Source organism: Bartonella sp. AP65SXKL, from assembly GCF_042195725.1.
Taxonomy (GTDB): Bacteria; Pseudomonadota; Alphaproteobacteria; order Rhizobiales; family Rhizobiaceae; genus Bartonella.
Map to the genome: position 1 here is coordinate 1 of NZ_JBHIOW010000002.1, position 57,671 is coordinate 57,671.

The window sequence follows — 57,671 nt, forward strand, 5'->3', positions numbered from 1 at the left end:
ATGGGTTCACGCGCCCCATTAACATGCACTGTGACATTTTGATTGTGTGTGATGGGGGAACGGTCTTTGTCTCTTTGTTCTCTCACAGAGTAATTGGCATGCCCCGCCCCCGCAAATTGTGCAATCGGTTGAATGGCTGTTTTGCCACCAATATAAGAAACAGCGAATATAGTGGATCCGCTAGCTTTAATATCGCCTTGTAAAAGGTCTTTCCCTCTACTCTTTTTGCTATCAAATCCTGATTTTACAATTCCTTGCTCTCTTTTTTATACTCAAAATTGCCTCTAAAACAGGATAGATTAATCGTAAAAAATATATAAAAGAAGCAAATTATAACATTTTTTCTTATCCTTCTTAATACAAAATAACTGTTAAGCTACAATACGCTAACATTTATCAGTCATAAGTCCAAAACATCATATAATGACGAAACAAATTCATAGAGTGAAGATTTTTCACTATCAACCGTTGTATTAATCTTTCCATAATGCATAAAAATGATGAAGCGGCCCTCGCCCTTTCCCTACTTTTAAAGCATCTGAGGCAGTTAAAGCGCCATGCAAATAATCTTTTGCTTGTTTAACAGCGCAATCCAAAGGTTGGGTAGGTAACAGAGCTGCAATGGCAGCAGAAATGGTACACCCTGTCCCATGATCATGAGTAGTTGAAAGACGAGAGGCTTCAAGTATAACAAGGTTTTCACAATCACAATAAAGATCTGGACTAGAACAATCGTAATTTTCTGTACTATTTTTGGTCAGCGTATTCAAATGTCCCCCTTTTAACAAAACTGCATGACACCCTAGCGCCAAGAGTCGTGGAGCATATTGATACATAGTCTCTAAAGACCATTGCACTTCACGCCCCAATAACAGTGCAGCTTCAGGCAAATTTGGCGTGATCAAAGTTGACATCGGCACAAGAACATCACGCATAATTTCAATTGCATCAGACTTTAAAAGAACATCACCACTTTTTGCAACCATAACCGGATCAAAAACAATGAAACGCGCTTTATGATAAGCAAGACGTTCTGCAATAACCTGTGCAATCTGAGCATTTGCAACCATACCAATTTTAACGGCATCAACATGGATATCCTCAAAAACAGAATCAATTTGATCTGCAACAAAAGAAGCATCTAATGCCTGAAAAGAACGCACACCCTGAGTATTTTGTGCAACAACAGCTGTAACCACACTCATACCATAAGTTTTCATAGCTGAAAAAACCTTCAAATCCGCCTGCATTCCAGCGCCACCAGAAGGATCTGTTCCCGCAATAGATAAAATCCGTGGAATAAAAAGTTTATCTTTTTGTAATTCCATTAACCTCTTTCCTTCTGTTTTTAAATATCGGAAAATGAGTTACCGAAAAAATAGATGCTTGAAAAAACATAAAGAAGATGTTTTCTCATGTGAATTATATTATATATGAAGTCTTCTTATAGATATAAAATGGAAAATGTAGTGCTTATCCTTCGTTCTATTCTTTTTACGTTCGCTTTTTATACAACAACTTTCATACAAATGATTCTTTACGCTCCCGTTTATTTTTTAATGCCCCGCAAAAAGGCATGGATTGTCCCTAAAACATGGGCGCGCGTTACACTCTTTTTGCAAAAATACATCGCAGGCACAAGTTATGAGATTGAAGGTTTAGAAAATCTTCCCAAAGGACCCTATATCATTGCTCCAAAGCATCAATCGGCTTGGGAAACTTTCAGTCTTGTTCCTTATTTTGATGATCCCACTCTCATTTTAAAACGTGAATTGATGTGGATTCCATTGTTTGGCTGGTATATGGCAAAAACGCAAATTATCCCCATTAACCGCACAACACCCATCAAAGCCTTAAAAATGATTATACAAAAAGCAAAAGAGAAAGTAAAACAAGGGCGCCAAATCTTGATTTTTCCCGAAGGAACACGCCGACAACCCGGTCAAGAACCAGATTATAAGTCGGGAATTGTCGCGCTCTATAATGAATTAGGACTTCAAGTTGTTCCTATTGCACATAATGCGGGTTTATATTGGCCACGCAATAATTTTCGCCGCTATCCCGGAACAATTCGTGTCCGTATTCTTCCCCCGATAGAGGCTGGTTTAAGCAAACGTGATTTTCTAGATCAACTTGTCCAAAAAACTGAAAAAGCGTGTGATGAACTGCTTCTCTTAGCAGCTCAAGACCCTACCCCTCCTCCTATGCCACCATACGCTGTTCAGAAACTTCAAAAACTAAATCAACATGAAACAATGCACTGATTGATAAGAATAATGCATAACTTTGTATATTGAGCGGAGTATAGGGAACAAAAATATAAGAAAGATACTTCAAACTTTCTAATTTAAAATTGTAAAACACTTGTACATGATAAGAAATGATCAATGTGTAAATTTTTTTGAAAAAGAATTCTTCCTCTCTTTAAAATCATTTAAATAACATACATCTCATTGATTTATAAGGATGTTTTAGCGTTATTCAACTTGAATGAGAACCCTGAATACCGTAAGATTTTCTCATTTCAAATCTATTCTAGGTTGAATCAATTAGAATCATTTTCTTACACATTACAAGCGGGGATATCTGTGTGAATAAAACGATACAAGAAAAGATTAAAATGCTTTTTACGAACCGTCTCAAGTGCCAAGGGCTATCCTAACAGGAGAGCAAGAAAAATGCATGATTATGCAGATTCATTCCTTTCTGAGAAATTCAATCCCTCCAAGAGCCTGAAATCTTGTACAATCTTCATTATTTAAAAAGTATTTCTTGAGATACTTAAGTCATCAAACCAAATTCAAGGGGAAAATAAAAATGAGAATTGGTTTTTATCCCACAGACACAACGGATACAGCAATTAACCATCTTTCCTTCCTATCCTAGATTTAAATGCTTTGTGTGCTACATTAAAACAATTCTAAATAACGAATAAGAGGGAACTAGATTTAAATTAATGCGACGTCTCTTCTATAATTTATTTTTTTCTGTGATTTTGAGTTTATCCAGCGCTGTTGCTCTAGCGCAGCCTTTTATTTCTGTTGATGTTACAACGAGGCGTATCTTAAAACATAATCAAGCTTTTGAGCGTTGGTATCCTGCTTCCTTGACAAAATTAATGACCGCTTATGTTATTTTTCGTGCCATGAGCCGAGGGGAAGTTTCACCAAACAAACATATCACCATCAGCGAATACGCCGCAAAAGCTCCCTCATATCGTTCAGGCTATAAAGCTGGTTCTGTACTCACACTTGATACAGCCTTAAGTATCACCATGGTTAAATCTACCAATGATTTAGCCATTGCCATGAGTGAAGCTGTTGCGGGTTCACAGAAAGATTTTGTACGTAAAATGAATAGCGAAGCTAAACGTTTAGGCATGTTTGGCACCCATTTTGCGAACGCAAGTGGTTTACCAGATCCTCAAAACTACTCCACGGCACGCGATATTGCTCTTTTAGCCGTTCAAATACGTCGAGAATTTCCACAATATGCTCATTATTTTTCTATTCCAGCCATTGATTTTGGTAATAATCGAAAAATCCAACATAACTCAAACAACCTCATTGGCCGTTTTTATGGGATAGACGGTATGAAAACAGGCTTTATTTGTGCCTCTGGTTTTAATCTTGTTGCCTCAGCCACCCGCAATAAACGTACAATTATTGCTGTCATTCTAGGTGCTAACAACATAAGTGAAAGAGAAGAAAAAGCTGCACAACTTCTTGAAATAGGATTTTTGCACCAAGGAAGCCCCCAATTAACACTAGCAACATTAAAACCTTATGGGAGCAACATAACACAAGCCAACAATATGAGACAACAAACATGCACACCTGAAGCCATAAAAATGCATGCAAATTCATATGATGATCAAGGAAATATTATTCTCACCTCACCTTTTATCACTGCTCCACCTTCTTTTTCTCATCCTTTATCAGTACACCTCATTCGTACGCCACAAACACCTAAAATGACAGTAAAACCACTAAGAAAACCCTATATTCCGTATAAAAGGCACGCAAACCATTCTATAAAAAGCCATAAATCATAATCTACAATTAATTATAATACTTTGATTTATAATGATAATTAATTATTTTGTACCTTATGTCAAAACCACAAGTATTGTAAGATTCTCTCATTTCAAATCTGTATTTGTTGAATCAATAAAACCAGTCTCTTGCGCGCCACAAGGTGGATGAACATGTAGATAAAATAATTAAAACAAGGAATAAAAATCCTTCCTATAAGTCCTTTCAAGAACCAAAAATTATCATAACATTGACGCTAAAAGTGTATAATATACCCACGTGCACCTACCTTTATAAGCGTAAAGATAGTGGTACAATGGATTTCATGGGGGATTAACCATTATATCCCTCACGGACATCATTATAAATTGCTTAGACATACTGAGATATATTTTTTAAAAACAAAACTATGATTGATGATTAACATGAAAATAAAGCGCATCCCTCTCACGCTTATTACGGGTTTTTTAGGCTCTGGCAAAACAACTTTGCTCAACCGTATGCTACAAGACCCTCTTCTAACAGAATGTGCTGTTATCATCAATGAATTCGGCGAAATCAGTATTGACCACCTTCTGGTTGAAAAAACGACAGAAGGAATTATTGAGCTTGCCAATGGTTGCTTATGCTGTAATTTACGCAGTGATCTCATCGACACATTAATTGATTTAATAAATCGCGTTCAGACAGGACAGATCAAACAACTCCATCATATTATCATTGAAACCACAGGGATGGCTGATCCCGCCCCTATTTTACAAATACTTTTAAGCCACCCATTGTTTATTCAAACATTGTCCATAAATGCTGTTCTTGCAACATTTGATACATTAAGTCCACTTTCCATATGTAAGCGCTATCCTGAAATATATAAACAATTAATATTTGCTGATAAAATCATTCTCACCAAAACAGATCTTAGAGACCCACAAACGCTTTCAGATGCACTCCTTAGCACACTTAAAACAATGAATCCTACAGCACAAATCATTGACGCCCATTCTAAAGATTTCTGTTCAAATCTATTAATAAATAACACATTATGGGATGAAAAAGTAGAAAATAAAAAACTTAAACAAAATCTTACGACTACCCCACATGATCATACCCCCCATAAAACCATTCGTACCTTTTCACTAAACTGTGAGGGTCCTGTTGATTACGCCACAATTGAAGCTTTTTTAGATCTCCTACAAGAGCGTTATGGTACAAAATTATTACGTATTAAAGCAATTATCGCATTGCGTGATGACCCTTATCGCCCACTTGTATTACATGGCGTACAAACATTTTTTCATCCTCCCATAAGATTGCCGGCATGGCCAAAAGGAATAAAACAAACACGTTTTGTCATCATTGCCGATGGTGTTGAAAAAGACGCAATACAAAAGCTCCTCAATGCTTTTTTTAATAAACCAGCAATAGATACTGCAGACAAAACAGCTCTCTTAGAAAATCCTCTGGTCATTCCAGGAATAAAATTTTAATTTTTTCTCCCCTTCAATGATATAATATTAAATTCATTGGCACCACCATCTTTATGCTTTTAAAGAAGCAAACCGGCACCATTACACACTTTGCTAATTCCCAATGTTGAAACAAGCCCTTGGTACTTGAGACGGTTTGTAAAAAGCATTTTAGTCTTTCTTGCACAGTTTCACCCACGCGGTTATCCCCGCTTGTAACGTGCAAGAAAATGGTTTTAATTTATTCAACATGGAACGGCTTTGAAATGAGAGAAGCTTACGGTATTCAGGGTTCTAATTTAACTTGAATAACACTAAATTATCATTATAAATCAAATTGTTATGATAAAAAATTTAATACCCATCAATCTGCAAACAGATTGTTTTCTCTCTAAATGCGCTTCATCTGCAAACCACTTCATGTGATTCATTTCACAGACCGATTGGCCAAATTCTTGGTTCTAAAATATTCTGCTCAACTCTATATTTATTCAAGCTAATTGAAATCAAAATCCCTGTTAAGAAAAAAACAAAATCAGACAGAGGCAATATCGCATTTTAAAATATGTGAATGTATCTTATATAACAGCACGACAAGACAATATTTTACAGCATAAAAGAATAAAACTCTTTGAAAGAAATAAAAAGAGAGGTACATTTCATGTTAACTTACTCTTCACTAAAAACGAAGATTGATACCAGTAACGATGTGCAAACAATCCAACTTCTTTGAGAAAATTCCTCTTGGCTTCCCACTTCATATGATTTACTTACATAAGCTCTATGAAAAAACTCTGCGCTTTAAAATATTGACTACTCACTTAAACACCTTATGTGCAAAGTTTTTGCGTATCCTGTATCACCATTATTAAGTGATAGTGTTTACGGTGCAGTAGGATACAATAACACTCACTGCATTAGAGAAACTGAATTTTTATCAATATCGCGATTAAAAACGTAACGTTTTCCATAAACCTCAACAGTTGGAGGTTGACGATTTTTTTCAAAAAAATCATAACCTTTCTTAAGCATAACCCAGAATTGATAATGAGGATTCTTGCTATGACGTGACATATTATCCTCGGTCATGCGGAAAGGAAAAGCCTGCAACTGAAACTCTCTTTGTCCTCCTTTAAAAGCATCCCGTGCAAACGCATAAATCTGAGCCATGTTCTTATCACTCATAGAATAACAACCTGCGGAAAAGCAAGAACCATGCACCATAAGATTGCTTCCTGTGCGACCATTTTCCTGATCATAAAGGTTAGGAAATCCTATATTAAAAGAGAGATAATATTTTGAATAAGGATTCATTTGGTTTGCGCTAATAGTATAAAAACCCTCTGGTGTCTGAAGATCCCCTTCTTTATATTTAGGTCCAAGCTTACCAGACCATTTGCAAATGCCATAGCGAGCAACCAAGATAAAAGGTCCTGAACGAGATTGCTTCCAAACTTCAGCAAGATTTTCTTCCTTAAAAAACCGCATCATAATCGGTGCATAGGGATCTATATCATACAGAACCATTCTATTTTTGATTTCTTGCGGCAACGGCTGCTCAACTTTAGCGCGAATAGAGGCTGGTAATCTTCCTTCACATGCTGTCAATAGTCCCATTACAAACAACACACACACAGCAAGGAATCTGCTAAATGTCATCGAATAAAACTCCAATCCAACACCCCTCACAAAAAATAACCTATGTTAGAGATCGACCAATTTGAAGGTATTTTTCCCTTCGCTCTTGTTTAAGCACTTGACCATCTTTTCCAGCCATAGCTTTTAAAGCTTCTGAAATAACATCACCCGTTGCATCAATGACAATCTCTTTGCCACGATGCGCTCCCCCTAAAGGTTCCGAAATAATGCCATCAATAATCTTTAAGCGATACAAATCTTGAGCGGTAATACGCATATTCATTGCAGCATCTTTTGCACGAGCTGGATCACGCCATAAGATAGAAGCTGCTCCTTCTGGTGAAATAACAGAGTAAATTGCGTGCTCCAACATATAAACTTTGTTGGCAGCCGCGATTGCTATCGCCCCTCCAGAACCGCCTTCTCCAATAACAACGGAAACCACAGGAACTTTCAAACGCAAAGTTGTAGCTGTTGATTGAGCAATTGCTTCCGCTTGCCCACGTTCTTCAGCGCTTACCCCAGGATAAGCACCTGCTGTATCAATAAAAGTGAGGAGTGGCAAACCAAAGCGGTCAGCCATTTCCATAATACGTACAGCTTTACGATAGCCTTCTGGACGCGCAGAACCAAAATTATAGCGCAAACGTGTTTGCGTATCGTGACCTTTCTCTTGACCGATATAAGCAACGGCCTCACCTTTAAAGCGTGCAAACCCCGCTTGAATAGCCTCATCTTCAGCAAACTTGCGATCTCCGGCCAAAGGCGTAACGTCACTCAATAGGCGTTTAGAATAGTCCATAAAATGGGGACGATCCGGATGACGAGCGACTTGTGTTTTTTGCCACGGCGATAATTTTTTATAAATATCGCGCAACGCTGTTTGGGAACGCGTTTCAAGACGAGCAATCTCGTCACTCATATCAAGACTGCCTTTTTCCTGAGAAATTTTTTTTAATTCAAGAATTTTCCCATCAAGATCAGCAACTGGTTTTTCAAAATCAAGATAATTATACATTTGTGTCAACTCATTCAGTGTCACTTATACACTTATAATTTGCTTTATAAAGTCTTTTTCAAAAACATCACCTTTTCTTTAACGAGCCTTTTGCTCATCGGCAAGTGGATGATGCTCATTGACTAAACGATAAAGTCCCTCTTCCAACACATGGGTATAAATCTGAGTGGTAGCAATATCAGAATGACCTAACAAATGTTGAACGGCACGCAAATCAGCACCATTTTGCAAAAGATGACTAGCAAAAGCATGACGCAACACATGGGGAGAAAAGCTATCACTTCCTATCCCTGCTCTTCTAGCGAGATTTTTCAACTCTCGTGCAACGACTTGACGAGCAATATATCCTGTCTCGGAATGCGCAGGAAAAAGATAAGAACTCGTAGCGTCCTTTCCCTGATCACGCAAATTTAACCACTGTGAAAGAACTTGGCATGCTTTTTTTGATAACAGCACCATTCGTTCTTTTTTGCCCTTACCACGAACCAAAACGCTGTATTCATTCCTTCGAACAGACTGAACCGGCAGACTCACCAACTCACTAATACGTAACCCTGTTGCATAAAGCATTTCAATCAATAGCTGAAGACGCAGTGCACGGAAATAACCTTTGGACCCATAGTCTGCTTGGTTGACTTCTAACTCCGCAAAATCAAGCAATTTTATCACTGCATCTTCACTCATGATTTTGGGCAAAGGACGCCTCTGACGAGGTGCATCAATATCATGAGAGGGATCATCTGCTCTCAACCCTTCAGCATAAAGGAATTGATAAAACTGACGCAAAGTTGATAAACGGCGCGCTTGCGACGATGCCGCAAAACCAAAAGTATGCATAAGTGACAAAAGAGTAATTAAATCTTCTTTTTGTGCTGAAAAAAGCGAAACAGAGTGTGAAGACAATTCGTCTTGTGCCCACTGCAAATCATGCTGATAAGCCGCAAGCGTATGAGACGAAGCCCCTCTCTCCGCACTCATCATCTCAAGAAAATGATCTATCACAGCACCACTTTTCATTTCATTGATTCGCTTCCGTAGAAAGATTCCATGAATTCAAGGGAACATCAATGTACATATCCACAGTTACTGGTTCAACCCAAACCACAAGAGCACCCATTATAATGAAAAGAACAGAAAGCAAAATGAAAAGAATCATCAAAAATCTAGTCAATGTTGGCATAAGACAATAACCTACCCAAAAATATTCTATCTCGTATTATGCCTCACAAAGATTAACAGGAATTGACTTTAAGATGGATAAATGCCGAAATAAAGTTATGAAAAGCAATCGACAAAAACGCGTCCCCATAACACAAATAAAGAATCAGCTCTTATCGTCCCTTGATAAAAGAGCACTTGTCCTTGTTGGTCTTATGGGGGCAGGCAAATCAGTGATCGGAAAACGCGTCGCCACCATGCTTCGTTTACCTTTTTATGATTCTGACCAAGAAATTGAAAAAGCTGCACAAATGACAATCACGGAACTCTTTGAAATTTATGGTGAATCCGAATTTCGTGCTCTTGAACAGCGTGTTATTCTAAACCTCATGAAAAAAAGTCCCCTTGTTTTAGCAACAGGTGGTGGTGCCTACATAAATGAAAATATCCGAAAAGCCATTCACCAAAATGGTATATCCATATGGCTAAAAGTCGATCTTGATATCCTCATGCAACGTGTCTCAAAGCACCCAACACGTCCCCTGCTTCAAACAGTCAATCCTAAAGAAACCATGCAAAAACTCATGGAACAGCGTTATCCTATCTATGCAAAGGCAAACTTAACAATTAACAGTCATAAAGAAAGCCGTCATACCGTAGCACAAAATGTTATACGATCCGTACAGCACTACCTATACACAGAAATTAACAATAGGGATAACCAGCATGCAAACCAAAACCGTCACTGTTAAACTGGACAAACACTGTTACGATATCATCATTGGTCCGGGTCTGATTACACAAGCTGCTTCACAAATTAAACATGCTCTTAATAAAAAAGATCCTCATCAAACGCGCTTGGCACTTGTTACAGATACAAATGTTGCTTCCCTTCATTTAGAGATATTGCAAGCAGAATTAACAAAAAATAAAATTCATACTGTCCCTATTATTGTAGAAGCGGGAGAACAATCAAAATCATTTTCAACCCTGCAAGTTGTTATCGATCAAATTCTTGCTGCACGCTTAGAAAGAGGCGACTGTGTTATTGCTTTTGGCGGTGGTGTCATTGGTGATCTAGCAGGATTTGCGGCAAGTATAATCCGCCGTGGCATGAACTTCATTCAAATGCCCACAACGCTTCTTGCACAAATTGATTCTTCTGTTGGTGGAAAAACGGGAATCAATAGCCAATATGGCAAAAATCTTATTGGTGCCTTTTATCAACCACAATGCGTTATTGCTGACACGTGTCTTCTTGATACCCTGCCACCGCGTGAATTTCGCGCTGGCTACGCAGAAATAGTAAAATACGGTCTCATTAACCAACCTGACTTTTTTGAGTGGCTTGAAAAAAATGGGCAGAAAATTTTCTCTAATGGCCCTATGCGAACAGAGGCCATTGTTCGCTCATGCCAATTTAAAGCTGACATTGTAGCACGGGATGAGTACGAAACGGGAGAGCGCGCACTCTTAAATCTTGGCCATACATTTGGACACATGCTTGAAACAGCAACCGCTTATGACTCCAACCGTTTAATCCATGGCGAAAGCGTAGCAATTGGGATGATTCTAGCTCATCAATTCTCTGCTCAATTAAATTTAATAAGCCCCACGCTTATACAACGCATTGAAGCGCACTTCAAATTTATAGGATTGCCTACACAATTAAAGGATATCCCAGGGTGTCTACCAGATGCTGAAACTTTAATGACTCTCTTTGCCCAAGATAAAAAAGTTTCGCAAAACAATTTGACTTTCATCTTAACACGCGGACTTGGCCAATCATTTATTGCAAAAAATGTTTCACCAGATGCCGTTTTATCCTTTTTGGAACAAAAATTAACAGAAATTCGTTAATTCATATTGAATATAATTGATTCGTTTTTATACTTCTATTAAAGATTAACATGATGATGTCTGCGTAGCTCAGTAGGATAGAGCACAGGATTCCTAAAGAAATTGGGCACTTTGAGGAGAAATCCTCAAAGTGAATCTGCTCAAATTCGGGGAAAGCTTCATGGGCGACTGTATGCCAATCCCGAGCCAAGTCTCTTTTCAAATGAGAGAAAGGTGTAGAGACTGAACGGGCAGCACCTAAAGAGCAAAAGCTTCAAGGTGAAGAGACAGTCCAGACCACAAACAGCCGATAAGGCTGGCGGTGAAAATCGAAGTGGTATGAATCCTGGGGTCGCAGGTTCGAATCCTGCCGTAGACACCATCGTATCAGTCAAATTATTCTTTGTGCACAATATTAGGAATATAGGGAAGCATCATGAAAAAAACTTTGCACATTTTAGGATTTTTCACCGCTTTAAGTTTATCACTCTTCAGCTCAAACAATAGCTTAGCTGGTTCTTTAATCATTGAAGTACCAGACAATCCAGAGCCCAAAACAGAGACCATTACCTATCAGTGTGAAACTGGAGCAGGTAAAGAGCGCATTGAGGCAGTCTATCTTAATGCTGATAATATTTCGTTGGTTGATTTCAAATGGAACGGTGATCGTGTCATTGCTGCTAATGTCATCGCGGCAACAGGAGCAAAATTTGCAGGAGCTCAGTATATCTGGTGGGAGAAGAACAAAGAAGTCACTCTTTATGACCTTGCTCAGGATCCAGAAGAAAAAAAACCTATCCTCTGTAAAGATGAGTCAACATTATTATTTTAAATAACACGGGAAATATTATGAAAAAAATTTCTTTTACTAAACAATTTTTCATTACTTTAAGTGTGCTCCTCCTCGGTTCAATTAATGCATTAGCAAGTTCTTTAGTCATTGAAGTACCAGATGATCCAGAACCAACAACAGAGACCGTCTCCTATCAATGCGATATGGGAACAAGCAAAGAGTATGTTGAAGCAACTTATTATAATGCTGGCAATATTGCGCTTGTTGATTTAAAATGGAACGGTAAGCGCATCGTTGGTTCTAATGTAATTGCCGCTTCTGGAGGAAAATATGTGGGTGGACAATACATTTGGTGGATAACTAAAAATGAAGCCATATTTTACGATCTTATTAATGATCCAAAAGAAGAAAAGCCCATCCACTGTGTAGAAGAAAAAAGCACAGAATAAGGAAGATTCTTACATTTCAAGAACCGCGCTGGCTCTCATCTCTTGATGTTCCTTCTGACGTGGGTAACTTTTCCTCCGTCTTGTGTAATAAAAGAGCCAGCGGTTTTTCTGACTGTTCTTCTGAATGATGTCGATAAGCTGCTGTATGTGAGAGCAACATAGAAGCTACCGGTGCTGTTAAAAACAAAAAAAACATCAGCAACACTTCATGAAAAACAAAATAATGGTCCACAAATATTGAATAAAGAAATGAAGAAATAAGAATACTACCAACGCCCCAACTCGTACATACTGAAAGCATATGCAAACGCTTATAAAAATTGGAAAAACGCACCAAACCTATCGTTGCGATCAATGTCAATCCAGACCCTAATATTAAGAAAACTGTGATAGCAATAGCAACCACAAGCGATATATCATCTTTCATTCAATAATCTCCCCCCGCATAAGAAATTTCGCCAAAGCGATGCTTGAGACAGATCCCAACAATCCAATAATGAGAGCTGCGACAAAATAAGTGGTTGTTCCTGAACGAATATCGAATGTAAGAAACAAAAGAATAGTGGTTATATAAAGGGCATCCAAACCAACAATTCTATCCTGCGCCCGTGGACCACGAATCAACCGAAACAGCGCGAAAATCACCGCTAAACTTAAAAAAAACTGTGAAAAGAAAAGCCCCCAATAAAGAATCACCATACTCATAAAAAAATCTCCAAAAGCAATTGCTCATACCGTTGTTTGATCAACTGTTTGTAATCATATCCATTTTTTAAATTTAAGACATGAAGCAAAAGTTCACCCTTTTTACTATTATAGGCAACCCAAGCAGTTCCAGGGGTTGCCGAAAGGATGCATGCTAAAATAGCCAAAGCAGTGCGATTATGAAGCAGAAGAGGTACTACAATAAAACCAGATTTCTGCTCTCGAGACCTTTTTGTTAAAACAAACCAAGCCACCGAAACATTTGAGAATATAGAATCTATAAATACTCGAAAAACGAGACGAAAAACCGCACTCCAGCTTTTAATAACAACCTTCTCCGGCTCCAGAAGCCGTATCATCCAACCACAAAACAAAGCGGTTAAAATCCCTAAAAGCAATTGCCCTAAACTAAAACCATTTAAAATAAGCCACATAAGGACAATGACACCACTGAAAAAAGGGGAAGGACAAAAACGATTCATTTACTTATCTCCCTATTTTCGAGAGAAAAATCCGTTAAAACGCTCCCAATATAGTTTTGAGGTTCATACAAAGTCTTAGCAGTTTCAGACATATAATGACTAACAGGACTGGCTACAATTGTTATAAGAAAACACAAAGCAAGGAGAACGGCAATAGGCGCAAATTCTATCACTTGCACACGAGGAATACGCCCTTCAAGAGAAACCCAAAAAGTTCGGATACCCGTTCGTGTCAATGCAATCAAAGCCGCAAAACCAGAGAGAGTGACAAAAACTACAAAAAGCCAATCTTGGTAAACCGGAAGAGAAGCAGAAAAATCCTCTCTACTGTGGTTTAAAATTGCCATGAACATCATAAATTTAGCAACAAAACCAGAAAAAGGCGGCAATCCAATAATCAAAATGGCACAGATACCAAAACAAGCTCCAAGAATTGCCAAGGTTACTGGAAAATAGATGCCAACTTCATCTTCTTCCTCCTCTTCATCGTCACCATACACCTCCATTGTGACAGCAAGAACATTAGCAGCCACATCTTGACAGCGTTCTACCAACTCTACCAAAAGAAAAAAAGCTCCCAGTGCTAAAGTTGAAGAAACAATATAAAAAAGTGCGCCTGCTGTCAGTGCTGCATTGCCTATCCCGATCGCAGCCAACAATGTGCCAGAAGAGACAAGAACGCTATAAGCTGCCAAACGCACCAAAACTTGGCTCGCCAATACTCCAATAAAACCAATAATCATAGTGGCAAGCCCACCATAAAACAAAACTGTATGACCAAAATGGTTAAAATATTCACTTTCAGGACCAAACCATAGCAACGTTAAACGTAAAATAATATAAATACCAACCTTGCTCAAAAGTGCAAAAGAAGCTCCAACAGGCGCTGCTGCTGCACTGTAAGTTGGCACCAACCAAAAATTAAGCGGCCACATACCCGCTTTAAGCAAAAAAGCAATACCTAAAAGTGCAACACCTATTTCGAACAAAACAATATCTGTAGAAGATATATATTTTATTTTAACAGCCAAATCGGCCATATTAAGAGTACCAACGACTCCATAAATGAGCGCTATACCAACTAAAAAAAATAATGAAGCAACAAGATTAACCACAACATAATGCAACCCTGCACGCACGCGCGTCTGACCAGAACCATGCAAAGCAAGCCCATAGGAAGCCGTTAACATAACTTCAAAAAACACAAATAAATTAAATAAATCGCCAGTCAAAAAAGCACCATTTATCCCCACCATAAAAAATTGCATTAGTGACTGAAAATGAGAACCAGCTTTGTACCAATGAGCCCGCGCAAAAACCAACACGCTAGTCACCAACAAGCTGGAAAGTAAAAGCATCATAGCGCTTAAGCGATCAAGGACTAAAACAATTCCAAAAGAAGACGGCCAATTACCAAGTCGATAAACATCGCAAGCCGGTGCTATTTCAAGAGTACGTATAATCAATAAAATGGCAGTAACGACCAACAGTCCCGCAGAAGAAAGACTGATGAATGATTTAAGTCTTGCACGACGTTCATCATAAAAAAGAAGAAGTGCTCCAGTGATTAACGGCAAAAGAATAGGCAAAATAAGGAGATGATGCACTCCTATTTCCATTATTGCACCTCACGTCCATCAACGTGATCAGAACCCGTTAAACCACGTGAAACCAACAAGATAACTAAAAATAAAGCTGTTGTTGCAAAACCAATCACAATCGCAGTTAAAACCAAGGCTTGTGGGAGAGGATCGACATAATTAGCTGGATTAATAACAGTGGTAGGATCAACAATTGGAGCAGCATTACTACGCGGTCTACTCATTGAAAATATAAAAAGATTAACACCATAGGAGATCAAGGACAAACCAAGAATGACTTGAAAAGTACGTGGACGCAAAACAAGCCAAATACCTGATCCGACAAAAACACCGATACCCAAAGAAAGAACAATTTCCATTAATTTTCCTTCTCTTTTAAAATAGGTTTCTTACCGATTCGGTAACTCCGAATTGACTGGTGTGCAAGTGCAATTAAAATGAGAACAGTTGCTCCTAACACAAGAGAAAGCACACCAAAATCAAACAAAAAAGCAGATGCCATGGGAACTTTCCCAATTAACGGAAGATGAATATATCGAAAAAAGGATGTTAAAAAAGGATATCCAAAAAACCAAGAGCTCATCCCCGTTACGACTGACAATAATAAACCAAAGCCTATCCAACGCAAAGGTAAAACTCTCAAATGCGTTTCCACCCACCGAATATCGCGTGCAAGATATTGTAAAATAAATCCTATTGCCAAAGTAATACCACCGACAAATCCACCTCCTGGCAGATCATGCCCTCGCATGAATAAATAAATAGCAAAAGCGATAATAATCGGAAAGAGCCAACCCATAATAACAGCAGGAACAGCTAAATAATTCAATACTGTATCTCCCACATTTCGATTAGGCTGTGCTATATCAAAGGCTTTCTGGATACGTTGTTGAAAAGGCGCATCAATACTCTCAGGCGCAGGACGAAAACGTCGTAAGAGTGCAAAAACAGTAAGGGAAACAACACCCAAAACCACAATTTCTCCCATGGTATCAAAACCACGGAAATCAACCAATAACACATTCACAACATTGCGACCACCAGCATCTGAGTAAGCATGCGTTAGAAAAAAATCAGAAATCGTTGTACCTTGGGGACGTGTCATCACTGCAAAAGAAAGCCATGCTACACCAGCACCTCCTACAAGGGATATGATGAAATCACGGAAACGACGCAAGCGAACCCAAAAATGAACAGCAGCTGGCCCAGGGTCATGCAAACGTTTAGGCAACCACCGTAAACCAAGCAATAATAAAACGACTGTAACAACCTCAACAACCAATTGTGTTATTGCTAAATCAGGAGCAGAAAGCCATAAAAAGGTTGCACAAGTCATCAAACCAGCTCCCCCTAAAAGCATAAGTGAAGCAAGACGATGAAACTTTGCTCGCCAAGCAACTAAAAGCGCACATAATCCGCCAACCAGCCAAAGAGCGAGAAAAGGAATATCAAGTGGAAAAAGCGGTAATGTCCCCACTGGAATGAAACCATCGCACCAAAGTAAAAGACCAACAAAGGCAAAACAGACCCAAAAAATCCAATGCAATTGGATCTGCAAACGGCGTGTTGACAAAGCAGACTCCACCGCACGTGCCCATTTCCAAGAAATAATTACGAGAATGCGTTCAAAAATACGCGGTCCTTTTAAGTGACGGAAAAAAGGAGCCCCATCATCACAGGATAAAAAATAACGATGCCCAACAGCATAGAGCAATCCGCCCCCTAATAATGCAACAAAGCTCATCACTAATGGAGTGTTAAACCCATGCCAAACAGCCAAACTATAAGGAATTGTCATTGGTCCTAAAACAGACACGACCGCATTATCTAAAATAGGTCCTATTGTTAAATTAGGAAAAATACCAACCGCTAAACAAATAAACACCAAAAGCTCCATTGGTAAACGCATGAAATGCGGTGGTTCATGGGGAGTCTTGGGTAAATTGTCAGGCTTTGGTCCTAAAAAAACGCCATGAATAAAGCGTATAGAATAGGTCACACTAAACAGACTAGCTAGCGTTGCCACATAAGGCGCAATCCAATCGAGCCATGATTCCATATGCGTTTCAACAGCTTCAGCAAAAAACATCTCTTTCGATAAAAAACCATTCAACAAAGGAACCCCAGCCATCGCTGCACTCGCAACTAAAGCAAGAGTTGCTGTGATAGGCATAGAACGATAAAGCCCTGACAGTTTACGCATATCACGTGTTCCCGTCTCGTGATCAATAATGCCAGCAGCCATAAATAAAGAAGCTTTAAAAGTAGCATGATTGGCCATATGAAAGATCGCCGCAACACATGCAAGTGGACTACCAAGACTTAAAAGTGTTGTAATTAATCCAAGATGACTAATAGTCGAGTAAGCAAGCAGTCCTTTCAAGTCTTGCTGAAACATGGAAAAATAGGCACCTAGAAGAAGAGTTGAGAGTCCTGAAAAGCCAACCAGCCAAAACCAAGATTCTGTTCCAGAGAGCACAGGCCATAAACGAACAAGCAAAAACAATCCCGCTTTTACCATTGTTGCCGAATGCAAATAAGCCGATACGGGAGTTGGAGCAGCCATCGCGTTAGGTAGCCAAAAATGAAAGGGAAATTGCGCGCTTTTTGTTAACCCTCCCAATAAAATACAAATAAGGATAGGACTATAAAGAGAACTTGACCGGATCATATCTCCAGACTGTAGCACCTTATCCAAATCAAAACTGCCAACAGTATACCCAATCAATAAAACTCCAATAAAAAGAGCAAAGCCGCCAAAACCTGTGATCGTTAGAGCCATACGCGCACCCTCACGCGCACTTGCATTATGGTACCAATAGCCGATCAGCAAAAAAGAAAAAATACTGGTAAGTTCCCAGAAAACAACCAAAAAGACGAGATTACCTGATAAAACTATTCCTATCATTGATCCCATAAAGGCCAAAAAAAAGGAAAAAAAACGCGGTACAGAATCCGCTGGATCTATGTAATAACGTGAATAAATGACAACAAGCAGCCCAATCCCTGTAATAAGCAAGCAAAAAAGCCAGGACAAACCATCTATGCGGAGAATCAAATCGCTTCCCCATTCTGGAAGCCAAGAAATATCTAAACGCACTATGTGGTTTCCGCGAACTTCCGGATAAAGCATTATTGTAAAAATAAGACAGAAAAGTGCGACGACCCCAGCAAACCACGCTTCATTATTTTTTGCTGTCGAACGAAAAAAGCCAATGACAGCACTTCCACCAAAAGGAAGCAAAACGAGCAATACCAACATTGCTTCCCGTGTTGTCATTCTTTAAACTCCATTTTACCTTAATATTTTGTCATCGACAAAACAAAAACTTATATTCTCACCCCCCATTCCACACTTAATGATAATAAGATTTAATAAAACTTAAAAGCATTTAAATTTTAAAAAAAACAATGCTTGCATGAAAATACTGCGCACCACACAAGTCTTCTCTTTATTGTAAGAACAATAACGCCCACGACAAGAAGCAATTAAAATTTTATTTAATTTCTATCCTTTAAAAAAGCGTGATAAACACTGCCTACGCCCCCCATGAAAAGGCTGAAAACTATTATCATTTTTATTATAAGAGCGATAACGCGCACGGCAAGATTCAATATGTTGTTTAAGCATCCATGGCTCTTTTTTTTCTAATTTTTCCGAAGAAGACGTTAAAAACACTTTTTTAGCATCTGGTACAACTTTTAATGATGCGCCTTTTGTGCTTAAGTGCGGTGATGTAACAAATGCCACTTCAGGATACCACCAATTATCACTGTATTTACGATAACCACGCCGATAATGACGATAACCTTTGAAACCATTAAGTTCTCTACGCCCCGTAAAAATCAGAGGCACCGAACTATCTTGGACAGAAGTATGAGTAACCAGTTTGGCTTTAGCGTTACTTCTATTTTGCCCCCAATTAACAAGAGTGGTTGTTATAATGAAAAAAATGCTAACAAATACAAAAGCTAAAGCATAATATAATTTTTTTTTCATACTCATAACAAAAAACTCAACATAATAAACAACAGTAATTACAGAAAGCCTTTCTCTTGCTAGACAGAAACAGATTCTTTTCTTAAGATTCTTTTTTCTTGAGACATTCTGTTACTCTTTGTACTAAACGTTGATCTTGGCAATAAGATCCTTCAAAAAAGAATGAATAAATGATGATAAAAACCCCCTATTATCTTATAGACAAATCGAAACTCATCAAAAACATGCAAACAATTTCTCATTTACGGGAAATGTCCGGAGCTAAAATTTTACTTGCTTTAAAATGTTTTGCCACATGGAGTGTTTTTGATTTAATGTCTGAGTTCATGGATGGAACCACATCATCATCCCTTTATGAACTACGTTTAGGAAGAGAAAAATTTGGCAAAGAAACCCATGCTTATTCAGTGGCTTGGGCAGATGATGAAATTGATGAAGCCTGTGGTTATGCAGATAAAATCATCTTTAATTCCATCCAACAGCTTCAACGCTTTTCTGATGCAACAAAAACCATTCAAAGAGGTTTAAGGTTAAACCCAGGAATGAGCGCATCAAATTTTGATCTTGCCAACCCCTCACGCCCTTTTAGCCGCTTAGGAGAAACAAACCAAAGCGCTATCAAAGAAATTCTGCCACTTATCAACGGATTGATGATCCATAACAATTGTGAAAATGCTGACTTTAATCTTTTTAACCAAATGCTTGGGTATATGGAAGAAAAATTTGCAGAACTTTTTTCTGCTGTTGACTGGATAAGCCTTGGCGGTGGAATCCATTTTACGGCTGAAAATTATCCTCTAGAAGCTTTCGCAAAACGCTTAAAACAATTTTCTAAAACTCATGGTGTCACTCTTTTTCTAGAACCAGGAGAAGCTGCTATTACCAAAAGCACCACATTAGAAGTCAGTGTTCTTGACACATTGTATAATGAAAAGAATCTAGCCATCGTTGATAGCTCAATTGAAGCACATATGCTTGATCTTCTCATTTATCGTGAAAATGCTAAATTAGAACCTAATCAAGGACCACACGAAATTATGATTTGTGGAAAATCTTGTCTTGCCGGCGATATTTTTGGAACATTTCAATTTCAAAAACCTCTTAAAATAGGCGATAGACTGTCTTTTCAGGATGCAGCAGGTTATACAATGGTCAAGAAAAACTGGTTTAATGGCGTTACAATGCCTGCTATTGTTCTCAAAGAGTGCGATGGTACATTAACACTTCAACGCCAATTCAGCTATAGCGACTATCAGGAAAGCCTTTCATAAAGATAAACCATAAAAAACGTCATACAACAGTATTAAAAAGGGAGATGGACCTACAATGAAAAAAAATGTTCTCATTATTGGTGCTGGAGGTGTTGCACAAGTTGTTGCACACAAATGTGCTCAAAACAATGATATTCTTGGTGAAATTCATATTGCGTCACGAACACTCAAAAAATGTGAAGCCATCATTGCTTCTATTAAAGAAAAAAACACAATGAAAGAGCAAGGTGTTCTCAAAAGCCATTCGCTCAATGCCATGAATGTAGAAGAAACTATAAAGCTCATCCAAAAGACCAAATGCGAAATTGTCATTAATGTTGGTTCTGCCTTTCTTAATATGTCTGTTCTTTCAGCTTGTATTGAAACCAAATGCGCTTATATCGATACCGCAATTCATGAAGACCCATTGAAAATTTGTGAAACACCTCCTTGGTATGGCAATTATGAATGGCCTCGGCGTCCAGAATGTGAAAAAGCTGGTATAACCGCTATTTTAGGAGCAGGTTTTGACCCAGGTGTAGTGAATGCTTATGCAGCATTAGCGCGCGATGATTATTTTGATAAAATCACAGATATTGATATTATTGATATTAATGCCGGAAATCATGGACGTTGGTTTGCTACAAATTTTGATCCAGAAATTAACTTCCGTGAATTTACAGGACAAGTATGGTCATGGCAAAATAAAAAATGGACTTCCAATAAAATGTTTGAAATCAGCCATGAATGGGATCTTCCCGTTGTGGGAAAACAAAAAGCCTATATGACAGGACATGATGAAATTCATTCACTTTCCAAAAATCTTGATGTAGAGAATGTCCGTTTCTGGATGGGATTTGGTGATCGTTATATCACTGTTTTTACGGTTCTAAAAAATCTTGGTCTCTTATCTGAACAGCCCATTAAGACAGCAGAAGGACAAGAAGTCGTGCCCTTGAAAGTCGTAAAGGCCGTCTTACCCGACCCTTCCTCTCTCGCCCCAGACTACACAGGAAAAACCTGTATCGGAGATCTTATTAAAGGCGAAAAAGATGGACACCTGCGAGAAATTTTTATCTATAATATAGCCGATCACAAACAAGCTTTTCATGAAACTGGGGCACAAGGCATTTCCTATACGGCTGGCGTACCAGCAGCGGCAACAGCTCTTCTTATTGCCACAGGTGAATGGGATGTTAAAACTATGGTCAATGTGGAAGAATTACCACCCCACCCTTTCCTTAAATATCTTGATCATATGGGGCTTCCCACTTTTATAAGAGAACAACAAGAGGATAAAAAATTACAATTTTAATACCTATAGAAAGCATATGCTTGATTTTTTAAGTTATCACAAAACTGCCCAATGAAAACAAACTTAATATTCTCGTGTAATTATGGTTTTCAAAAAAATTTTAGCTATTCGTTATATTTTGGCAACATTGCGATTTCTTAACAACCCTAAAGAAGAGACATAGCATCTTTTTAAGACATAGCGAGCAATGATCAAGAAAAACAGAGAAGAAAAAACTAATTTAATCACACTGTATAACTTGTCATTATCATCAAAAAGATAGTGTCATAAACAAAAGATATAAAAATACCGCTCTTTTAAAGAAGAGCGGTATTTTGTAGAATATTCAATTCCTCGCCTCTTCATCTTAAATGACAAAGATCCTTAACCTACACCAATCATTAAACAATTCAATTTCTTTGAGTGAATTCCTTTTGACTTCCCTCTTCATATATAACGATTTGATTTATAACAATAAATCATCATTTTCAACTTGATTCATAACGCTGAATACTGTAAAATTCTCTTAATCACAAACTCTCTCACATTGAAGTAATTAAAATCTTTTGTCTGCACATCACAAACAAAACGAGCGTGTGAGGTAAAATGATAAAAGAACAGAATAAAAATTCTCTTATGAAAATTCTCAAATAATAAAGAGCTTTAGCAATATTAAGAACTGAAAAAGTGTATTATAATGCCAGCGTGTACTTTTACTAAACATAAAGATGATGGTGCACAATAGGTCTTATAACAGTTTGAATGAATTTCATATATTTCAAGAGGAACTTTTACAGCTATACCATTCACGAACACCCTCGCGAAGTAGATTTGAGCATTTTGAGAGATGTCTTCTTAACACAAAGCACCCAGATAGGCTCAGAATCCTATCTTAAATATTTTATAACAGTATAAAAACTACCCCATATATAAAACTTTACATAGACTAAACACCACCGCTCTAAACGATAGTGCACAACAGAATAATCAATCAAAACTGCACAACAGATATCTAAAACAGTAATTATCGAAAAGCATACAACAAATGGAACATTTCAATACAATTGGTTATATTCTTTTTTAAAGTTTTAAAATGTTGTTGCATGCTTCACAAATATTTTCTGCCTCATGTGCCTTTTAAAATTTACTTTTTAAAAGCTTTTTAAATATGAAGTGGTTTAGCAAATGTTGCCAAAGCTGCCTCACGCACGGCTTCTGATAAGGTAGGATGTGCATGGCAACAACGTCCCAGATCTTCTGATGAACCTCCAAATTCCATTAAAACTGCAATTTCATGGATCATTTCACCAGCACCAAATCCAAGAATATGCCCCCCTAATACCCGATCTGTTTTTTTATCAGAAAGGATTTTAACGAACCCATCACTCTTTTGCATTGCACGTGCACGACCATTGGCCATAAAAGGAAATTTGCCAACATTATATTCAATACCAGCAGTTTTTAGCTCTTCTTCTGTCCTTCCTACACTCGCAATTTCCGGCTGTGTATAAACAACACTAGGAATAACATCAAAATTAACATGCCCTTTTTGACCTGCCAAAATTTCTGCCACAGCAACGCCTTCTTCCTCTGCTTTATGTGCTAGCATTGGTCCTTTTACGACATCACCAATCGCATAAATTCCTGGAACATTCGTCTGCCAATGAGCATCAATTGCAATAAATCCGCGTTCATCTAACTGAACACCAGCCTCTTGTAATCCAAGCCCCTCTGTATAAGGAGAACGTCCAGTAGCAATAAGCACAACATCAGCCTCTAAAGTTTCAGATTCACCACCTTTGACAGATTCAAAGCTCACCTGAGCAGTTGAGCCAGATTGTGTAACAGCTGTTACCTTTGCACCCGTTTTATATTCAATCCCCTGTTTTTCCATTAATTTCTGAAATTGCCGTGAAACTTCACCATCCATTGAGCCCAAAACTTTATTAAGATACTCAATAATGGTCACCTTAGCACCTAAACGGCTCCAAACTGATCCAAGTTCTGAACCAATGACACCAGCACCTACTACAATCATATGCGTTGGTACTTTTTCAAGTGAAAGAGCTCCCGTAGAAGAAACAATAGTCTTTTCATCAATTTCAACATTCACCCCTGGAATGCCTGAACTCTCTGAACCGGTAGCAATAATAATATTTTTTGTCTCAATTGTTTGTTTATTACCATCTCTGGCAACAACTTCCACATGACCCGCACTCAAAATTTTGGCTGTCCCAAAAAAAGTATCAACTTTATTTTTTTTCATCAAAAAAGAAACACCACTCGTATTGGCTGTCACCACAGCTTTCTTATGAACCATCATTTGTTCAAGATTAAGCTTAGATTTACCAATAGAAATACCAAGCGTTTCAAAACCATGCTGGGTTTCAGAAAACACTTCTGAAGCATGCAGCAACGCTTTAGAAGGAATACAACCAACGTTGAGACATGTTCCTCCTAATGTTGTACGCTTTTCAATAATTGCTACTTTAAGTCCCAGTTGCGCCGCTTTTATTGCTGCTACATAACCACCTGGACCCGCTCCGATCACAGCCACATCATAAGACATCCGTTTCTCCTTTCATCCTGAAAACTGTATTTTACAAATCAAGAACAAGGCGTTCCGGATCTTCTAAGCTTTCCTTAACACGCACAAGGAAAGTCACAGCTTCTTGCCCATCCACAATACGGTGATCATAAGAAAGCGCTAAATACATCATGGGGCGGATCACAACTTGACCCTCAACAACCATTGCTCGCTCTTTAATCGCATGCATTCCCAAAATACCAGATTGTGGTGCATTCAAAATCGGTGTTGACATCAACGATCCATACACACCACCATTGGTAATGGTAAAAGTTCCGCCCTGCATATCAGAAACGGCTAATTTTCCATCACGCGCAAGACGCCCCAAACGACCAATCTCTTTTTCAATCTCTGCCAATGACATTTGATCTGCATCTCGCACCACTGGAACAACAAGCCCTTTATCCGTTCCAACAGCAATTCCAACATTGACATAGTTTTTGTAAACAATATCTGTCCCATCAATCTCTGCATTAACAGCAGGAAGTTCTTTTAATGCATGACAAACAGCCTTGGTAAAAAAACCCATAAAACCAAGCTTAACACCATGTTTCTTTTCAAAAAGATCCTTATAACGCTTGCGCAAATCCATCACCGCTGACATATCAACCTCATTAAATGTGGTTAACATTGCTGCTACATTTTGTGCATCTTTAAGACGGCGAGCAATTGTTTGACGCAATTTTGTCATACGAACCCGCTCTTCACGTGTTTCTTGGACAGGAGGTGCCGAAGAACTCGTCGCAGAAGAAGAGGGTGTAGGAGCATTTGTACTTTGTTTTAATCCACCAAGAACATCTTCTTTAAGAATTTGTCCACGTTTTCCAGAACCTGAAATATCGCTTTTTGCAACATTATTTTCAGCCATCAATTTTGCTGCTGAAGGAGAAGGAGGCATTGCACTGCTCAAAGCAGGCTTCTCCGATTCAGATGAAGCCGCTGGAACAAGTGTAGCAGAAGGTGAAAGTGATTGGGAGATACCAGCTTCTCCAGCTTTCACCACTCCTAAAAGAGCATTTACTTCAACCGTATCGCCTTCTTTTGCAATGATTTCAGATAATTTCCCAGCAACAGGAGAAGGAACTTCAACGGTTACCTTATCAGTTTCTAATTCAACCAAAGGCTCATCCATAGCGACAGCTTCGCCAAGTTTTTTAAACCATTTGCCAACCGTTGCTTCGGTAACCGATTCGCCCAAAGTAGGAACACGAATTTCAGTAGTCATAATATTTTTCCATACATCAGAGTAGTAATAAATTAAGAACCTAACGCGTCTTTAAGAAACGCAGCCAGTTGTTCAAGGTGTTTCACCATTAACCCAGAGGCCGGTGACGCACTCGCAGGACGTCCTGCATAACGAGCACGTGAATATTGCGCATTAATATGCGTCAAAACCCATTCCAAATAAGGCTCAATAAATGACCAAGCCCCCATGTTTTTTGGTTCCTCTTGGCACCAAAAAACTTCCGCCTGCAAAAAGCGCGATAATACATTCACCAAAACTTTTGCAGGGAAAGGATAAAGCTGTTCAACACGAAGGAGGTAAACATCATCAATACCCCTTTTTTCACGTTCTTCATAAAGGTCGTAATAAACCTTACCAGTACAAAGAACGACACGGCGAATCTTATTATCTTTTTGCAACTTAATGACAGAATCTCTGAGACATTCTGCATCATCAAGCAACACACGACAAAAACTTGTTTCTGGCCCCATTTCATTGAGAAAAGAAACAGCTCTCTTATGACGTAAAAGTGATTTCGGTGTCATCAAAATCAATGGCTTCCGGAAATCACGCTTAATTTGTCGACGCAAAATATGAAAATAATTTGCAGGGGTTGTACAATTAGCAACCTGCATATTATCTTCCGCACAAAGTTGAAGAAACCGTTCTAAACGTGCAGAAGAATGCTCCGGCCCTTGCCCTTCAAAACCATGAGGCAATAAACACACAAGACCAGACATACGAAGCCACTTACGCTCTGCGGATGAAATAAATTGATCAAAAATGACCTGTGCACCATTAGAGAAATCACCAAATTGTGCTTCCCAAAGTGTTAATCCTCGTGGTTCAGCAAGAGAATATCCATATTCAAAACCAAGAACAGCTTCTTCAGAAAGCATAGAATTAACAACGTCATAAAGCGCTTGCCCCTTTTGTAAATGATTCAAAGGAATATAACGCGCCTCATTTTCTTGGTCATAAAGAACTGAATGACGTTGTGAAAAAGTTCCCCGTTCAACATCTTCACCGGAAAGACGAACCGGTGCACCTTCCAAACAAAGTGAACCAAAAGCTAAAGCTTCAGCGGTTGCCCAGTCAACACCCTCACCGGTTTCAAAAATTTTAGCACGATTATTTAAAAAACGTTGAATGGTTTTGTGAACGTGAAAATTCGCCGGAATTTCAACAATTTTCTGACCAATTTCCTTTAAAGTTTTTACTTCAACACCGGTTGCTCTAGAATGCTGCTCATCAGAACTACTAAAAGCTTTGAGTCCCGTCCAGCTTCCATCAAGCCAATCAGCCTTATTAGGCTTATAAGAAGCACTCGCTTCAAGTTCACCTTCAAGCTTATCGCGCCATAATTTTTTTTGTTGCTCAATCTCTTCTGAAGAAATCATTCCTTCTGCTACCAATTGGTCACCATAAAGTTGAAGTGTTGTTTTATGATTACGAATTGCTTTATACATAAGCGGCTGCGTAAAGGAAGGTTCATCACCTTCATTATGCCCATAACGGCGATAACAAAACATATCAATAACCACTGGTTTATGGAAAATTTGGCGAAACTCTGTTGCTATTTTGGCAACAAAAACAACCGCCTCAGGATCATCACCATTCACATGGAAAATTGGTGCATCAATCATTTTTGCGACATCTGATGGATAAGGCGAAGAACGTGAAAAACGTGGAGATGTTGTAAAACCAATCTGGTTATTGATAATAACATGAAGTGAGCCTGCAACACGATAACCTTTAAGACCTGAAAGACCAAAAGTTTCTTGGATAACGCCTTGTCCTGCAAAAGCGGCATCACCATGAATAAGCAATGGCATCACTTTTGAACGCTCACTTAATGGGAGTAAATCAGTATGCGCAGGTCCCATAAGTTGATCTTGTTTAGCACGTGCTTTTCCCATGACAACCGGATCAACAATCTCAAGATGAGATGGATTGGCTAACAGCGATAAATGAACTTTTTTACCATCAAAGTCCAGATCAGCGGTAGTTCCCAAATGATATTTGACATCACCGGATCCCTCCACATCATCAGGCTTGTAAGATCCCCCTTTGAATTCATGAAAAATAGCCCTATGCGGTTTGGCAAGAACTTGTGAAAGAACATTTAAACGACCACGATGTGCCATTCCTAAAATAACTTCCCTAACCCCCAAAGCACTACCACATTTGATAATCTGTTCAAGAGCGGGAATCAGCGCCTCACCACCATCGAGTCCAAAACGCTTTGTACCTTTATATTTAGTGTCTAAAAACTGTTCGAATCCCTCTGCCTGAATAAGCTTATTCAGAATAGCTTTCTTGTCTTGTTGTGTGAAAGAATTTTTTTTATCTCGCCCTTCAATGCGTTCTTGAAGCCATACTTTTTGAACCGGATCAGAAACATGCATATATTCCACACCGATTGTTGAACAATAGGTACGATTGAGAATCTCAAGCATTTGCGGAATAGTTGCATATTCCAACCCTAAAACATTATCAATAAAAATGGGACGCTCGTAATCAGCTGGAGTAAAACCATAAGCTTCTGGAGAAAGTTCCTTATAATCTTCTTGTTTTTCGGCCAATTGAAGAGGGTCAAGTTGCGCATGAAGATGTCCCCGTTCTCGAAACGCACGAATCATCATAATTGCATGAACGGAATCACGTGTTGCACGAATAATATCTTGTTCACTGGAAGTTTTTCCCTTTTGTGCAGCACCTGTTATTGCTTTTTCCTTTAATTTATCGCCAAAATATTTTTCAAGAGAAGACCAATCACCATCAAGAGCAGAAATCAATTCACCCTCTGCTTTTAATGGCCAATGATCACGCTGCCATGTTGCTCCTTCAGCATTTTTAAGAACATCTTCTCTATTATCATGAAGTCCTTCAAAAAAAGCACGCCACTGTGAATCAACACTGGTAGGATCTTTTTCATATTGAGCATAAAGTTGATCTATATAATCCGCATTCCCACCATAAAGAAATGATGTCTGTGCAAAAAGGCTATTTATTTCGTCCTGCCTTGCCATATACTTCTCCGGAACATTTATTCCGTCTCCTTATATCTCTTTTTGACCTTTAAATGCTTACAAACAAGCAGTGATTCGAACATTCAAAAAAGTTTTACCTTTTTATACTCAAGCTTTTTCACCTGAATCTAAGAACCTTTTCTTATTCAGGTGAAACTTTCTTTTAGCCTTTCAAAACTGACATCAAAGTCTTACCTATCTGTGATGGCGAAGAAGATACACGAATCCCTGCTGATTCCATTGCCGCAATTTTATCTTCTGCTCCACCTTTACCACCAGAAATAACAGCACCAGCATGTCCCATTGTACGTCCTGGAGGAGCCGTACGGCCAGCAATAAAGCCAACAACTGGCTTTTTACGACCTTTTCTTGCTTCATCTTGCAAAAACTGTGCTGCTTCTTCTTCAGCAGAACCACCAATCTCACCAATCATAACAATAGACTCGGTTTCATCATCCGCTAAAAACATTTCCAACACATCAATAAATTCAGTGCCCTTAACAGGATCGCCACCAATCCCTATAGCAGTTGTTTGTCCGAGACCTTCCTGACTCGTTTGAAAAACGGCTTCATAAGTTAAAGTTCCCGACCTCGAGACAACCCCAACAGAACCTTTTCTAAAAATAGAACCAGGCATAATACCAATTTTACATTCATTTGGTGTAAGAATACCGGGACAATTAGGACCAATAAGACGAGACTTTGAGTTTTCTAATCGCGCCTTCACTTTAACCATATCCATAACGGGAATACCTTCCGTAATACAGATAATTAAACGAACTTCAGCTTCTATAGCCTCTATAATAGCTGCAGCAGCCCCTGCAGGAGGAACATAAATAACGGAAGCATCTGCACCTGTTTTTTCTTTTGCTTCTGCAACATTAGCGAAAATAGGAAGAGTTTCGCCTTCTGAACCTTCCCATGTTTCTCCACCCTTTTTAGGATTAACGCCACCAACCATTTGCGTACCATGATAAGCAAGCGCCTGTTCTGTATGAAACGTTCCTGTTTTTCCTGTAAGCCCTTGAACTAGAACTTTTGTCTCTTTATTCACAAGAATTGACATAGCTTAAGCTCCCTTCACGGCTGCAACAATTTTTTGGGCAGCATCATCTAAATCATCAGCAGGAATAACATTCAAACCACTCTCATTGATAATTGCTTTACCTTGCTCAACATTAGTACCTTCAAGACGAACAACCAAGGGAACCTTTAAACCAACCTCACGAACAGCAGCAACCACACCTTCAGCAATGACATCACAACGCATAATACCACCAAAAATGTTAACCAAAATGCCCTTAACATTTGGATCGGCCGTAATAATTTTAAAAGCAGCTGTCACCTTTTCTTTTGATGCTCCACCACCAACATCCAAAAAATTCGCTGGCTCTGCTCCATAAAGCTTAATGATATCCATTGTTGCCATAGCAAGCCCAGCACCATTAACCATGCAACCAATCGTACCCTCAAGAGCAACATAAGCAAGATCATGCTTTGATGCTTCTATTTCCTTTGGATCTTCTTCTGAAAGATCGCGCAATTCTAAAATATCTGGATGACGAAACAGAGCATTATTATCAAAAGAAACTTTCGCATCAAGAACACGCAAGTGACCATCTTTCATCACAATAAGCGGATTGATTTCTAAAAGGCTCATATCTTTTTCACAAAATGCCTTATAGAGAATCGGAAAAAGCTTTTCACCATCTTCTCGCGCACTACTTTGTAGTTTCAACGCATCACAAAGTCTTGCACAATCAGCAGAAGTAACACCCTCTACAGCATCAATGGGAAGCGTGAATATTTTTTCTGGTGTCTCTTCAGCAACCGTTTCAATATCCATTCCACCTTCTGTTGAAACAACAAAAGCAATTCGACCAACGCTACGATCAACCAAAAGTGAAAGATAAAGCTCCCGTTCAATATCGGCACCATCTTCAATATAAAGGCGGTTGACCTGCTTACCCTCTGGACCAGTTTGTTTGGTTACCAAAGTTTTTCCAAGCATTTCTTGAACATTTGCAACAACTTCTTCAACAGATTGTGCAAGCCGAACACCACCCTTTGCATCAGGACCAAGTTCTTTAAACTTACCCTTACCACGACCACCAGCGTGTATCTGACTTTTAACCACATAGAGAGGTCCGGGCAATTTTTCCGCCCATTTTTCAGCTTGCTCTACAGAATAAACAGCGACACCATTTGCAATTGGTGCTCCATATTCATGAAGCAGACGTTTGGCCTGATACTCATGGATATTCATGCATTTGTCCTTTTCTTTTATGGATCTTATTAATCCTAAAGTTTTAACATTCTAAATACTTATTTTAATGAATTAAATCTTGTTCAATTTACTTGAGACTAGGTACAAGAGCAATACAAGCTTCACAAAGCTTTTTAACCGCATTTACTGAATGATCAAAAGCACCTCTTTCTTCTTTATCAAGATCAATTTCAATGACTCGTTCAACACCACCTGCACCAAGTACAACAGGAACACCAACGTAAGTATCATTAACCCCATATTCTCCTGAAAGATAAGCTGCAACAGGCACAACACGCTTAGTGTCCTTTAGATAAGCCTCAGCCATAGAAACAGCAGAAGCTGCTGGTGCATAATAAGCAGAACCTGTTTTTAACAAACCAATAATTTCTGCACCACCATCGCGGGTACGCTGGATAATTTGATCAATTCTTTCCTGTGTTGTCCAGCCCATCTTTACAAGATCAGGCAAAGAAATACCACCAACCGTTGAATAACGCACGAGAGGAACCATTGTATCACCGTGGCCCCCTAAAACAAACGCTGTCACATCTTTAATAGAGACCTTAAATTCCTCAGATAAGAAATGACGAAAACGCGCTGAATCAAGAACACCAGCCATACCAACCACTTTATGTGTAGGGAGACCTGAAAATTTCTGCAATGCCCACACCATCGCATCAAGGGGATTGGTAATACAAATAACAAACGCTGAAGAAGCGTATTTTTTAATTCCAGCTCCAACTTGTTCCATAACCTTTAAATTAATGCCCAAAAGTTCATCACGACTCATACCAGGTTTTCGCGCAACGCCTGCTGTTACAATAACAACATCAGCACCTTCAATTGCTTCATAAGCATTAGCACCTTTTAGACTGATATCAAAACCATCAACGGGAGAAGATTCGGCTATATCTAGAGCCTTACCTTGTGGCACACCTTCTGTAATATCAAATAAGACCACATCAGCAAGCTCTTTAAGCCCAATAATATGTGCTAAAGTACCACCAATCATACCTGAACCAATGAGAGCTATTTTTTTCCGTGCCATTTTATTTTTTCCTAACTTTTAGATAATTCAGCGCACACCCAATCAACGTCCGTATACTGAATATTTTTGACTTCAACCATATTCAAACAATATCATAAAAAGGAGTAAAGAAATGAAATTTACAAATTTATCTCCTTACAGAAACAACAACCCTCCGCTGAAACAACTATTAGAAAATTATCACGATGTATCGATAAAGTGAATTTTAAAAAAATACAACAGAATTATTATATTTCTTTAATTTCAAAAAGTTATTGTTTTGACAGTTTACGTAAAGGTAAAAGTATAATCAATGCTTCTTCTTCAAAAGAAAATGTTCTTCCCAAAGTTTTAAATAATCGTAGCTTTGCATTTCGAAAAGACGTGATTGTGTTCTTTGAAATTCAAATGTTTCCGTAATCTGCGCATGCCCTTTATACAAAGCCCCTATCCCTGCCGCAGCCGACATAAACAACCGTATGTGGCGCTCATAAAGAATATCAATAAGCAAAATAAACCGTTTTGTTTCATTGCGACATGTATCATCCATGACCGGTACATTATCAATAAAAATCGTATGATAACGCTCCCCTAATAACAAATATTCAGCCGCGGCCAAAGGCTTTTCACATAAATCCCCATAATCAAAACGAGCACATCCTGCACCAAAGCGCGGAATAGGAATAATGCGCCCTTTTATAGAAAGCTCATCAGATGTCTCCTTATGTCCTTGCAATACAAGTGTCCATGCTTGATCCATATATTCATTTGCTTGAACCCCCAACGGCGATACATACATCTGTTGTAGATTTGATTTTTCGAGGCGATAATCTGTTTTTGCATCAAGATTAACAACACGAACATATGCTTTCAAAACTTGAATAAAAGGCAAAAAGAGCTCACGATTTAAACCGTTACAATAAAGGTTATCCGGCGCCACATTTGAAGTCGCAATAAAGAAAATTCCTTTATCAAACAGAGCAGAAATAAGCCGCCCCAATACCATAGCATCAGCAATATCCGTTACACTAAACTCATCAAAACAAAGTACTTTTGCTTCTCGTGCAAGATCCTCAGCAACAGCTAAAATAGGATTATCTTGTTTAAATTTTGCACACCCAGATGCTTGACGATAAAAATTAATACGCTCATGCACATCAGCCATAAAATCATTAAAATGGGCACGCTTTTTATGACCTTTAGGCAAACAAGAAAAGAACAAATCCATCAGCATGGTTTTGCCCCGTCCTACTTCACCATAAATATACAGTCCCTGAAAAAAACCTGTTTCATCTCCTTGTTTTACAACACAAGAAATATTTTGTTTTTTCCTTTTAAATATTCTGTTAAAGAAAGAGCAAAATATCCAAGGCAAAGGATGAGAGATATTTTGTTCCGCAATTTTTTTTAATAAATGATCAAAATATTCTGTTATAGCTAATTGAGCGGGATCAAAACAAACCTCTCCTTTAGCGACAAGCTTCTTATAACGTGTTGAAACGAGAATCATCCAAAAAACCTTTTTCAAACCGATCTCAATGAAAAATACAAATACTTTTCAAGAATCTGTCCGTCTAGTTTAGTTTGTCATAAACGATCAAAAATGATTTAACGACTTAAAATAACGGGATGATCATCAAGTGTACGTCCCTCAAAACGATCAACATTTGAAGAATAAAGAACGAGGATAACACGTCCAGAGTTATTATAAAAATATAATCTTTTTCCTTTAACAGCCCACGATCTCACTTGGGAAGCAATTCCTGGACAGTGTAAAGGACCAGCACGGTACCCTTGTCCAAACTTTGTTTGTGGAGTTGCAATCCGGCAAACTTTTCCTCCCATAGAAAGATTCCACACCCCAGCAACACTTGCAGGAAATAAATCAGTAGCATTACTTGGCAATTCGAGACTAGCCATTCGTCCATCGCTCTGAGAATCTCCTTTTTCATACATCGGAGCGTTTGCATCTTCAGATATCGACGAAGAAGTAGACGACAGATCAGACGCTTCTAATATTGTCATTTGTTGAGATGGATAAAAAACTTCTAATGCGTTACCATCGTCATTACCATCAAACCGTGTTGTTGAACATCCCCCTAAAAACATTACAGTTGATAGTGCAACGAAAAACGAAACTTTTGAAAACGCCATGTCTGTACTCTCTCCCACGACAATAAATAAGTTCACAAAAAAATTAAGCGAATATTTGTTATAGTTACAAAGATAAATTAACAAATTAAAAAAAACAGGTTAAAATCACTTATTTTAAAAGAAATAATTTATGTGCCCAATTTTATATTTATTAAACACTAGAAATTTATAATATTTTCAGTCATATATCTTTTTATAAGTAATCATTAGAAATAGAGAAGTTTCATGAAAACGCCATTTAGCAAAATGGACGGTCTTGGAAATCAAATTATTGTTGTTGATATGCGTGAAAGCACATACGCTCTTACACCACAAGCAATCCTTGCTTTGTCGGCAGATCCTGAAATGCATTTTGATCAAATCATGGCTATCCACACACCAACCCAGAAAAAAACCGACTTCCGCATAGAAATATGGAATGCCGACGGATCAATGGCTAAAGCTTGTGGCAATGGTACCCGCTGTGTCATCGCATGGCTTAAAGATCACAATTTTGGTGAAAAATTTCATTTAGAAACTCCCGCTGGAATTATTGAAGGAAAATACCAAACCGATAATCTCATTTCTGTTGATATGGGATGCCCAAATTTCAATGCAAAAGAGATGCCTGTTTCACGTGAAATAGTTGATACCAATCACGTAGAAATTATCGCTGGTCCCCTAAAAGACGCTTGTCTCATATCCATTGGCAATCTCCATGCTATCTTTTTTGTTGAAAATGATATTCAACATATTCCATTAGAAAAATATGGGCCAAAACTTGAACATGATCCCCTGTTTCCCGAACGGTGCAATATTTCCATTGCTTGCATAACGTCAAAGAAAAGTCTAAATTTACGTACATGGGAGCGAGGGGCAGGATTAACACAAGCATGTGGGAGTGCTGCTTGTGCAAGTGCAGTGGCTGCTTATCGTCGTGGACTTACAGAGCGCCATGTTGATGTAAATTTACCAAAGGGAAAACTTAATATTTTTTACCGAGAAGACGATCATATTATCATGACAGGACCAATTAAATATCACTTTAGTGGTTTTTTAAGCCCTTTAACAGGGTGTTACAAAAAGGATCACTCCTGATGGCAATAGAAATTGTAACTTTTGGTTGTCGACTTAATAGCTACGAATCGGAAATCATTCGCAAAGAAAGTACTTCTTCAGGGCTAGATCAACTTAAAGATGGTGCTATTATCTTTAATACCTGTGCTGTCACTGCCGAAGCCGTACGACAAGCAAAACAAGCTATCCGCAAAGCAAGACGTGAAAATCCTCATGCGCGTATCATTGTAACAGGGTGTGCAGCCCAAACAGAAGCACAAAATTTTGCCTCAATGACAGAAGTAGATCTTGTTTTAGGAAACGAAGATAAACTTCACGCTCATTCTTATCGTCAACTTCCTGATTTTGGTATTAATCATTCTGAAAAGGTGCATATCAATGACATTATGGAAGTACAAAAAATTGCTCCACATATGGTCAGTGCAATGCAAGAGCGCACCCGCGCTTTTGTACAGGTACAAAACGGATGCGATCACCGCTGTACATTTTGCATTATTCCTTATGGACGAGGACCATCTCGTTCAGTTCCCATGGGTGCTGTCATAGAACAAATTAAAAAGCTGATAGGTGGGGGTATCCAAGAAGTGGTCCTTACAGGTGTTGACCTTACAAGTTATGGCCACGATCTTCCTGGAAAAGCTACTCTAGGAAAATTAACTTCAGCTATTTTGCATCATGTCCCTGACTTAGCCCGATTACGCCTCTCATCTATTGACTCTATTGAAGCAGACGAAGAACTCATAAATCTTTTAGCTTATGAAACAAGAATCATGCCCCATTTGCATTTATCTTTGCAAGCAGGTGATAATATGATTTTAAAACGGATGAAACGGCGTCATCTGCGCGAACATGCCATTCAATTTTGCCAAGAATTGCGTGCCAAACGTTCTACAATGGTTTATGGTGCCGACTTAATTGCTGGTTTTCCTACAGAAACAGAAGAGATGTTTCAAAATAGTCTTGCCTTAATCAAAGATTGTAATTTAACCCATCTCCATGTCTTCCCCTTTAGTCCAAGAGAAGGAACACCTGCCGCACGTATGCCACAAATCAACCGTAAAATAGTTAAGCTGCGTGCTGAAAAATTGCGTAAAGCAGGTGATATGGCTTACCAAAAGCATCTTGCTCATTTACAAAACAGTCTACAAACAATTCTCGTTGAAAAAGATGAAATCGGACGAACAGAAGATTATACTCTTGTACAAGTTAAAGGTGCAAAAGCAGGAACAATTGTTCAAGCCCTTATCGTTGATCATGATGGCGATAAATTGATTGCTGTCCCTCCAAAATTAAACGCTGCTTGAGCAGGAGAATTCTTATGACTAAATCTTTTATAAAAAAAATATTCTCTTTTAACAAATCTCAAGAGCAAGAAATTGAACAACAGATTTCTATTCCTGATAAAAGCGATATAATAGAAGAAAATAAAGACAAAAATGAAAAGACAAAAAATAATCAAATCTCTATAAACACAGAAAAAGAAGAACAAACAAAAAATCCAGAGTCAATACTTACAAAATATGATGAAAAATCTCCATTTCTAGAATCCCATTCTGATAAAATTCCCTTTTCTGGTAAAATTATTGTCACAGACAACATCCGTGAAAAAAAGAATGAAGAAATTTTATCTGAACCTTCTGTTGAACAAAAAAAGACAGCGTGGTTTGGGCGCCTTAAAAAAGGCCTATCCCTTTCTTCACAACGCCTAAGCGGATCAATTGGCGATCTCTTTGTTAAAAGAAAACTTGATGAAGATACACTGCAAGAGCTCGAAGATATTCTTATCCAAGCTGACATAGGTGTAGAGACAGCAACACGCATCACAAATACTTTAGCTTCCAGTCGTTACGGAAAAAACCTCTCCCCAAATGATATTCATACTATTGTAGCTGATGAGGTCAAAAAAGTTCTGGAACCTGTTGCAATACCATTAGAACTTGATCTCAGCCATAAACCTCATGTTATTTTGCTGGTAGGTGTAAATGGCACTGGAAAAACGACAACTATTGGAAAACTTTCAGCCAAATTAACAGAAGGGGGATTAAAAGTTATGCTGGCAGCAGGTGATACTTTCCGAGCCGCTGCTATTGAGCAACTACACATTTGGGGTGAACGTACCAATTCTCCTGTTATTTCGACAAAATTGGGTGCAGATGCCGCCAGCTTAGCATTTGATGCTTATGAAAAAGCAAAAAAAACAAACAGTGATGTATTAATTATTGATACAGCAGGGCGTTTACAAAATAAATCTGAATTAATGGATGAGTTGGCAAAAATTATTCGTGTTTTAAAAAAACACACCCCTCAAGCACCCCACACAATCCTTCAAACTCTTGATGCAACAACCGGACAAAATGCACTCAACCAAGTGGACATTTTCCGTGATATTGCTGGTGTTAATGGTTTAGTTATGACAAAGCTAGATGGGACTGCACGAGGAGGAATTCTTGTCGCTATCGCAGCAAAATATAAATTACCCGTTTATTTTATCGGTATAGGAGAAGATATTGAAGACCTTCAACCCTTTTCTGCTTCTGACTTTGCCGAAACTATTGCAGGAAAACACGCATGAAACAGCCTTTATCTAATCTTAATTTACACAATAATTCTGAAAAAAAGATGAATAACAATAAAAAAAATTCTCTCTCACCAACACTTAAATTTCTTTTGGAAATGGGTCCATTGGTTGCCTTCTTTTTTGCCAATTATAAGGGAGAATGGCTGATAAAAAACATTGGATTTTTTCAAAATTTTAGTAAGCCTATTTTCCCTGCAACAGCTATTTTTATGGTGGCTATTATTATTTCCCTAAGCTTATCATGGATCCTTGCAAGACAAATTCCTATTATGCCTCTTATTTCAGGAATATTTGTTTTAGTTTTTGGCTTTCTAACTCTCTGGCTTCATAATGAAACTTTCATAAAAATGAAACCAACAATCATTAATAGCTTATTTGCTTTTATACTTTTTGGAGGGATGTTTTTTAAAAAACCACTTTTACGTTATGCTCTTGATTCTACCTTAAAACTTGATGATTTAGGTTGGCAAAAACTTACCTATCGTTGGGCGTTTTTTTTCATTTTTCTTGCCATTTTGAATGAAATAATTTGGCGTAATTTTAGCGATAATTTCTGGACAAGTTTCAAAGTATTTGGCGTCATGCCTATAACAGTCCTTTTCATGCTTACCCAAATGCCTATAATTATAAAACATTCAAAAGGACTTTTTACAGAAGAGGACAAATCTGATTCTTAAAAAAATCATCACTACCGATTATTTTATAGATTCATCGCCAAACACTGTTCGGGAGAAAAAATATGTTGATTGAACAGTTTATTTGTCGAGAAGACAATTTCGGTGTACTCCTTCATGATGAAAAAAGTGGTATGACAGCTGCAATAGATGCTCCTGAAAGCAAAGCGATTCACAATGCCTTAAAGCGCCACAATTGGACACTTAACACTATTTTTGTAACTCATCATCATCACGACCATGTAGAAGCCCTATCAGAATTAAAACAAGTTTACAACGCTACGGTTATCGGACCAGAAGCAGAAAAAGAAAAGATCAATCATCTTGATAAAACACTTCAACCTGATGAAAGTTTTTCTTTTGGCTCACACCTTCTTTTAGCTCTTTCAACACCTGGTCATACTCTAGGCGCATTATCTTACTATTTTCCTGAAAAGAATTTACTCTTTGCTGGAGATACACTTTTTTCATTGGGCTGTGGACGTCTTTTCGAAGGAAAACCAGCACAAATGCTGAATTCTTTAAAAAAACTTCGTAAACTTCCTGATGAAACACTTCTCTATTGTGGACACGAATATACAAAAAATAACGCTCTTTTCGCACTAACAATTGACCCACATAATAAAAAACTCCACCAAAGAATAGAGGAAGTTTTTTTGCTACGTGCAAAAAACGCTATGACTTTACCAGTAACCTTAGGGCAAGAAAAAGCCACCAATCCCTTTCTCCGCTGGGATGATAGTGTATTGCGAAAGAACCTTGTAATGGAAGAAAAAACAGATGAAGAAGTTTTTGCTGAAGTTCGAAGAAGAAAGGACAATTTTTAACCATGCGTAAGTTCGTATTACGTTTGTTCCTGCTTTTTCTTTTCGTGATACATATTCAACAAACAATGGCAGAGGAAAAGGAAACAGATAATTCTTCTCTTATAGCACCTCTCATTGCAAATTATCCCTTAACGGAAGATTTTCTTTTAAAGCTGGAAAAAATTGAAAAAGAATGTAAAAACTTACTTCCAGAAACAAAAAATAATCTTATAACTTATGATTCTAGTATCCACTCTAGTATTGAAAACTACACTACCTATATTTCTAGTAAACCAAAACTTGTGAATATTTTAAAAGAAAATAATATAACACCGAAAGATTTTGTTGTTGCTCACCTAGCACTTCAAGCGACATTGTATGTACTTACTGATGAAGAAAATTCTACTTATGAAAAAAACTCTTTACCTGCAAGAAATATAGAATTTGCTAAAGAGCATATGTATAGAATAATAAAAATTTTAAAAGATAACTGTTAAAAAAATCTTTTTAGAACAATTGATTAACTTTGTAAACGCCGACAAATTTCATCTAATTGTTCTAATGAAGAGTAATGTATTTTTAAATCTCCACCTTTTTTACCATGTCGAATAATAACTTTCATTCCTATCACATCTGCAAGTAATTTTTCTAAAGATTTTGTTTCAGCATCTTTCTCCGTATTGGTACGCTTTTTAGTTTTAGGATTAGCTTGCTCATATGCAAGTATTTCTGTTTGACGTACTGAAAGCCCTTCACGAATAATTTTCTCAGCTAAATTTTGTGGATCATCAACGGTTATAAGACAACGTGCATGACCTGCAGAAAGTTGTCCATCAGTTAAGAATTGTTGTACTTTTTCTGGAAGTTTTAACAAACGAAGCGTATTTGCAACATGACTACGACTTTTTCCTATAACTTGCGCTAAATCTACTTGCGTATAATCATGTTCATTTAGAAGCATCTCATATCCCTTTGCTTCTTCGATAGGATTAAGATCTGCACGTTGAACATTTTCAATAATTGCCAATTCCAAAGCCGTTTTATCGTCCACATCACGAATAATAACGGGTAATTGACTTAAATTTGCACGTTGTGCTGCACGCCAGCGCCGTTCACCCGCAATCAATTCAAACCGATGAGGATGATCTCTTAAAGGCCTCACAATAACCGGTTGAACCACACCGTGTTGACGAATTGATTGTGTCAAATTATCAAGCTCTGTTTCAGTAAAATGACGCCGAGGATTGTGAGGATTACATGAAATAGATTCAATAGAAATAAATCGCTCAGAAAGACTACCGGATTCATTTAATTTATCAAAGCTTGATGAACGTGCAATATTGTTGTTTAAATTGATATCTCCAATCAATGCCGCTAATCCACGTCCTAGTCTTTTTTTTGATAGATCATCGTTCATAATTTTGCTCTTTGAGTTTTCTTACAAAAAATTTTACATTTTTAAGCAGCAGCACGTGCTTGTTTTTCACGTTGAATCATTTCTGATGCTAGACGCAAATAAGCTTGGCTCCCAGCACATTTAAGATCATAAAGCAATACAGGTTTGCCAAAAGAAGGCGCTTCTGATACTCTTACATTTCGTGGAATAACAGTACGATAAACTTTATCTCCCATAAAAGAACGTACATCTTCAACAACTTGATTTGAAAGGTTATTACGTCCATCATACATTGTTAGAACAATACCTTGGATCTCTAAAGATGGATTAAGTACGGATCGCACTTGTTTTACTGTTTCAAGTAATTGACTTAAACCTTCAAGTGCTAAAAATTCACACTGCATAGGCACTAAAACAGAATCCGCAGCCCCCATAGCATTAAGTGTTAAAAGATTAAGGGAGGGAGGACAATCAATTAAAATATAATTGAATTTTTTTTCCATTTCCGGATCATCATAGAGAGCTTTACGTAAGCGTTGTATGCGATCTTTTGATGAAGAAATTTCCATTTCCACACCTAAGAGATCAAGTGTAGAGGGAACTATATAAAGATTGGGTACGGCTGTTTTTAAAGCCGCCTGTGTAATTGAAACGCCCGAAACCAAAACATCATAAGAAGATAAAGGACGGCTATTACGATCAATCCCTAAACCTGTACTAGCATTACCTTGTGGATCAACATCCATAATAAGGACATTTTCACCAATAGCCGCTAAAGCTGTAGCAAGATTAATTGCTGTGGTTGTTTTTCCGACTCCACCCTTTTGGTTTGCAATAGCGATAATTCGTGTTTCGCTCATTTTGCTCTACCCTCTATATGATCGAATATGAGAAATTTCCAAAATAACAGAATTTTCATCAACTTTACTTTTATGTTTTAACAGATCAAAGTGCCAATTGGCAGAGGCATTTTTTATTTCTGTAGCGTAATCCCGACCTTTTTGCAAAAGAGCTATTGTTTTTTCTGTTAATAAAGGAAAAATGAGTTGTAAAAGAGTATCAAGCGGCGCTAATCCCCGTGCCGTTATAATATCAGATATGGGAATTTTTTGATATATATCTTCAATTCTCGCGTGATAAACCGTTGCTGGAAGATTAAGTTGAGCAATAACTGTTCGCAAAAAAGCAACTTTTTTCCCATTACTTTCAACAAGATTAATATGTCCTGCTTTTTTTTCTTTCAAAAAGATAGCAATCACAATTGCAGGAAAACCTCCTCCTGATCCTAAATCACACCAATGTAAAGAATGAGCATACAAAGGAAAAATTTGTGCTGAATCTAGAATATGTCGTGTCCATAGATCTGGTATAGTTGTAGCAGATATCAAATTAATATGTGCATTCCACTGAAGTATTAAAGACTCAAACTGAATTAAATTTTCCATCGTTTCACGTGAAACAGAAGGAACAATATTTAATAATTGTTGATATTTTTTTTCTGTAGAAAAATTCATTAAGCTGTTTTAGCCTTTTCACGTCGTTGACGTTGAATATGTGTAATAATAAGCGATAACGCGGCGGGTGTCATGCCATCAATTTTTTGTGCATCAGCAATTGAACGCGGCGACACTTCTTGAATTTTTGATTTAAGTTCATTTGAAAGACCTGAAATTGCCTGAACATCGAGAGAAGAAGGAATTTCTAAACGCTCATCTCTCTGAAGAGAGGCAATATCTTGTGCTTGTTTATCTAAATAAACCGCATATTGTGCTTCAATTTCTAAAGATTCTGCTGTTTTAGAATCAATTGTTTTTAATTGTGGCCAAAAATCTGAAAGACGCTCTAAGGTCATATGAGGATAAGCAAGAAAATCATAAGCCGAACGCCGAATTCCATCATGATTAACATGTAATCCATGAGCAGAAGCTTCATTGGGTGTTAAAAAAAGATTTTGACATATTGATCGTGCTTGATCAAGCCGTTGTTGTTTTTTCTGATAACATTCCCAACGTATTTTACTCACAATACCCCATTTTTGTGCCAAAGGTGTTAAACGCGTATCAGCATTATCAGATCGTAAAGATAAACGAAATTCAGCACGTGATGTAAACATCCTATAAGGTTCACAAACACCACGTGAAACCAAATCATCAATCATAACACCAATATAAGCAGTAGAACGACTTATAAGTATTTCATCTAATTTACCTACTTTACGTGCAGCATTTAATCCAGCTAAAAGTCCTTGTGCTGCTGCTTCTTCATATCCTGTTGTACCATTAATTTGGCCTGCTAAGAACAAACCCGGTAAAGAACGTAATTCTAAGTTTCTCGTTAATTGTTGTGGATTAACAAAATCATATTCAATAGCATAACCAGGTTGCAAAACTATAGCATTTTCCAATCCTTCAATGGTCTTCAATAGAGAAATTTGTACATCTTCAGGAAGAGAAGTAGAAAGACCATTTGGATAAACAGTATCATCATTTAATCCTTCTGGTTCCAGAAAGATCTGATGTCCATCACGTTCTCCAAATTTAACAATTTTATCTTCAACAGAAGGACAATAACGTGGTCCTAACCCTTCAATATTTCCAGAATATAAAGCAGAGCGATAAATATTCTCGCGAATAATTTGATGTGTTTTCTCATTTGTACGTGTTATTGCACATTCAATTTGTGGTTGTTCAATTTTCTCTGTTAAAAGAGAAAAGGGTATGGGATTTTCATCTGCTTGTTGTTTTTGGAGAGCTTCCCAAGCAATTGTTTTTTTACTCAAACGAGCAGGGGTTCCTGTTTTTAATCGTCCAAGTTTTATATGATATTTTTTCAAATGTTCAGCAAGTTTTACACTTGACTGATCTCCCATACGACCAGCAGCCCATGTTTTATTACCAATATGAATAAAGCCATTTAAAAACGTACCTGTTGTTAAAACAACAGCACCAGAAAAAATTGTTCCTTGTTTTTTTAAAATAACACCTGATACACAATTATCTTTAACAACCAGATCAATAACTTCATCCTCAATAAGAGTAAGATTTTCTTGTTCTTTTAATAATTTTTGAATTGCTTTTTTATAAAGTTGTCTATCTGCCTGTGTCCGTGGTCCTCTTACTGCCGGTCCTTTACGTCTATTAAGTAGTCTAAACTGAATTCCAGCAGCATCCGCTGCTCTTCCCATAAGACCATCTAACGCATCTATTTCACGAACTAGATGCCCTTTTCCAAGTCCACCAATAGCAGGATTACACGACATTGTTCCCAGTGCTGATATTTTATGTGTAACAATCGCTGTTTTGGCTCCTACACGTGCTGAAGCTGAAGCCGCTTCACAGCCAGCATGACCACCACCAACAATAATAACATCATATGATTGCATTTAATTAATTCCGTAGAAAATATTCTAAGGTTTCACGTGAAACAAGATATAAATTACATAATCTTTAGAATCTGTCTATGAAATAATCAATGTTTCACGTGAATCATTATTTACCAACACAAAATTCTGAAAAAATAATATCAAGCAAATCTTCAACATCAATATCCCCTGTAATTTTCCCAAGAAAATCACTTGCACAACGGAGATGTTCTGCACGTAAACTGAGATCAAGAGAATGATAATTAAGAGAAAATTCAATCTCTTTAACAGCCTCCTTTAATAATTGAAGTTGCCTTTTACGTGCTGGAACAATATTTCCAATTTCAGAAGCACGATGATGACAAAATAATTCAAGTTCTTTTATAAAATAATCAAAATTTAAACCAGTTAATGCGGAAAATTGTATAGACCAACGCTGATCATTTTTTTCATAAAGATCAAGCTTATTGCCAACACACCATATTTCAGCCGATGTTTCTGGTAAATCAACTTGCTTAGGATTTCCTATATCATAAACCAAAATAACCAAATCAGCTTCCCTAACATGCTGTTTAGCAATTTCTATTCCCATCTGTTCTATTTTATTTTCTGTTTTTCTAAAACCAGCAGTATCGGTTAAAAAAATAGGTAAACCACCAAGAATAATTCTCATTTCTAAAGCATCACGGGTTGTTCCTGCTTCTTCCGTTACAATAGCAACAGATCTTCCTGAAAGACGATTCATAATGCTTGATTTTCCAGAATTTGGAGCACCAGCAATAACAATTTTTAATCCATCACGTAAAATACTCGCACGTTCTCCTTCAGTAATATATTCCCGAATAGAAGTACAAAGATCCTGAACATCTTTCCAAACTTTATCAGATATTGCGTTGGGAATATCTGCTTCATCAACAAAATCAAGTTCTGCCTCAATAAAAGCACGCGCCTTCATAAGCTTATGACGCCAATCACGATAAAGCGTCGTTAAATGTCCACTTGTACCCATAACAGCTAAACGCCGTTGGCTTTCCGTTTCTGCTTCTATTAAATCAGAAAGACCTTCTGCTTGAACAAGATCTAATTTTCCTTCCATAAAAGCACGACGTGAAAATTCACCTGCTTCTGCAATACGGCATCCAGAAAATGTCGACAATTCATCGAGAAAACGATTAACGACTGCTTTTCCTCCATGTAAATGGAATTCTGCACAATCTTCCCCCGTAAAACTATGAGGAGCAGGAAAAAAAACAGTTAAACCAGAATCTAAAAAACTACCATCACGAGCAGTAAGATTTCCATAATGCATAAAACGTGCTTTAGGTAAACGACCACAAAGCGTTTTAACTATATCCACAACATGAGGACCAGAAAGCCGAATGACTGCAACCCCTGAAGGTAACAATCCACTCGAAACAGCAAAGATTGTATCCACAGGTTTTATCCTAATAAAAACTTTAATGACTCTACGTATTCATTGAATCAAAAAATTCACTATTATTTTTTGTTTGCTTTAATTTATCAATCAAAAATTCAATTGCATCTGTTACATTCATAGATGCTAAAATACGACGAAGAACAAAAATTTTGTGTAAATCTTGTCGTTCTACCAGAAGTTCTTCCTTACGCGTTCCTGACTTTAAAATATCCATAGCAGGGAAAATACGTTTATCAGCAACTTTTCGATCAAGAACAATTTCCGAATTACCTGTTCCTTTAAATTCTTCAAAAATAACCTCATCCATACGACTTCCTGTATCAATCAAAGCCGTTGCAATAATGGTTAAAGATCCGCCTTCTTCAATATTACGTGCTGCACCAAAAAAACGCTTTGGACGCTGGAGGGCATTTGCATCCACACCACCTGTTAAAACTTTACCTGAAGAAGGAACAACTGTATTATATGCACGCCCAAGACGTGTAATAGAATCGAGAAGAATAACAACATCACGCCCATATTCAACGAGACGTTTGGCTTTTTCAATGACCATTTCTGCCACTTGTACGTGACGTATTGCAGGTTCATCAAAAGTAGAAGAAACCACTTCTCCTTTTACTGAACGCTGCATATCAGTAACTTCTTCTGGTCGTTCATCAATTAAAAGAACAATGAGATAACATTCAGGATGATTAGTGGTAATAGAATGAGCAATATTTTGAAGTAAAACTGTTTTTCCCGTCCGAGGAGGAGCTACAATTAACCCTCTTTGTCCTTTTCCCAATGGAGATATCAAATCAATCACGCGTGATGACATATCTTTCTCTGTAGGATCTTGTATTTCCATTTGGAAACGTTCATTTGAATAAAGAGGAGTAAGATTATCAAAGTGGATTTTATAACGAATCTTTTCAGGTTTTTCGAAATTAATTGTATTAATTTTAAGGAGAGCAAAATAACGTTCTCCCTCTTTTGGACTGCGTATGGGACCTTCAATTGTATCGCCTGTTTTTAAAGAAAACGACTGTATTTGTGCAGGTGAAAGATAAATATCATCAGGACCAGGAAGATAATTAGCATCAGCAGATCTCAAAAATCCAAATCCGTCTTGTAAAACTTCAACAACACCTTCTCCTATAATTTCAACGTCTTGTAGAGCAAGTTTTTTCAAGATAGCAAACATTAATTCTTGTTTGCGCATAAGGGAGGCATTTTCAACTTCTAATGTTTCAGCAAAAGAAACAAGCTCAACGGGATTTTTGCTTTTAAGTTCTTGTAGTTTCATTTTTTGCATGAAATATGCTCTTTGTAATTAAGGAGAAGATTGTTCTAAATAATTTATGGAAATTTATGAGTGAAATATTATTAAGAAAAAATATCCTACACTCAATTTTTTTAATCTGCAAGTACCATTTATATGAAATTTGTTCCTGTAATATTAAGTAATTATATGAAAAACTTGAAAAAATATAAAATCCAAATAGTATTTAATTATTTTAATAACAAAAATGTGAGTTAGGATTATAGCATTAATGAAATGCTATTCAAAAGTATTTTTTACAGAAATTTATATTAATAAATTTATATTAAAGAAAGGATTATTCTTATTTATAACTGTGTTTAGTGTGGATTATTATTTATCCTCAATTTTATCCACAAAAGGAACTGAAAAAAGAATAAAAATATCACTATCTTAAAGATATTATCCCCTCTTTTTTTATAAGAGGGATTAAATTATCACAAGCATTTAATTTGTGCATAAAAAAGGAGAATTTTTCATAAATTTTAGTTTTATAAAAAACGGTGAGTATATATACACATGTCTTAACAAGGAGTTAAAATTTTTGTGACAAAAGAAAAAAAATTCTTTCATTTACACATGCTTTCTGATGCAACAGGAGAAACATTAATTTCTGTTGGAAGAGCTGTAGCATCGCAATATGCAATGATTCAGGCAACAGAGCATATCTATCCTATGATTCGTAATAGAATACAGTTACAGAAAGCTCTTGATGAAATACAACAAGAGCCAGGTATTGTTCTTTACACAATGATTGATGAAGAACTTAAACTACTCCTTCAAAAAAAATGCAAAAAAATAGAAGTTCCCTGTATTGATATATTGCATCCTGTTTTAAATGCTTTTCAGTCTTACCTTGGAATGCCAACACATTTACGTGCGAGCGCACAACATGATCTTAATGCAGATTATTTTCGCCGTATTGAGGCACTGGATTTTACAATAGAGCATGATGATGGACAGTCTTCCAGTAGCTTATCCGAAGCAGATGTGATCCTTGTGGGAATTTCAAGAACCTCTAAAACACCAACAAGCATCTATTTAGCAAATCGCGGAATCAAAACGGCTAATGTTCCTCTTATTCCAGGAATTGATTTGCCAGAATCTCTTTTAGAGGTAAAAAATTCTTTAATTATTGGTTTAATTGCTTCAGCTGAAAGAATCTCACATATTCGTCAAAATAGAGATTTAGGAGAAGGTTTTGCTCTTGATAATTATACTAATCGTATCAACATAGCTGAAGAATTAATCCATGCAAAACGCATTTGCGAACGTTTTGGTTGGCCTATTATTGATGTCACAAGACGTTCTATTGAAGAAACTGCTGCTGCAATATTTGAACTGTTATCACGATTTCGTGAAGGAAATGAGAGAAAATTCTCATGAACGCAGATACTTTAATATTAGCATCTCTTAGTTTTTATCGTGCAAAATTATTAAAAAAAGCAGGCTTAAATTTTTCCATTGAAGGAGCTTCTTTTGATGAAAGAGAAGTAGAAAAAAAAGCAAAAGAAAAAACACCTAAAGAACTCAGCTGTTTTCTTGCGAGCGCAAAAGCAAAAAATGTTTCAGATCGTTTTCCTGATGCTTTCGTTATTGGTTGTGATCAAGTTCTTGATTTTGAAGGTCAAGTTTTTCACAAAGCAACAAATATTAAAGAAGCACATCAACGTTTATGTGAATTATCAGGAAAAACCCATTCTCTTCATAGTGCGGTAGCTTTATTTAAAAATGGTCAAAAAATTTGGGTTGAAGCTTTTAGTGCACATATGTCTGTTCGTTTACTCTCATCAGAATTTATTGAACGTTATTTAGCACGCGTAGGAAAAGATGTTTTAAACAGCGTGGGAGTATATCAAATTGAAGGAGAAGGAATTCATCTCTTTGAAAAAATTGAAGGAGATTTTTTTACCATTGTTGGTTTACCTTTGCTGCCTCTACTCATAAAACTGCGCCACTTAGGAATTATTGATGGTTGACTTAACAATAAAAAAAACAAATTATCCGCGTGCTTTTGTTGTTGGTTCTCCTATTCATCATTCAAAATCGCCAAGAATTCACAATTTTTGGCTTAAACAATATGGTTTACAAGGAGAATATCTTGCACAAGAAGTAACATCTGAAGAGTTCAGTCATTTTATTGCGTCTTTACAAAAAATAGGCTTTTGTGGAGGAAATGTTACTTTGCCTTATAAACAGGAAGCTTTTCGTTTAGCAGATTATAAAGATGAGAGAGCAACAATGATTGGTGCTGTTAATACACTTTGGTATGAAGGAGATAAGCTTTGTGCCACGAATAGTGATGCCTATGGTTTTAGCGCTAATCTTGATGATTTTGTATCTGATTGGGGAGGGGAAACAGCTCTTGTTTTTGGAGCAGGTGGTGCCGCACGCGCTATCATATATGCCTTAAAAAGACGCGGATTTGAACAGATTTATTTAATTAACCGTACAAAACAACGTGCTGATAATTTAGCTCAGCATTTTGGAAAAATCATTAAAGTTTACGATTGGCATAAAATCCATGAAATACTTCATCAAGCTGATTTGATTGTTAATACAACCTCTATTGGCATAAAAAGTCCAGAAGAAAAAAGTGATTCTTTTTTTTGCGATTTTCATAAAGCAAAAAAAACGGCATTAGTAACAGATATTATTTATACACCATTGATAACTCCTTTTTTACAACAGGCAAAGGCTTGTGATCTCAAGACGGTTGATGGACTTGGGATGCTTCTACATCAGGCTGTTATAGGGTTTGAACAGTGGTTCGGAATAAGACCACAGGTAACAAAAGCGTTACGGACAGCTATTTTAGAGGATATGAGTGAAAAAAGAGAATGAAGATCATAGGATTAACGGGATCAATTGCTATGGGAAAATCAACAGTTGCTGATTTTTTCAAGCAAGCGGGTATTTCTGTTTTTAGTGCTGATGAAGCAGTACAACAGCTTTATAAAAGTGAGCCAGCTTTGTCATTCATAGAGCGTATTTTTCCAGGTGTTGTTGAAAACGGAGAAGTTAACCGTTTGAAACTTTCTGAAATTTTGATTGATGATAAGGAAAAATTACAAACATTAGAAAAAATAATTCATCCTTTGGTGCAAGAAAAAGAAAGGGAATTTATTGATATAGCGCGTGAACAAGGGAAAAAATTAGTTATTCTTGATATTCCACTTCTGTTTGAAAAAAATGGTGAAAGTCGTGTGGATAGCGTTATTGTTGTTTCTGCTCCACCAGAAATACAAAAAGAACGTGTAATGATTCGCCAAGGTATGAATGAGAAAAAATTTTCCTTTATCAACGCTCAACAAATGCCAGATGAAAAAAAACGAGAACGCGCTGATTTTATTATTGATACAGGGAAAGATTTAGAGAATACACGTCAACAGGTTTTTGATGTGATAAAAAAATTGCTAAAGAATTAAAATTATGCGTGAAATTATTTTTGATACAGAAACAACAGGTTTAGATAAAGAGAAAGATCGCATAATCGAAATTGGTTGTGTAGAAATGGTTGATCGTTATCTCACAGGACGCCAATTTCATGTTTATTTAAACCCTGAAGGCGTTATTATTCCTGATGAAGTTGTAGCAATTCACGGATTAACCAATGAACGCTTGAAAAACGAGAAAAGTTTTAGTGATATTGTTGATGAATTTTTGGAATTTATCAAAGACGCGACAATGATTGCGCATAATGCGAGTTTTGATATTGGTTTTATTAATGCAGAATTAAAACGCGTCAACAAACCGCTTATCAGTGTTGATAATATTCTTGATACATTGGCTATGGCGCGGCGTAAATTTCCTATGGGTCCTAATTCTCTTGATATTTTATGCAAACGTTTTGGAATTGATAACAGCCATCGTGTTCTTCATGGTGCTTTGCTTGATGCAGAGATTCTAGCCGATGTTTATATTGAGCTCATTGGTGGAAAGCAAGGTGTATTGGGTTTTGATAACAGAAGGGGTATTGATGAACATATCCAGAACGATAAAGATACATCTTATGCCGTTAAAATTCGCCCGCAGGCTTTACCTTCAAGATTGAGTATGCAAGAAAAAAAGTTACACGCTGATTTTATCTACAAAATGGGTGAAAAAGCTCTGTGGAATAACTTCAAAATTCATGAATAACATCATCTTTTATCTAAAAGAGTCACGATTGAAATTAAAGAATATCGATGTCAAAAAAAACGGTCGTTGTGGGGAGGGGAACACCACAACGACCCTGTCGCTACATCGTACCTCAGCTATCATAGGAGGAGCAAAATGAAAGCTATTAATCCTGTAACAGCAAAGAAAAGCTCTAGGTACTTAATATAAAGTGCAACGACTTCACGTCTTATGAAGAGAAAAAATGGCTTTTTAGAGGCAAAGTGAAAAAATATATAAGGGTAATTTGTTTTTTTAGCTGAAATGGAGAAAAAATTGTCATGAAAGCAACAGATCATCTTTTTTTGGTTGACGGATCAGGCTATATTTTTCGTGCTTATTATGCTTTGCCGCCTTTAAAACGTAAAAAGGATGGACTTCCTGTAGGAGCAGTAGCTGGTTTTTGCAATATGTTATGGAAATTACTTTGTGATGCTCGTAATACAGCTACGGGTGTTGTTCCAACACATTTTGCTGTTATTTTTGATTATTCATCTGATACTTTTCGGAAACAAATTTATCCTGAATATAAAGCGAATCGCGTTGAACCTCCTGAAGATCTAATTCCTCAATTCGCGCTAATACGCCAAGCAACGAAGGCTTTTAATTTGCCTTGTATTGAAAAGGAAGGCTTTGAAGCGGATGATTTAATTGCTACCTATGCAAAGTTGGCAACAAAGGTTGGGGCAAAAACAACCATTATTTCTTCCGATAAGGATCTTATGCAACTCGTAAATACGCATGTATCTTTGTATGATGGAATGAAAGATAAGCATATAGGTATCTCAGAAGTTATAGAAAAATGGGGTGTTGCGCCTGAAAAAATGATTGATTTACAAGCATTAATTGGAGATTCAACGGATAATGTACCGGGTATTCCAGGCATTGGTCCAAAAACTGCAGCTCAGTTGTTAAATGAATTTGGTTCTCTTGATCTTCTATTGCAAAACGTAACAGAAATTAAACAAACAAAACGACGTGAAAACATTCAAGCTTATAGAGAACAAGTTAAAATATCTCGTGAACTTGTCAGGCTTAAAACAGATGTTCCTATAGATAATGATTTAGATGATTTTATTTTGGAGCCACAAGATGGTCCACTTTTAATTGCTTTTTTGAAAGCGATGGAGTTTTCAACATTAACGCGTCGCGTGGCAGAGGCAACAACATGCGATGCAGCTGTTATTGACGCACTTGATATAAATGTTGAATGGGAAAAACTAAGCCCCAGGAATGATTCTGATATCAGGCATGATTCTGATATCAAGAATACTGAGCGCGCATCCCTTCATAATTTTTCTGAAAATTCTCCACAAGTTTTTGCACAAGAACGTAAAGATCAAGCGCTGACTCAAAAAATTACAAGAGATGCTTATACAACAATTCTTGATGAGGAAATTTTAAAAGACTGGTTATCACAAGCACAAGAGCAGGGTTTTTTCGCTTTTGATACTAAAACAACATCTCTTGATCCGATGCAAGCAAAGCTTGTTGGTTTTTCACTCGCATTACAGCCGGAAAAAGCAGCTTATATACCTCTTGAACATTTTGATGAAGGAGAAGAGGACCTTTTGAGGGGCGGGCGCATTGCTTCACAGATTGGGGCTCGAAAAGCTTTAGCACTTTTAAAACCGATATTAGAAGATTCAGCGGTGTTAAAAATTGGTCATAATATAAAATATGATTGGTTGGTGATGAAGCAATACGACATTATGATAAGCTCTTTTGACGACACCATGCTTTTATCATATGCTTTTGATGCTGGAATGTTAGCCCATAATATGGATGATTTGTCTGAACGTTGGCTTGAGCATAAACCAATTGCCTATAAAGATTTAACGCATAACGGGAAAAAAATTACTTCTTTTGCACAAGTAGATTTAAAACAAGCAACCCTTTATGCGGCGGAAGATGCTGATATAAAGCTACGTCTTTGGCAAGTATTGAAACCGCAACTTGTTGCTCGTGGAATGACAAAAATTTATGAGCGTCTTGATCGACCTCTTGTAGAAGTTCTTGCAAGAATGGAAGAACGGGGGATTCTTATTGATAGGCAGATTTTATTGCGTCTTTCAGGAGAGTTGGCACAAGCTGCTTTGATTCTAGAAGAGGAAATTTACAAACAAGCTGATGAAAAGTTTAATCTTGCTTCGCCAAAGCAATTAGGGGATATCCTTTTTGGCAAAATGGGATTGCCTGGAGGCGCTAAAACAAAGGGTGGACAATGGTCAACTTCTGCACAGACCTTAGAAGAGTTGGCTGCTGAAGGTCATATTTTACCGCGTAAAATTATTGAGTGGCGTCAACTTTCAAAGCTAAAATCTACCTATACAGATGCCTTGCCTTCTTATATTTTTTCAAAAACAGGGCGAGTTCACACGAATTATTCTTTGGCAATAACATCAACAGGTCGGTTATCATCATCAGAGCCAAATTTGCAAAATATTCCAGTGCGAACTGCTGAAGGACGTAAAATTCGAACAGCTTTTATTGCTCCCAAAGGACATGTGTTACTTTCTGCTGATTATAGTCAGATTGAGTTGCGCATTCTTGCACATATTGCGGATATAAAAGCATTAAAAGAAGCTTTTGCTAAAGGGCATGATATTCACGCTATAACGGCATCACAAATGTTTGGTGTTGCGATAGAAGGAATGCATTCAGATATACGACGGCGTGCAAAAGCGATTAATTTTGGTATTATTTATGGTATTTCAGCTTTTGGATTAGCCAATCAGTTGGGAATTTCACGCCAAGAAGCGGGTCGTTATATTCAACTGTATTTTGAAAGATTTCCAGGAATTAAAGATTATATGGAGAAGACCAAAATCTTTGCACGTGAAAATGGTTATGTAGAAACAATTTTTGGACGTCGTATCCATTATCCAGAAATAAAAGCAAAGAATGTAAAAATTCGTTCTCTTAATGAGCGGGCAGCTATCAATGCTCCAATTCAAGGTTCTGCGGCCGATATTATTCGCCGCGCTATGATACATATGGAAGATGCTTTAAAAGCAGAAAAACTATCAGCAAAAATGTTGCTGCAAGTTCATGATGAACTGATTTTTGAAGTACCAGAAGAAGAAAGTAAAAAAACCATGACTGTTGTTAAAAATGTTATGGAAAATGCTACAATACCGGTTCTATCTTTATCTGTACCGCTTGAAGTAAAAGTTATGACGGCTCAAAATTGGGATGAGGCACATTAATTTTTTTATTTATTTTTAAGAATATTGATTGCGTTGGAAAGATTAAGATAGGCTTTGATAGGCAAATGATCTGAAGCAATGCGTGCAAGTGGTGAATAATGATTTTCAATACTTGTTACCAATTGGTGGGGAAAAGAAAAAACTCTATCAAGGGCTAACAAAGGAAAACGAGAGGGAAAGCTTGGTACAACTTCAAAAGTGCTATCAAAATAGGGAGAAAAATGATTTAAAGATGAGCCTTTTCCCATTCGCCATTCATTAAAATCTCCTATGAGGAGTGTAGGCATAAGGGGGCGTTTTTGGAAAATTTCAAGGAGCATTTTTGTTTGTTGTTTACGAGAGTAACGTAATAAGCCAAAATGAGCCGCAATAATACGAATAGGGCCTGCTGCCATTTCCAACTCTACAATTACAGCCCCACGTGGTTCAATACTAGGAAGAGTGACTTGTAAAGTATCACGTACATATCCCTTTCGCAAAAAAAGAGCATTCCCATGCCAACCATGGCCATGAGGTGACATAGTATTAAGAGGTACAGGAATCAAACCGGTTTCAGCTTTTAATAGCTGAAGATTAATCAAACCGATGCGTTCCCCAAAACGTTTATCTGCTTCTTGAAGAGCAAGGATATCAACTTGTAATTCAGTAATAACACGGACAATTCTTGTAGGATTAAAAACTTTATCAACACCTACACATTTATGCACATTATAGGAAGCAACGGTCAGATCATAATTACTATTTTGATTGACGATGTTTGATTGATGATGAGAGCGGCTGTGAATTGTATTTAAAAAGGAGCTATGGAGTTTTTGTTGGATAAAACCGGTAAACCAAGGGAATTTTTGCTTATAAGGGATTTTTGTCATTTTGCGAAAAGAATAGTTTCTAAGAAGTAGAGGGTAAAGATTTACACTAAAAACAAAAGAACCTTGTTTCTAAAAGAAACAAGGTTCTTTAATTAAGTAATGATTTTTGCAATCAATCACGGTTTGAGCCAAGAAACTGTAGCAAGAAGACAAACATATTGATGAAATCAAGATAAAGATTCAGCGCGCCCATAATAACTTTACGTCCTCTGGTATCGCTTTCATCTCCTTCATAATACATCAACTTAATGCTCTGGGTATCGTAGGCTGTTAAACCAGCAAAGATAAAAACACCAATCACAGAAATAGCAAACTGCAAAGCGCTTGATCCAAGAAAAATGTTCACAATCATGGAAAGCAACAAGCCGATCAATCCAATGAATAAGAATGAACCGATTGCTGTGAGATCACGCTTTGTTGTGTATCCATAAAGTGAAAGAGCTCCAAAAGTTGCGGCGGAAATGACAAAGGTTTGCACAACACTTTCTGTCGTATAGCGCAAAACGATTGAAGACAGTGAAAGACCAACCAGAGCAGCATAACCAAAAAAGAGACTACGAGCAGCATTTGTGCTCAATGTATTAATTTTAAAACTGAGAAATAAGACTGCTATGAGTGGTGCAAACATAACAATATAAGAGAATGGCGATGTATAAAATGTTACTCCAAATGGTGTTAGATAAACACTGCTATTGATTTGAGCTGCTGCTTGGCTCATATCTGTTGTCGTTGCTAATGATACAATTGCATAAGCGGCAGCAGCTGTAATAAGCAAACCAATGGCCATTGCATTGTAGACACCCAACATATAGTCGCGTAATCCCTGATCAATTGATGCATCGGCATGAGAAGCAGGTGCCGAACGTAAATCTTTAAAATTAGCCATAATATAAAATCCTTTAGCATATGTTCTGTCAGGTATAGGGCTTTAAAGGTGTCTCTGTCATTACACAGATAAGCTTGGTATAAGCCTTAATTGGGCAAATACAAAAACCCTTAAGAATCACTGACAGAATTCCAGCATATATGCTCTTATTATGGAGATTTATTTAAAAATTACAAGAGATTTATATGAAGAAGGAACCTTACAAATTGGTAAGGAAATAGTTCATTTTAATAAAAAATATTTCCATTTTTTGCCATATTTTTGCAAGATAAAAAGACTATACTTAAAAACTTTTCTATTTTCACAGAAACTATGTAATACAATCCCTTATAAAATATTCACTATTTTTGCGTTTATGAGAAGAGCGGCAAGTATCATCACACTATTTTCAACCTCCAATATTGCATCTGTTTTGCACGGTTATAAGAGCTATTGAATTGGATTTTTATATAATATATTGATGTATAATGATAAATTGTCTTTTTGAATGCTAAATGATACTCCGAATATCGCAAGATTCTCTGGTTGAAAATCTGTTCATATTAAATCAATCAAGATTATTGACTTGTGTCTTGCAAGAGACATTGTTTTAATGGATTCAACATGAACAGATTCCAAATAAAAGAGATTTAGGATAGTAAGGGCTTTTATTCAATATGAAAAACGGTAATTTATATTTATAATCAATATGTTGCTTTAACAAGACACCATTGAAAATAGTTGAAAAAATGTTTTTTATTAAACAATATATAAAATAAAAAAGGAGAGTTTTTAAACGAAGCACTTAAGAAAGGCTCTGTAAAATCGATATCTGTAAAAACTAAAAAACGTACGAAAATCAATTGTTCAAATCAAATAAACAGAACTTCAAATGCTGTGAAATGTCTCCTCAAAAATTGTGATGTAGGACACATGGATAAAAAATATTGATTCTATTTGAGTTCATTTCTTTTGCACTAACTAAGTGTAGAAATGTAAAGTTTAAAAGAAAGTAAGATCTTATAGTCCCATGAAGAGAAACACGTGAAATGACGAGCAACAAGAATTGATTAAGAGAAATCAATGCGTAATCAGACTTGTGACGGTCAATAATCTCTGTTTTCTAAGGCACTGAACATATCAATGAGAAGATGTACTATTGGAATGACGCCTTGCTTTCATCCAAGTACGCAATTCTTCAATAAGGATGGCAATAACACCGAGAGTGATAAAACTATCTGCAAGGTTGAAAATAGCAAAATAAAAAATATCATCAATATGAAAAAGTATATAATCAGTGACATGATGAAAGCGAATACGATCAATGAGATTGCCGATGGCTCCCCCAATAATAAGAATAAGGCCAAAGCACATTAAAGACTTATTATATTCAGTATTTTTCCATAACCATAGAAGAAAGATAATCACAATGATCGTGATGGCGATGATTCCCCACTGAGAAAAGGAAGAAAAAAACGAAAATGCAATGCCAGAATTGCGCACATGATAAAGGGAAAGAAAAGGAATAAGCGAAATTTCTGTTCCTAAAGGCATATTGTGCATAACCCAGTATTTGACAGCTTGATCAAGTACTACTGTAAAAGCCAAGCCCAAGAGAAGAAAAGGGAGTGATTTACGAATCATGTTTTTCCTCACATGGTTCCAGTATTAAATAGGGGCGACGGATTTCATAAAGCATAACAGCTGTTGCTACAGCTAGATTAAGCGAGTCTGCTCGTCCGCTTTGTGGAATACGCGTAAGTTTATCACACCGATTCGTAAGAAGATCTGATAATCCCTGTTTTTCATTCCCCATTAAAAGGATAATAGGGCCATTTTTGAAGTCAAGTGTGCGATAATCCAGAGAACCTTTGAGGTGTGTTCCAACAATCATACCTTTAAAGTGAGAAGACCAGTTTAAAAAGCCGTTTTCATCAAAA

At 37.2% G+C, this 57,671-nt stretch carries 50 protein-coding genes (1 of these 50 running past the window's edge); 21 read left to right on the forward strand and 29 right to left on the reverse strand.

What is annotated here, in order from left to right:
• Positions 1 to 473: 473 nt before the first annotated feature.
• A complete protein-coding gene (thiD, locus tag ACFIMP_RS01475) occupies positions 474 to 1,328 on the reverse strand; it encodes a bifunctional hydroxymethylpyrimidine kinase/phosphomethylpyrimidine kinase (protein WP_375612742.1) in 855 nt (284 codons plus the stop codon).
• A 129-nt stretch (positions 1,329 to 1,457) separates the two neighbouring features.
• Between thiD and ACFIMP_RS01480 the strand changes: the two genes are divergently transcribed.
• From ACFIMP_RS01480 to ACFIMP_RS01490, 3 genes are all read left to right on the forward strand, one after another.
• The gene (locus ACFIMP_RS01480; RefSeq protein ID WP_375628565.1) at positions 1,458 to 2,264 is read left to right on the forward strand and encodes a lysophospholipid acyltransferase family protein; all 807 of its coding nucleotides are present in this window, start codon (positions 1,458 to 1,460) and stop codon (positions 2,262 to 2,264) included.
• A gap of 692 nt (positions 2,265 to 2,956) precedes the next feature.
• Positions 2,957 to 4,054, forward strand: a complete 1,098-nt coding sequence (locus ACFIMP_RS01485) for a D-alanyl-D-alanine carboxypeptidase family protein (protein ID WP_375611309.1) — start codon at positions 2,957 to 2,959, stop codon at positions 4,052 to 4,054.
• A gap of 405 nt (positions 4,055 to 4,459) precedes the next feature.
• A complete protein-coding gene (locus tag ACFIMP_RS01490; protein WP_375685920.1) occupies positions 4,460 to 5,521 on the forward strand; it encodes a CobW family GTP-binding protein in 1,062 nt (353 codons plus the stop codon).
• An 888-nt stretch (positions 5,522 to 6,409) separates the two neighbouring features.
• Here the strand turns inward: ACFIMP_RS01490 and ACFIMP_RS01495 are convergent.
• From ACFIMP_RS01495 to ACFIMP_RS01505, 3 genes are all read right to left on the reverse strand, one after another.
• The gene (locus ACFIMP_RS01495) at positions 6,410 to 7,159 is read right to left on the reverse strand and encodes a L,D-transpeptidase family protein (RefSeq protein WP_375612743.1); all 750 of its coding nucleotides are present in this window, start codon (positions 7,157 to 7,159) and stop codon (positions 6,410 to 6,412) included.
• Positions 7,160 to 7,199: 40 nt separating this feature from the next.
• Positions 7,200 to 8,156, reverse strand: coding sequence for an acetyl-CoA carboxylase carboxyltransferase subunit alpha (locus ACFIMP_RS01500; RefSeq protein ID WP_375611312.1), 957 nt, complete (start codon positions 8,154 to 8,156; stop codon positions 7,200 to 7,202).
• 78 nt (positions 8,157 to 8,234) lie between these two features.
• Positions 8,235 to 9,173, reverse strand: coding sequence for a site-specific tyrosine recombinase XerD (locus tag ACFIMP_RS01505; RefSeq protein WP_375611313.1), 939 nt, complete (start codon positions 9,171 to 9,173; stop codon positions 8,235 to 8,237).
• A gap of 260 nt (positions 9,174 to 9,433) precedes the next feature.
• On the opposite strand from ACFIMP_RS01505, the gene ACFIMP_RS01510 reads away from it, so the two are divergent.
• From ACFIMP_RS01510 to ACFIMP_RS01525, 4 genes are all read left to right on the forward strand, one after another.
• Positions 9,434 to 10,066 carry a shikimate kinase gene (locus ACFIMP_RS01510; RefSeq protein WP_375685958.1) on the forward strand — a complete coding sequence of 211 codons (633 nt, stop codon included), beginning with the start codon at positions 9,434 to 9,436 and terminating at the stop codon, positions 10,064 to 10,066.
• Entirely contained in the window at positions 10,041 to 11,174 is a 1,134-nt protein-coding gene (aroB, locus tag ACFIMP_RS01515; RefSeq protein ID WP_375685921.1) for a 3-dehydroquinate synthase, read from the forward strand. The genes ACFIMP_RS01510 and aroB overlap by 26 nt, the downstream gene beginning before the upstream one ends.
• A 415-nt stretch (positions 11,175 to 11,589) precedes the next feature.
• Positions 11,590 to 11,985 carry an MliC family protein gene (locus tag ACFIMP_RS01520; protein WP_375611315.1) on the forward strand — a complete coding sequence of 132 codons (396 nt, stop codon included), beginning with the start codon at positions 11,590 to 11,592 and terminating at the stop codon, positions 11,983 to 11,985.
• 17 nt (positions 11,986 to 12,002) lie between these two features.
• Positions 12,003 to 12,395: an MliC family protein gene (locus ACFIMP_RS01525; RefSeq protein WP_375611316.1), complete on the forward strand. Its 393-nt coding sequence runs from the start codon at positions 12,003 to 12,005 to the stop codon at positions 12,393 to 12,395.
• A gap of 16 nt (positions 12,396 to 12,411) precedes the next feature.
• On the opposite strand, the gene mnhG is transcribed toward ACFIMP_RS01525, so the two are convergent.
• The 7 genes from mnhG to ACFIMP_RS01560 all read right to left on the reverse strand — a co-directional run bounded on the left by mnhG (position 12,412) and on the right by ACFIMP_RS01560 (position 19,189).
• On the reverse strand, positions 12,412 to 12,822 hold the full coding sequence (gene mnhG, locus ACFIMP_RS01530; RefSeq protein WP_375612747.1) for a monovalent cation/H(+) antiporter subunit G: 411 nt from the start codon (positions 12,820 to 12,822) through the stop codon (positions 12,412 to 12,414).
• Positions 12,819 to 13,100, reverse strand: a complete 282-nt coding sequence (locus ACFIMP_RS01535) for a K+/H+ antiporter subunit F (RefSeq protein WP_375606068.1) — start codon at positions 13,098 to 13,100, stop codon at positions 12,819 to 12,821. Before ACFIMP_RS01535 ends, mnhG begins: the two co-directional genes overlap by 4 nt.
• Positions 13,097 to 13,582: a Na+/H+ antiporter subunit E gene (locus ACFIMP_RS01540; protein WP_375612748.1), complete on the reverse strand. Its 486-nt coding sequence runs from the start codon at positions 13,580 to 13,582 to the stop codon at positions 13,097 to 13,099. The genes ACFIMP_RS01535 and ACFIMP_RS01540 overlap by 4 nt, the downstream gene beginning before the upstream one ends.
• Complete coding sequence (locus ACFIMP_RS01545) at positions 13,579 to 15,201, reverse strand: monovalent cation/H+ antiporter subunit D (protein ID WP_375611319.1); 1,623 nt, start codon at positions 15,199 to 15,201, stop codon at positions 13,579 to 13,581. Before ACFIMP_RS01545 ends, ACFIMP_RS01540 begins: the two co-directional genes overlap by 4 nt.
• Complete coding sequence (locus ACFIMP_RS01550) at positions 15,201 to 15,542, reverse strand: Na+/H+ antiporter subunit C (protein ID WP_273790150.1); 342 nt, start codon at positions 15,540 to 15,542, stop codon at positions 15,201 to 15,203. Before ACFIMP_RS01550 ends, ACFIMP_RS01545 begins: the two co-directional genes overlap by 1 nt.
• Positions 15,542 to 18,463, reverse strand: a complete 2,922-nt coding sequence (locus ACFIMP_RS01555) for a monovalent cation/H+ antiporter subunit A (protein ID WP_375638136.1) — start codon at positions 18,461 to 18,463, stop codon at positions 15,542 to 15,544. The genes ACFIMP_RS01550 and ACFIMP_RS01555 overlap by 1 nt, the downstream gene beginning before the upstream one ends.
• Before the next feature lie 228 nt (positions 18,464 to 18,691).
• The gene (locus tag ACFIMP_RS01560) at positions 18,692 to 19,189 is read right to left on the reverse strand and encodes a BA14K family protein (protein ID WP_375612750.1); all 498 of its coding nucleotides are present in this window, start codon (positions 19,187 to 19,189) and stop codon (positions 18,692 to 18,694) included.
• A 167-nt stretch (positions 19,190 to 19,356) separates the two neighbouring features.
• Between ACFIMP_RS01560 and ACFIMP_RS01565 the strand changes: the two genes are divergently transcribed.
• On the forward strand, positions 19,357 to 20,454 hold the full coding sequence (locus tag ACFIMP_RS01565) for a carboxynorspermidine decarboxylase (RefSeq protein ID WP_375612883.1): 1,098 nt from the start codon (positions 19,357 to 19,359) through the stop codon (positions 20,452 to 20,454).
• A gap of 55 nt (positions 20,455 to 20,509) precedes the next feature.
• Positions 20,510 to 21,748, forward strand: coding sequence for a saccharopine dehydrogenase family protein (locus ACFIMP_RS01570; protein WP_375628551.1), 1,239 nt, complete (start codon positions 20,510 to 20,512; stop codon positions 21,746 to 21,748).
• A gap of 1,141 nt (positions 21,749 to 22,889) precedes the next feature.
• Here ACFIMP_RS01570 and lpdA read toward each other — a convergent pair.
• From lpdA to ACFIMP_RS01610, 8 genes are all read right to left on the reverse strand, one after another.
• The gene (lpdA, locus tag ACFIMP_RS01575; protein ID WP_375611323.1) at positions 22,890 to 24,296 is read right to left on the reverse strand and encodes a dihydrolipoyl dehydrogenase; all 1,407 of its coding nucleotides are present in this window, start codon (positions 24,294 to 24,296) and stop codon (positions 22,890 to 22,892) included.
• Positions 24,297 to 24,327: 31 nt separating this feature from the next.
• The gene (gene odhB, locus ACFIMP_RS01580) at positions 24,328 to 25,539 is read right to left on the reverse strand and encodes a 2-oxoglutarate dehydrogenase complex dihydrolipoyllysine-residue succinyltransferase (RefSeq protein WP_375612752.1); all 1,212 of its coding nucleotides are present in this window, start codon (positions 25,537 to 25,539) and stop codon (positions 24,328 to 24,330) included.
• 32 nt (positions 25,540 to 25,571) lie between these two features.
• A complete protein-coding gene (locus ACFIMP_RS01585; RefSeq protein ID WP_375685922.1) occupies positions 25,572 to 28,571 on the reverse strand; it encodes a 2-oxoglutarate dehydrogenase E1 component in 3,000 nt (999 codons plus the stop codon).
• Positions 28,572 to 28,734: 163 nt separating this feature from the next.
• Complete coding sequence (sucD, locus tag ACFIMP_RS01590) at positions 28,735 to 29,637, reverse strand: succinate--CoA ligase subunit alpha (RefSeq protein WP_375628543.1); 903 nt, start codon at positions 29,635 to 29,637, stop codon at positions 28,735 to 28,737.
• 3 nt (positions 29,638 to 29,640) lie between these two features.
• The gene (gene sucC / locus ACFIMP_RS01595; RefSeq protein WP_375612755.1) at positions 29,641 to 30,837 is read right to left on the reverse strand and encodes an ADP-forming succinate--CoA ligase subunit beta; all 1,197 of its coding nucleotides are present in this window, start codon (positions 30,835 to 30,837) and stop codon (positions 29,641 to 29,643) included.
• An 88-nt stretch (positions 30,838 to 30,925) separates the two neighbouring features.
• A complete protein-coding gene (gene mdh, locus ACFIMP_RS01600) occupies positions 30,926 to 31,888 on the reverse strand; it encodes a malate dehydrogenase (protein WP_375685923.1) in 963 nt (320 codons plus the stop codon).
• A 289-nt stretch (positions 31,889 to 32,177) separates the two neighbouring features.
• Positions 32,178 to 33,377 (reverse strand): cell division protein ZapE, encoded by a 1,200-nt coding sequence (gene zapE / locus ACFIMP_RS01605; RefSeq protein ID WP_375685924.1) that lies wholly within the window; start codon positions 33,375 to 33,377, stop codon positions 32,178 to 32,180.
• A gap of 98 nt (positions 33,378 to 33,475) precedes the next feature.
• Complete coding sequence (locus ACFIMP_RS01610; RefSeq protein WP_375620904.1) at positions 33,476 to 34,021, reverse strand: AprI/Inh family metalloprotease inhibitor; 546 nt, start codon at positions 34,019 to 34,021, stop codon at positions 33,476 to 33,478.
• A 225-nt stretch (positions 34,022 to 34,246) separates the two neighbouring features.
• Between ACFIMP_RS01610 and dapF the strand changes: the two genes are divergently transcribed.
• The 6 genes from dapF (at position 34,247) to ACFIMP_RS01640 (ending at position 39,632) form a co-directional block, all read left to right on the forward strand.
• On the forward strand, positions 34,247 to 35,098 hold the full coding sequence (dapF, locus tag ACFIMP_RS01615) for a diaminopimelate epimerase (protein WP_375628539.1): 852 nt from the start codon (positions 34,247 to 34,249) through the stop codon (positions 35,096 to 35,098).
• The gene (mtaB, locus tag ACFIMP_RS01620) at positions 35,098 to 36,381 is read left to right on the forward strand and encodes a tRNA (N(6)-L-threonylcarbamoyladenosine(37)-C(2))-methylthiotransferase MtaB (RefSeq protein WP_375612759.1); all 1,284 of its coding nucleotides are present in this window, start codon (positions 35,098 to 35,100) and stop codon (positions 36,379 to 36,381) included. The genes dapF and mtaB overlap by 1 nt, the downstream gene beginning before the upstream one ends.
• Positions 36,382 to 36,395: 14 nt before the next feature.
• Positions 36,396 to 37,649: a signal recognition particle-docking protein FtsY gene (gene ftsY / locus ACFIMP_RS01625; protein ID WP_375612760.1), complete on the forward strand. Its 1,254-nt coding sequence runs from the start codon at positions 36,396 to 36,398 to the stop codon at positions 37,647 to 37,649.
• Positions 37,646 to 38,332: a septation protein A gene (locus tag ACFIMP_RS01630; protein WP_375639861.1), complete on the forward strand. Its 687-nt coding sequence runs from the start codon at positions 37,646 to 37,648 to the stop codon at positions 38,330 to 38,332. Before ftsY ends, ACFIMP_RS01630 begins: the two co-directional genes overlap by 4 nt.
• Before the next feature lie 62 nt (positions 38,333 to 38,394).
• Entirely contained in the window at positions 38,395 to 39,156 is a 762-nt protein-coding gene (gloB, locus tag ACFIMP_RS01635; RefSeq protein ID WP_375612762.1) for a hydroxyacylglutathione hydrolase, read from the forward strand.
• 2 nt (positions 39,157 to 39,158) lie between these two features.
• Positions 39,159 to 39,632, forward strand: a complete 474-nt coding sequence (locus tag ACFIMP_RS01640) for a hypothetical protein (RefSeq protein ID WP_375685925.1) — start codon at positions 39,159 to 39,161, stop codon at positions 39,630 to 39,632.
• 23 nt (positions 39,633 to 39,655) lie between these two features.
• Here ACFIMP_RS01640 and ACFIMP_RS01645 read toward each other — a convergent pair whose 3' ends face one another.
• The 6 genes from ACFIMP_RS01645 to rho all read right to left on the reverse strand — a co-directional run bounded on the left by ACFIMP_RS01645 (position 39,656) and on the right by rho (position 46,624).
• Positions 39,656 to 40,552 (reverse strand): ParB/RepB/Spo0J family partition protein, encoded by an 897-nt coding sequence (locus ACFIMP_RS01645; protein WP_375612765.1) that lies wholly within the window; start codon positions 40,550 to 40,552, stop codon positions 39,656 to 39,658.
• Positions 40,553 to 40,593: 41 nt separating this feature from the next.
• Complete coding sequence (locus ACFIMP_RS01650) at positions 40,594 to 41,391, reverse strand: ParA family protein (RefSeq protein ID WP_273790170.1); 798 nt, start codon at positions 41,389 to 41,391, stop codon at positions 40,594 to 40,596.
• A 6-nt stretch (positions 41,392 to 41,397) separates the two neighbouring features.
• Complete coding sequence (gene rsmG, locus ACFIMP_RS01655; protein WP_375611339.1) at positions 41,398 to 42,045, reverse strand: 16S rRNA (guanine(527)-N(7))-methyltransferase RsmG; 648 nt, start codon at positions 42,043 to 42,045, stop codon at positions 41,398 to 41,400.
• A complete protein-coding gene (mnmG, locus tag ACFIMP_RS01660; protein ID WP_375685926.1) occupies positions 42,045 to 43,913 on the reverse strand; it encodes a tRNA uridine-5-carboxymethylaminomethyl(34) synthesis enzyme MnmG in 1,869 nt (622 codons plus the stop codon). The genes rsmG and mnmG overlap by 1 nt, the downstream gene beginning before the upstream one ends.
• Before the next feature lie 106 nt (positions 43,914 to 44,019).
• Complete coding sequence (gene mnmE / locus ACFIMP_RS01665) at positions 44,020 to 45,327, reverse strand: tRNA uridine-5-carboxymethylaminomethyl(34) synthesis GTPase MnmE (protein ID WP_375685927.1); 1,308 nt, start codon at positions 45,325 to 45,327, stop codon at positions 44,020 to 44,022.
• A gap of 31 nt (positions 45,328 to 45,358) precedes the next feature.
• Positions 45,359 to 46,624 (reverse strand): transcription termination factor Rho, encoded by a 1,266-nt coding sequence (rho, locus tag ACFIMP_RS01670; protein ID WP_015857121.1) that lies wholly within the window; start codon positions 46,622 to 46,624, stop codon positions 45,359 to 45,361.
• A gap of 552 nt (positions 46,625 to 47,176) precedes the next feature.
• Here rho and ACFIMP_RS01675 point away from each other — a divergent pair.
• From ACFIMP_RS01675 to polA, 6 genes are all read left to right on the forward strand, one after another.
• Positions 47,177 to 48,016, forward strand: a complete 840-nt coding sequence (locus ACFIMP_RS01675) for a pyruvate, water dikinase regulatory protein (protein ID WP_375612767.1) — start codon at positions 47,177 to 47,179, stop codon at positions 48,014 to 48,016.
• Complete coding sequence (locus ACFIMP_RS01680) at positions 48,013 to 48,609, forward strand: Maf family nucleotide pyrophosphatase (RefSeq protein ID WP_375611343.1); 597 nt, start codon at positions 48,013 to 48,015, stop codon at positions 48,607 to 48,609. The genes ACFIMP_RS01675 and ACFIMP_RS01680 overlap by 4 nt, the downstream gene beginning before the upstream one ends.
• Positions 48,602 to 49,474 (forward strand): shikimate dehydrogenase, encoded by an 873-nt coding sequence (locus tag ACFIMP_RS01685; protein ID WP_375629126.1) that lies wholly within the window; start codon positions 48,602 to 48,604, stop codon positions 49,472 to 49,474. The genes ACFIMP_RS01680 and ACFIMP_RS01685 overlap by 8 nt, the downstream gene beginning before the upstream one ends.
• Positions 49,471 to 50,058: a dephospho-CoA kinase gene (gene coaE, locus ACFIMP_RS01690; RefSeq protein ID WP_375685928.1), complete on the forward strand. Its 588-nt coding sequence runs from the start codon at positions 49,471 to 49,473 to the stop codon at positions 50,056 to 50,058. Before ACFIMP_RS01685 ends, coaE begins: the two co-directional genes overlap by 4 nt.
• A 4-nt stretch (positions 50,059 to 50,062) precedes the next feature.
• Entirely contained in the window at positions 50,063 to 50,770 is a 708-nt protein-coding gene (gene dnaQ, locus ACFIMP_RS01695; RefSeq protein ID WP_375629128.1) for a DNA polymerase III subunit epsilon, read from the forward strand.
• Between the two features lie 299 nt (positions 50,771 to 51,069).
• Positions 51,070 to 53,997 (forward strand): DNA polymerase I, encoded by a 2,928-nt coding sequence (gene polA / locus ACFIMP_RS01700; protein ID WP_375685929.1) that lies wholly within the window; start codon positions 51,070 to 51,072, stop codon positions 53,995 to 53,997.
• 5 nt (positions 53,998 to 54,002) lie between these two features.
• Here the strand turns inward: polA and ACFIMP_RS01705 are convergent, their stop codons facing one another.
• The 4 genes from ACFIMP_RS01705 to ACFIMP_RS01720 all read right to left on the reverse strand — a co-directional run.
• Entirely contained in the window at positions 54,003 to 54,866 is an 864-nt protein-coding gene (locus tag ACFIMP_RS01705; RefSeq protein ID WP_375612773.1) for an endonuclease/exonuclease/phosphatase family protein, read from the reverse strand.
• Between the two features lie 112 nt (positions 54,867 to 54,978).
• Positions 54,979 to 55,752 carry a Bax inhibitor-1/YccA family protein gene (locus ACFIMP_RS01710; RefSeq protein ID WP_375611347.1) on the reverse strand — a complete coding sequence of 258 codons (774 nt, stop codon included), beginning with the start codon at positions 55,750 to 55,752 and terminating at the stop codon, positions 54,979 to 54,981.
• Positions 55,753 to 56,871: 1,119 nt separating this feature from the next.
• Complete coding sequence (gene lspA / locus ACFIMP_RS01715) at positions 56,872 to 57,375, reverse strand: signal peptidase II (protein ID WP_375612774.1); 504 nt, start codon at positions 57,373 to 57,375, stop codon at positions 56,872 to 56,874.
• Positions 57,365 to 57,671 carry the final stretch of a TrmH family RNA methyltransferase gene (locus ACFIMP_RS01720; protein WP_375611349.1) on the reverse strand. 548 nt of this gene lie beyond the right edge of the window, so 307 of the gene's 855 nt are visible here — the last part of the coding sequence; its start codon lies beyond the right edge, outside the window — the gene reads right to left on this strand; it ends in the stop codon at positions 57,365 to 57,367. The genes lspA and ACFIMP_RS01720 overlap by 11 nt, the downstream gene beginning before the upstream one ends.

What these genes read in the sequence shown, in the direction of transcription:
- lpdA (WP_375611323.1), bottom strand. Translation starts at nt 24,296, where the DNA reads ATGTCTTATGATGTGGCTGTGATCGGAGCGGGTCCAGGTGGTTATGTA.
- rho (WP_015857121.1), bottom strand. Translation starts at nt 46,624, where the DNA reads ATGCAAAAAATGAAACTACAAGAACTTAAAAGCAAAAATCCCGTTGAG.
- polA (WP_375685929.1), top strand. Translation starts at nt 51,070, where the DNA reads ATGAAAGCAACAGATCATCTTTTTTTGGTTGACGGATCAGGCTATATT.
- ACFIMP_RS01650 (WP_273790170.1), bottom strand. Translation starts at nt 41,391, where the DNA reads ATGAGCGAAACACGAATTATCGCTATTGCAAACCAAAAGGGTGGAGTC.
- ACFIMP_RS01680 (WP_375611343.1), top strand. Translation starts at nt 48,013, where the DNA reads ATGAACGCAGATACTTTAATATTAGCATCTCTTAGTTTTTATCGTGCA.
- sucC (WP_375612755.1), bottom strand. Translation starts at nt 30,837, where the DNA reads ATGAATATCCATGAGTATCAGGCCAAACGTCTGCTTCATGAATATGGA.
- coaE (WP_375685928.1), top strand. Translation starts at nt 49,471, where the DNA reads ATGAAGATCATAGGATTAACGGGATCAATTGCTATGGGAAAATCAACA.
- lspA (WP_375612774.1), bottom strand. Translation starts at nt 57,375, where the DNA reads ATGATTCGTAAATCACTCCCTTTTCTTCTCTTGGGCTTGGCTTTTACA.
- gloB (WP_375612762.1), top strand. Translation starts at nt 38,395, where the DNA reads ATGTTGATTGAACAGTTTATTTGTCGAGAAGACAATTTCGGTGTACTC.
- ACFIMP_RS01705 (WP_375612773.1), bottom strand. Translation starts at nt 54,866, where the DNA reads ATGACAAAAATCCCTTATAAGCAAAAATTCCCTTGGTTTACCGGTTTT.
- ACFIMP_RS01685 (WP_375629126.1), top strand. Translation starts at nt 48,602, where the DNA reads ATGGTTGACTTAACAATAAAAAAAACAAATTATCCGCGTGCTTTTGTT.
- ACFIMP_RS01520 (WP_375611315.1), top strand. Translation starts at nt 11,590, where the DNA reads ATGAAAAAAACTTTGCACATTTTAGGATTTTTCACCGCTTTAAGTTTA.
- ACFIMP_RS01495 (WP_375612743.1), bottom strand. Translation starts at nt 7,159, where the DNA reads ATGACATTTAGCAGATTCCTTGCTGTGTGTGTGTTGTTTGTAATGGGA.
- ACFIMP_RS01525 (WP_375611316.1), top strand. Translation starts at nt 12,003, where the DNA reads ATGAAAAAAATTTCTTTTACTAAACAATTTTTCATTACTTTAAGTGTG.
- ACFIMP_RS01480 (WP_375628565.1), top strand. Translation starts at nt 1,458, where the DNA reads ATGGAAAATGTAGTGCTTATCCTTCGTTCTATTCTTTTTACGTTCGCT.
- ACFIMP_RS01560 (WP_375612750.1), bottom strand. Translation starts at nt 19,189, where the DNA reads ATGAGTATGAAAAAAAAATTATATTATGCTTTAGCTTTTGTATTTGTT.
- rsmG (WP_375611339.1), bottom strand. Translation starts at nt 42,045, where the DNA reads ATGAATTTTTCTACAGAAAAAAAATATCAACAATTATTAAATATTGTT.
- ACFIMP_RS01485 (WP_375611309.1), top strand. Translation starts at nt 2,957, where the DNA reads ATGCGACGTCTCTTCTATAATTTATTTTTTTCTGTGATTTTGAGTTTA.
- dapF (WP_375628539.1), top strand. Translation starts at nt 34,247, where the DNA reads ATGAAAACGCCATTTAGCAAAATGGACGGTCTTGGAAATCAAATTATT.
- mnhG (WP_375612747.1), bottom strand. Translation starts at nt 12,822, where the DNA reads ATGAAAGATGATATATCGCTTGTGGTTGCTATTGCTATCACAGTTTTC.
- ACFIMP_RS01510 (WP_375685958.1), top strand. Translation starts at nt 9,434, where the DNA reads ATGAAAAGCAATCGACAAAAACGCGTCCCCATAACACAAATAAAGAAT.
- ACFIMP_RS01545 (WP_375611319.1), bottom strand. Translation starts at nt 15,201, where the DNA reads ATGGAAATAGGAGTGCATCATCTCCTTATTTTGCCTATTCTTTTGCCG.
- ACFIMP_RS01535 (WP_375606068.1), bottom strand. Translation starts at nt 13,100, where the DNA reads ATGAGTATGGTGATTCTTTATTGGGGGCTTTTCTTTTCACAGTTTTTT.
- ACFIMP_RS01610 (WP_375620904.1), bottom strand. Translation starts at nt 34,021, where the DNA reads ATGGCGTTTTCAAAAGTTTCGTTTTTCGTTGCACTATCAACTGTAATG.
- ACFIMP_RS01645 (WP_375612765.1), bottom strand. Translation starts at nt 40,552, where the DNA reads ATGAACGATGATCTATCAAAAAAAAGACTAGGACGTGGATTAGCGGCA.
- mnmG (WP_375685926.1), bottom strand. Translation starts at nt 43,913, where the DNA reads ATGCAATCATATGATGTTATTATTGTTGGTGGTGGTCATGCTGGCTGT.
- ACFIMP_RS01710 (WP_375611347.1), bottom strand. Translation starts at nt 55,752, where the DNA reads ATGGCTAATTTTAAAGATTTACGTTCGGCACCTGCTTCTCATGCCGAT.
- zapE (WP_375685924.1), bottom strand. Translation starts at nt 33,377, where the DNA reads ATGATTCTCGTTTCAACACGTTATAAGAAGCTTGTCGCTAAAGGAGAG.
- aroB (WP_375685921.1), top strand. Translation starts at nt 10,041, where the DNA reads ATGCAAACCAAAACCGTCACTGTTAAACTGGACAAACACTGTTACGAT.
- ACFIMP_RS01550 (WP_273790150.1), bottom strand. Translation starts at nt 15,542, where the DNA reads ATGGAAATTGTTCTTTCTTTGGGTATCGGTGTTTTTGTCGGATCAGGT.
- dnaQ (WP_375629128.1), top strand. Translation starts at nt 50,063, where the DNA reads ATGCGTGAAATTATTTTTGATACAGAAACAACAGGTTTAGATAAAGAG.
- ACFIMP_RS01555 (WP_375638136.1), bottom strand. Translation starts at nt 18,463, where the DNA reads ATGACAACACGGGAAGCAATGTTGGTATTGCTCGTTTTGCTTCCTTTT.
- ACFIMP_RS01570 (WP_375628551.1), top strand. Translation starts at nt 20,510, where the DNA reads ATGAAAAAAAATGTTCTCATTATTGGTGCTGGAGGTGTTGCACAAGTT.
- ACFIMP_RS01540 (WP_375612748.1), bottom strand. Translation starts at nt 13,582, where the DNA reads ATGAATCGTTTTTGTCCTTCCCCTTTTTTCAGTGGTGTCATTGTCCTT.
- ftsY (WP_375612760.1), top strand. Translation starts at nt 36,396, where the DNA reads ATGACTAAATCTTTTATAAAAAAAATATTCTCTTTTAACAAATCTCAA.
- sucD (WP_375628543.1), bottom strand. Translation starts at nt 29,637, where the DNA reads ATGTCAATTCTTGTGAATAAAGAGACAAAAGTTCTAGTTCAAGGGCTT.
- ACFIMP_RS01490 (WP_375685920.1), top strand. Translation starts at nt 4,460, where the DNA reads ATGAAAATAAAGCGCATCCCTCTCACGCTTATTACGGGTTTTTTAGGC.
- odhB (WP_375612752.1), bottom strand. Translation starts at nt 25,539, where the DNA reads ATGACTACTGAAATTCGTGTTCCTACTTTGGGCGAATCGGTTACCGAA.
- thiD (WP_375612742.1), bottom strand. Translation starts at nt 1,328, where the DNA reads ATGGAATTACAAAAAGATAAACTTTTTATTCCACGGATTTTATCTATT.
- ACFIMP_RS01565 (WP_375612883.1), top strand. Translation starts at nt 19,357, where the DNA reads ATGATAAAAACCCCCTATTATCTTATAGACAAATCGAAACTCATCAAA.
- ACFIMP_RS01630 (WP_375639861.1), top strand. Translation starts at nt 37,646, where the DNA reads ATGAAACAGCCTTTATCTAATCTTAATTTACACAATAATTCTGAAAAA.
- mtaB (WP_375612759.1), top strand. Translation starts at nt 35,098, where the DNA reads ATGGCAATAGAAATTGTAACTTTTGGTTGTCGACTTAATAGCTACGAA.
- ACFIMP_RS01640 (WP_375685925.1), top strand. Translation starts at nt 39,159, where the DNA reads ATGCGTAAGTTCGTATTACGTTTGTTCCTGCTTTTTCTTTTCGTGATA.
- ACFIMP_RS01505 (WP_375611313.1), bottom strand. Translation starts at nt 9,173, where the DNA reads ATGAAAAGTGGTGCTGTGATAGATCATTTTCTTGAGATGATGAGTGCG.
- ACFIMP_RS01500 (WP_375611312.1), bottom strand. Translation starts at nt 8,156, where the DNA reads ATGTATAATTATCTTGATTTTGAAAAACCAGTTGCTGATCTTGATGGG.
- mdh (WP_375685923.1), bottom strand. Translation starts at nt 31,888, where the DNA reads ATGGCACGGAAAAAAATAGCTCTCATTGGTTCAGGTATGATTGGTGGT.
- ACFIMP_RS01585 (WP_375685922.1), bottom strand. Translation starts at nt 28,571, where the DNA reads ATGGCAAGGCAGGACGAAATAAATAGCCTTTTTGCACAGACATCATTT.